The 57671-nt window shown below is 63.1% G+C and carries 48 protein-coding genes and 1 pseudogene (2 of these 49 running past the window's edge); 29 read left to right on the top strand and 20 right to left on the bottom strand.

The window, feature by feature from the left end:
- The 3 genes from gor to BM045_RS03800 all read left to right on the top strand — a co-directional run.
- A protein-coding gene (gene gor / locus BM045_RS03810) for a glutathione-disulfide reductase (RefSeq protein WP_092179791.1) crosses the window boundary here: on the top strand, positions 1-822 show its 3' portion. It extends 558 nt beyond the left edge of the window; only the last 822 of its 1380 coding nucleotides appear in the window; its start codon lies off the left edge, out of view; its stop codon occupies positions 820-822.
- A 266-nt stretch (positions 823-1088) separates the two neighbouring features.
- Positions 1089-2465: a class II 3-deoxy-7-phosphoheptulonate synthase gene (locus tag BM045_RS03805; RefSeq protein WP_092179790.1), complete on the top strand. Its 1377-nt coding sequence runs from the start codon at positions 1089-1091 to the stop codon at positions 2463-2465.
- Positions 2466-2562: 97 nt separating this feature from the next.
- A complete protein-coding gene (locus tag BM045_RS03800; RefSeq protein WP_092179789.1) occupies positions 2563-4452 on the top strand; it encodes a PAS domain-containing sensor histidine kinase in 1890 nt (629 codons plus the stop codon).
- Here the strand turns inward: BM045_RS03800 and BM045_RS03795 are convergent.
- Positions 4449-4871, bottom strand: a pseudogene (locus tag BM045_RS03795) (response regulator); the annotation flags it as partial. The gene BM045_RS03800 and the pseudogene BM045_RS03795 sit on opposite strands and share 4 nt — an antisense overlap.
- Positions 4872-5087: 216 nt before the next feature.
- Between BM045_RS03795 and BM045_RS03790 the strand changes: the two are divergent.
- The 3 genes from BM045_RS03790 (at position 5088) to gltX (ending at position 8977) form a co-directional block, all read left to right on the top strand.
- Positions 5088-5873: a hypothetical protein gene (locus BM045_RS03790; RefSeq protein WP_139198691.1), complete on the top strand. Its 786-nt coding sequence runs from the start codon at positions 5088-5090 to the stop codon at positions 5871-5873.
- 114 nt (positions 5874-5987) lie between these two features.
- Positions 5988-7655, top strand: a complete 1668-nt coding sequence (locus BM045_RS03785; RefSeq protein ID WP_092179783.1) for an NAD+ synthase — start codon at positions 5988-5990, stop codon at positions 7653-7655.
- On the top strand, positions 7652-8977 hold the full coding sequence (gene gltX / locus BM045_RS03780) for a glutamate--tRNA ligase (protein ID WP_092179781.1): 1326 nt from the start codon (positions 7652-7654) through the stop codon (positions 8975-8977). Before BM045_RS03785 ends, gltX begins: the two co-directional genes overlap by 4 nt.
- Here the strand turns inward: gltX and BM045_RS03775 are convergent.
- Positions 8922-10073 carry a DUF2865 domain-containing protein gene (locus BM045_RS03775; protein ID WP_170848355.1) on the bottom strand — a complete coding sequence of 384 codons (1152 nt, stop codon included), beginning with the start codon at positions 10071-10073 and terminating at the stop codon, positions 8922-8924. The two genes, gltX and BM045_RS03775, sit on opposite strands and share 56 nt — an antisense overlap.
- 144 nt (positions 10074-10217) lie before the next feature.
- Between BM045_RS03775 and BM045_RS03770 the strand changes: the two genes are divergently transcribed.
- From BM045_RS03770 to BM045_RS03715, 11 genes are all read left to right on the top strand, one after another.
- Positions 10218-11216 (top strand): fumarylacetoacetate hydrolase family protein, encoded by a 999-nt coding sequence (locus BM045_RS03770; protein ID WP_092179777.1) that lies wholly within the window; start codon positions 10218-10220, stop codon positions 11214-11216.
- A 103-nt stretch (positions 11217-11319) separates the two neighbouring features.
- On the top strand, positions 11320-11769 hold the full coding sequence (locus BM045_RS03765) for a c-type cytochrome (RefSeq protein WP_092179775.1): 450 nt from the start codon (positions 11320-11322) through the stop codon (positions 11767-11769).
- A gap of 230 nt (positions 11770-11999) precedes the next feature.
- Positions 12000-13406 (top strand): cysteine--tRNA ligase, encoded by a 1407-nt coding sequence (cysS, locus tag BM045_RS03760; RefSeq protein ID WP_092179773.1) that lies wholly within the window; start codon positions 12000-12002, stop codon positions 13404-13406.
- Complete coding sequence (locus tag BM045_RS03755; RefSeq protein WP_092179771.1) at positions 13403-13879, top strand: GFA family protein; 477 nt, start codon at positions 13403-13405, stop codon at positions 13877-13879. The genes cysS and BM045_RS03755 overlap by 4 nt, the downstream gene beginning before the upstream one ends.
- On the top strand, positions 13879-14400 hold the full coding sequence (locus BM045_RS03750; protein WP_092179769.1) for a GFA family protein: 522 nt from the start codon (positions 13879-13881) through the stop codon (positions 14398-14400). The genes BM045_RS03755 and BM045_RS03750 overlap by 1 nt, the downstream gene beginning before the upstream one ends.
- A gap of 8 nt (positions 14401-14408) precedes the next feature.
- A complete protein-coding gene (cimA, locus tag BM045_RS03745; protein WP_092179768.1) occupies positions 14409-16013 on the top strand; it encodes a citramalate synthase in 1605 nt (534 codons plus the stop codon).
- Positions 16014-16157: 144 nt separating this feature from the next.
- Positions 16158-17609, top strand: a complete 1452-nt coding sequence (locus BM045_RS18675; protein WP_139198690.1) for a LysM peptidoglycan-binding domain-containing protein — start codon at positions 16158-16160, stop codon at positions 17607-17609.
- Positions 17610-17697: 88 nt separating this feature from the next.
- On the top strand, positions 17698-18042 hold the full coding sequence (locus BM045_RS03730) for an ArsR/SmtB family transcription factor (protein ID WP_170848353.1): 345 nt from the start codon (positions 17698-17700) through the stop codon (positions 18040-18042).
- A complete protein-coding gene (locus BM045_RS03725) occupies positions 18042-19937 on the top strand; it encodes an ABCB family ABC transporter ATP-binding protein/permease (protein ID WP_092179761.1) in 1896 nt (631 codons plus the stop codon). The genes BM045_RS03730 and BM045_RS03725 overlap by 1 nt, the downstream gene beginning before the upstream one ends.
- Positions 19938-19948: 11 nt before the next feature.
- Positions 19949-20254, top strand: a complete 306-nt coding sequence (locus tag BM045_RS03720) for a hypothetical protein (protein WP_092179759.1) — start codon at positions 19949-19951, stop codon at positions 20252-20254.
- Between the two features lie 74 nt (positions 20255-20328).
- Positions 20329-21036 carry a DUF899 family protein gene (locus BM045_RS03715; RefSeq protein ID WP_092179757.1) on the top strand — a complete coding sequence of 236 codons (708 nt, stop codon included), beginning with the start codon at positions 20329-20331 and terminating at the stop codon, positions 21034-21036.
- A gap of 46 nt (positions 21037-21082) precedes the next feature.
- On the opposite strand, the gene BM045_RS03710 is transcribed toward BM045_RS03715, so the two are convergent.
- The 7 genes from BM045_RS03710 to BM045_RS03680 form a co-directional block, all read right to left on the bottom strand.
- On the bottom strand, positions 21083-24394 hold the full coding sequence (locus BM045_RS03710) for an efflux RND transporter permease subunit (RefSeq protein ID WP_170848352.1): 3312 nt from the start codon (positions 24392-24394) through the stop codon (positions 21083-21085).
- Positions 24395-24426: 32 nt separating this feature from the next.
- Positions 24427-25698: an efflux RND transporter periplasmic adaptor subunit gene (locus BM045_RS03705; protein WP_092179753.1), complete on the bottom strand. Its 1272-nt coding sequence runs from the start codon at positions 25696-25698 to the stop codon at positions 24427-24429.
- Positions 25699-25713: 15 nt separating this feature from the next.
- The gene (locus BM045_RS03700) at positions 25714-26262 is read right to left on the bottom strand and encodes a PadR family transcriptional regulator (RefSeq protein ID WP_092179751.1); all 549 of its coding nucleotides are present in this window, start codon (positions 26260-26262) and stop codon (positions 25714-25716) included.
- Between the two features lie 169 nt (positions 26263-26431).
- Positions 26432-27262 (bottom strand): 3'(2'),5'-bisphosphate nucleotidase CysQ, encoded by an 831-nt coding sequence (cysQ, locus tag BM045_RS03695; RefSeq protein WP_092179749.1) that lies wholly within the window; start codon positions 27260-27262, stop codon positions 26432-26434.
- Positions 27263-27381: 119 nt separating this feature from the next.
- Positions 27382-28653: an AGE family epimerase/isomerase gene (locus tag BM045_RS03690; protein WP_092179747.1), complete on the bottom strand. Its 1272-nt coding sequence runs from the start codon at positions 28651-28653 to the stop codon at positions 27382-27384.
- 262 nt (positions 28654-28915) lie between these two features.
- The gene (locus BM045_RS03685; protein ID WP_092179745.1) at positions 28916-29866 is read right to left on the bottom strand and encodes a class 1 fructose-bisphosphatase; all 951 of its coding nucleotides are present in this window, start codon (positions 29864-29866) and stop codon (positions 28916-28918) included.
- Between the two features lie 74 nt (positions 29867-29940).
- Entirely contained in the window at positions 29941-34605 is a 4665-nt protein-coding gene (locus tag BM045_RS03680; protein ID WP_092179743.1) for an NAD-glutamate dehydrogenase, read from the bottom strand.
- A 304-nt stretch (positions 34606-34909) separates the two neighbouring features.
- Between BM045_RS03680 and BM045_RS03675 the strand changes: the two genes are divergently transcribed.
- Positions 34910-35941, top strand: a complete 1032-nt coding sequence (locus BM045_RS03675; RefSeq protein WP_092179741.1) for a sulfate ABC transporter substrate-binding protein — start codon at positions 34910-34912, stop codon at positions 35939-35941.
- 149 nt (positions 35942-36090) lie between these two features.
- On the opposite strand, the gene BM045_RS03670 is transcribed toward BM045_RS03675, so the two are convergent.
- The 3 genes from BM045_RS03670 to BM045_RS03660 form a co-directional block, all read right to left on the bottom strand.
- Positions 36091-36381 (bottom strand): DUF6894 family protein, encoded by a 291-nt coding sequence (locus BM045_RS03670; protein ID WP_092179739.1) that lies wholly within the window; start codon positions 36379-36381, stop codon positions 36091-36093.
- A 132-nt stretch (positions 36382-36513) separates the two neighbouring features.
- On the bottom strand, positions 36514-37053 hold the full coding sequence (locus tag BM045_RS03665; RefSeq protein WP_244522868.1) for a flavin reductase family protein: 540 nt from the start codon (positions 37051-37053) through the stop codon (positions 36514-36516).
- A gap of 199 nt (positions 37054-37252) precedes the next feature.
- The gene (locus tag BM045_RS03660; RefSeq protein WP_092179737.1) at positions 37253-37855 is read right to left on the bottom strand and encodes a superoxide dismutase; all 603 of its coding nucleotides are present in this window, start codon (positions 37853-37855) and stop codon (positions 37253-37255) included.
- An 89-nt stretch (positions 37856-37944) separates the two neighbouring features.
- On the opposite strand from BM045_RS03660, the gene BM045_RS03655 reads away from it, so the two are divergent.
- The 5 genes from BM045_RS03655 to BM045_RS03635 all read left to right on the top strand — a co-directional run bounded on the left by BM045_RS03655 (position 37945) and on the right by BM045_RS03635 (position 42107).
- Complete coding sequence (locus BM045_RS03655) at positions 37945-38628, top strand: helix-turn-helix transcriptional regulator (RefSeq protein ID WP_170848351.1); 684 nt, start codon at positions 37945-37947, stop codon at positions 38626-38628.
- Positions 38625-39116: a group III truncated hemoglobin gene (locus BM045_RS03650; RefSeq protein ID WP_244522867.1), complete on the top strand. Its 492-nt coding sequence runs from the start codon at positions 38625-38627 to the stop codon at positions 39114-39116. The genes BM045_RS03655 and BM045_RS03650 overlap by 4 nt, the downstream gene beginning before the upstream one ends.
- A gap of 209 nt (positions 39117-39325) precedes the next feature.
- The gene (gene cysT / locus BM045_RS03645; RefSeq protein ID WP_092179735.1) at positions 39326-40195 is read left to right on the top strand and encodes a sulfate ABC transporter permease subunit CysT; all 870 of its coding nucleotides are present in this window, start codon (positions 39326-39328) and stop codon (positions 40193-40195) included.
- Positions 40185-41054 carry a sulfate ABC transporter permease subunit CysW gene (gene cysW / locus BM045_RS03640; RefSeq protein ID WP_092179733.1) on the top strand — a complete coding sequence of 290 codons (870 nt, stop codon included), beginning with the start codon at positions 40185-40187 and terminating at the stop codon, positions 41052-41054. The genes cysT and cysW overlap by 11 nt, the downstream gene beginning before the upstream one ends.
- A 15-nt stretch (positions 41055-41069) precedes the next feature.
- A complete protein-coding gene (locus BM045_RS03635; RefSeq protein WP_092179731.1) occupies positions 41070-42107 on the top strand; it encodes a sulfate/molybdate ABC transporter ATP-binding protein in 1038 nt (345 codons plus the stop codon).
- A 126-nt stretch (positions 42108-42233) separates the two neighbouring features.
- On the opposite strand, the gene BM045_RS03630 is transcribed toward BM045_RS03635, so the two are convergent.
- A complete protein-coding gene (locus BM045_RS03630) occupies positions 42234-42701 on the bottom strand; it encodes an Lrp/AsnC family transcriptional regulator (protein WP_092179729.1) in 468 nt (155 codons plus the stop codon).
- A gap of 120 nt (positions 42702-42821) precedes the next feature.
- Here BM045_RS03630 and putA point away from each other — a divergent pair, with 120 nt between their 5' ends.
- Positions 42822-46232, top strand: a complete 3411-nt coding sequence (putA, locus tag BM045_RS03625) for a bifunctional proline dehydrogenase/L-glutamate gamma-semialdehyde dehydrogenase PutA (RefSeq protein WP_092179727.1) — start codon at positions 42822-42824, stop codon at positions 46230-46232.
- Between the two features lie 57 nt (positions 46233-46289).
- Here putA and BM045_RS03620 read toward each other — a convergent pair whose 3' ends face one another.
- From BM045_RS03620 to BM045_RS03600, 5 genes are read right to left on the bottom strand one after another with little or no spacing between them, the layout of a single operon-like run.
- Complete coding sequence (locus tag BM045_RS03620) at positions 46290-46781, bottom strand: GAF domain-containing protein (RefSeq protein WP_092180901.1); 492 nt, start codon at positions 46779-46781, stop codon at positions 46290-46292.
- A gap of 10 nt (positions 46782-46791) precedes the next feature.
- Positions 46792-47541 carry an ABC transporter ATP-binding protein gene (locus BM045_RS03615; RefSeq protein WP_092179725.1) on the bottom strand — a complete coding sequence of 250 codons (750 nt, stop codon included), beginning with the start codon at positions 47539-47541 and terminating at the stop codon, positions 46792-46794.
- Positions 47538-48371: an ABC transporter ATP-binding protein gene (locus tag BM045_RS03610; RefSeq protein ID WP_092179723.1), complete on the bottom strand. Its 834-nt coding sequence runs from the start codon at positions 48369-48371 to the stop codon at positions 47538-47540. Before BM045_RS03610 ends, BM045_RS03615 begins: the two co-directional genes overlap by 4 nt.
- A gap of 46 nt (positions 48372-48417) precedes the next feature.
- Positions 48418-49317 (bottom strand): ABC transporter permease, encoded by a 900-nt coding sequence (locus BM045_RS03605; protein WP_170848350.1) that lies wholly within the window; start codon positions 49315-49317, stop codon positions 48418-48420.
- On the bottom strand, positions 49317-50309 hold the full coding sequence (locus tag BM045_RS03600) for an ABC transporter permease (RefSeq protein WP_092179719.1): 993 nt from the start codon (positions 50307-50309) through the stop codon (positions 49317-49319). Before BM045_RS03600 ends, BM045_RS03605 begins: the two co-directional genes overlap by 1 nt.
- Before the next feature lie 211 nt (positions 50310-50520).
- Between BM045_RS03600 and BM045_RS03595 the strand changes: the two genes are divergently transcribed.
- The 4 genes from BM045_RS03595 (at position 50521) to BM045_RS03580 (ending at position 54786) form a co-directional block, all read left to right on the top strand.
- Positions 50521-51201: a helix-turn-helix domain-containing protein gene (locus BM045_RS03595; RefSeq protein WP_092179717.1), complete on the top strand. Its 681-nt coding sequence runs from the start codon at positions 50521-50523 to the stop codon at positions 51199-51201.
- Positions 51198-52784 carry an ABC transporter substrate-binding protein gene (locus BM045_RS03590; RefSeq protein ID WP_092179714.1) on the top strand — a complete coding sequence of 529 codons (1587 nt, stop codon included), beginning with the start codon at positions 51198-51200 and terminating at the stop codon, positions 52782-52784. Before BM045_RS03595 ends, BM045_RS03590 begins: the two co-directional genes overlap by 4 nt.
- A 320-nt stretch (positions 52785-53104) precedes the next feature.
- A complete protein-coding gene (locus tag BM045_RS03585; RefSeq protein WP_092179712.1) occupies positions 53105-54208 on the top strand; it encodes a M24 family metallopeptidase in 1104 nt (367 codons plus the stop codon).
- Complete coding sequence (locus BM045_RS03580; RefSeq protein WP_244522866.1) at positions 54208-54786, top strand: GNAT family N-acetyltransferase; 579 nt, start codon at positions 54208-54210, stop codon at positions 54784-54786. The genes BM045_RS03585 and BM045_RS03580 overlap by 1 nt, the downstream gene beginning before the upstream one ends.
- Positions 54787-54897: 111 nt before the next feature.
- On the opposite strand, the gene BM045_RS03575 is transcribed toward BM045_RS03580, so the two are convergent.
- Both BM045_RS03575 and BM045_RS03570 read right to left on the bottom strand, forming a co-directional pair.
- Positions 54898-56409, bottom strand: coding sequence for an arabinosylfuranosidase ArfA (locus BM045_RS03575; RefSeq protein ID WP_092179710.1), 1512 nt, complete (start codon positions 56407-56409; stop codon positions 54898-54900).
- Between the two features lie 96 nt (positions 56410-56505).
- Positions 56506-57438 (bottom strand): ArsR/SmtB family transcription factor, encoded by a 933-nt coding sequence (locus BM045_RS03570; protein ID WP_092179708.1) that lies wholly within the window; start codon positions 57436-57438, stop codon positions 56506-56508.
- A 154-nt stretch (positions 57439-57592) separates the two neighbouring features.
- Here BM045_RS03570 and BM045_RS03565 point away from each other — a divergent pair, with 154 nt between their 5' ends.
- Positions 57593-57671: the 5' end (the start) of a LacI family DNA-binding transcriptional regulator gene (locus BM045_RS03565; protein ID WP_139198689.1), read on the top strand. The gene runs 926 nt beyond the window's last position; the window shows 79 of its 1005 coding nt (coding positions 1-79); the start codon lies at positions 57593-57595; its stop codon lies beyond the right edge, outside the window.

Raw genomic sequence — 57671 nt, 5'->3', positions numbered from 1 at the left:
GCCGGCCTCGGCGTCAACACCACGCTGATCTATCGCGGCGACTGCATCCTGCGCGGCTTTGACGAAGACATGCGGCGCGGCCTCGAAGCCGGTCTCACCGAGCGTGGCGTCAAGCTGATGTACCAGACCACCATCAAGGCGCTTACCCGTGCCGGCGACGACATCTCCGCCAGCTTCAGCGACGGCGTCACCGCCCCCTATGGCGCGGTGATGTTCGCCACTGGCCGCGTCCCCAATGTGCATGGCCTCGGTCTAGACAAGGCCGGCGTGGAGCTGACTTCCAGCGGCGCGGTCAAGGTCGATGCCTACAGCCAGTCGACGGTCCCTTCGATTTATGCCGTCGGTGACGTTACCGGCCGCGCCCAGCTCACCCCGGTCGCCATCCGTGAAGGCCAGTATTTCGCCGAGACGGTGTTCAACAACAACAAGCAGGCCGTCGATCACTCGCTGATCCCCACCGCCGTTTTCTCCGAACCCGAACTCGGCGTCATCGGCCTCACCGAACGCGAAGCCGCTACCCATGGCGATATCGACGTTTTCGTCGCCCGCTTCCGCCCGATGATGAACACGCTCTCCGCCCGCACCGAGCGCATGGTGCTCAAGCTGATCACCGAAAAAGACGGCGGCAAGGTGCTCGGCTGCCACATTTTGGGCCCAGGCGCTGCCGAAATGATCCAGCTCGTCGCCATTCCCATGGGCATGGGCGCCAGCAAAGCCGACTTCGACCGCGCCATGGCTCTGCACCCTTCGGCCGCCGAAGAACTGGTGACCTTCAAGGCCCCGACCTACACCTATCGCAACGGCGAGAAGGTCGGGGGCTAAGCACAGACTGCCCCCAAGAGTGGCGCCCACCCTCTCCCGTTGAGGGGAGGGAAGCGAGATAGGACTTAGCCGTTCGCTAAGTCCGTCATCGAGCAGGAAGGGGGTATCGTTCCGAGAGTGTTGTGCCTGTGGCCTACCCCTCCCTTGATCCCTCCACTCAAGGGGAGGGTGTCGACTGATATGCTTGCTCCCGACCACGTCCGCTTTCCCCTTGTCCCCCGCGCTCCCCCTTGGTATTCCCGCGCCACGAAACGAGGAAACCACCGATGACCACCTGGACTCCCGATAGCTGGCGCGCCAAGCCAATTTCCCAGGTTCCGGCCTATCCAGATCAGGCTAAGCTCATCGAAGCCGAGCGCCAGCTCGCCACCTTCCCCCCGCTGGTCTTTGCCGGCGAGGCGCGCGACCTCAAGGCCCGACTGGCCGCCGTCGCCCGGGGCGAAGCCTTCCTGCTACAGGGCGGCGATTGCGCCGAGAGCTTTGCCGAGCACGGCGCCGATCACATCCGCGACTTCTTTCGCGTCTTCCTGCAGATGGCGGTGGTGCTGACCCACGGCGCCTCCAAGCCGGTGGTGAAAGTCGGCCGCGTAGCCGGCCAGTTCGCCAAGCCGCGCTCGGCTGATACCGAGATCATCGATGGCGTCGAACTGCCAAGCTACCGCGGCGACATCATCAACGACATCGCCTTCACCGAAGCCTCGCGCGTGCCCGATCCCGATCGCATGCTGCAGGCGTACCGGCAGTCCGCCGCCACGCTCAACCTGTTGCGCGCCTTTTCCATGGGCGGCTATGCCGAACTGACCCGCATCCACGAGTGGACCGTGGGCTTCATGAAGGGCTCCAACTGGTATCCGCGCTACGAGGAAGTGGCGCGCAAGATCGACGACGCCATCACCTTCATGGGCGCCCTCGGCCTCAACCCCGACAATACGCCGGCCCTGCGCCAGACCAGCTTCTTCACCAGCCACGAGGCCCTGCTGCTCGGCTATGAAGAGGCGCTGACGCGTCGGGACAGCATCTCCAACAACTGGTACGCCACCTCCGGCCACATGCTGTGGATCGGCGATCGCACCCGCCAGCCCGATGCCGCCCATGTCGAATATTTCGCCGGCATCCACAACCCGATCGGCATCAAATGCGGTCCCTCCCTGTCGAGCGACGACCTGCTGCGCCTGCTTGACCGCCTCAACCCCACCGATGAAGCCGGTCGCATCACCCTGATCGCCCGCTTTGGCTCCGACAAGATCCACGATCACTTGCCGCGCCTGATCGAAACCGTGCAGAAGGCTGGTCGCACCGTCGTCTGGTGCTCCGATCCCATGCATGGCAACACCATCAAGGCGTCCACCGGCTTCAAGACCCGCCCCTTCGACCGCGTCCTGTCCGAGGTGAAGAGCTTCTTTGAGATTCACCGCGAAATGGGCACTTATGCCGGCGGCGTGCATATCGAAATGACCGGCGACGACGTCACCGAATGCGTCGGCGGCGTCTCGGCTGTCACCGAGGCAACGCTGGCAGATCGCTACAACACCTATTGCGACCCGCGCCTCAACGCGTCGCAGGCCCTTGAGCTGGCCTTTCTCGTCGCCGAGGAAGTCCATGCCCAAAAGCCGCTGCGCCAGCAGCTCGCCGCCGGAGAATAATCTTCGGCAGGATGAACCCGATATCAGGTCGCGCGTTGCGGATCAGCCGTGCGGCCCGCTATAGTTGTGCGCCACATCTACCCGATGAAAGTTGCGCATGCCGAAATCCCTGTTTCCTGCTGCCAGCCTTGAGACGCGCCAGCGCCTCGAGCAGGATCCAACGCTCAAGCTGATCAACGACTATGACTGGTCGACCAATCCGCTCGGGCCCATTCCGGAGTGGCCGGAAAGCCTGCGCGGTGCAGTGCGTCTGATGATGCTGGCTGCCACGCCCATGGTGATGATGGTCGGCCCCACGGGTATCCTGATCTACAACAATGCCTATGCCGATTTTGCCGGTAACCGGCATCCCGAGATCTTTGGCATGCCTGCGCTCGAAGCCTGGCCCGAGATTGCCGAATTCAACCGCACCAATATCGAACGAGGCCTGGCTCGCGAATCCTGGGCGCTGCGGGACCAGGAGCTGGTGCTCAACCGGCACGGCCAGTTCGAATCCGGCTGGATGGACCTCCACTACAGCCCGCTGGTCGGTGATGACGGTTTCTCCATGGGTACGCTCTGCATGGTCTATGAAACGACCGAGCGGGTGCTGGCCGAGCAGGCCTTGGCCCGTAGCGAGGAGCGCCTGTCGCTGGCGCTGAGCGGTTCCGCCCTCGTTGGTACCTGGGACTGGAACGTCACCGAAAATATCGTCACCTCCGACGATAAGTTCGCCTCAATGTTCAATCTCGATCCGCTACGCGCCGGGCTCGGCGTGCCGATCGAGGCTTTCCTCGCTGCCATCCATCCCGATGACACGGTCCGCGTCGGCCAGGAGATCGACCAGGCGCTCAAGGACGGCGCCTCCTATCGTAGCGAATATCGCCTGCTTGCCGCTGACGGTACGACACACTGGGTCATCGCCTCCGGCCGTCCCCGCCTGGGATCCGATGGCGTCGCCACCCGCTTTCCCGGCGTCATCGTAGATGTCACCGAGCAACGTCGCATTTCCGAGGCCCTAGCCGAGAGCGAGTTGCGCTTCCGCACGCTTGCCGACACCATGCCGCAAATGGTCTGGTCGACGCTGCCGGATGGCTTCCATGACTACTACAACGCCCGCTGGTATGAATTCACCGGTGTCCCGGTCGGCTCTACCGATGGCGAGGGCTGGAAAGACATGTTCCACCCCGACGACCAGGAGCGCGCCAATACGATCTGGCGCCAGTCGCTGGCCACCGGCGAGCCCTATCATATCGAATATCGCCTTAAGCACCACAGCGGCGAATACCGCTGGACGCTGGGCCTTGCGCTGCCGATCCGCGACAGCCATGGCCAGATCATCCGCTGGTTCGGCACCTGCACCGATATCCACGAGACACGGCTGGTCGCCGAAGAGCGCGAGCTGGTGGCCCAGGAACTCAGCCATCGCATCAAAAACATCTTTGCCGTCCTCACCAGCATCATCAGCCTCTCCGCCCGCAGCCGGCCCGAGGTCAAGACATTTGCCGACGAGTTGCGCCAGCGCATCTATGCCCTGGGCGAAGCCCATGATTTCGTGCGTCCGCACAGCCATGTCTCGCGCCCGCCGGAAAACCAGGGTTCGCTGCACTCATTGATCAACCGCCTGACCCAGCCCTATGGCGAGGGGCGCATCGCTTTCACCGGCGAGGACACCCAGATTGATGACGGCGCCGCCACCCCACTTGCCCTGCTGTTCCATGAATTGGCGACCAATTCGGCCAAATATGGCGCGCTGTCGCTGGATGGGGGCAGGGTGGACCTTGCCGGCAGCCACCACGAGGATCGCTACCACCTGTCGTGGAAGGAATTGGGCGGTCCCTCGATCGCCGGCCAGTCCGAAAACACGGGCTTCGGCTCGCGGCTGATCACGCTCAGCGTCGAGGGTCAGATGCGCGGGAGTTTGGAGCGACTGTGGGAGGCCGATGGCCTGCGTGTCGAGATCGACCTGCCGGTCGATGCCCTGCGCCGCTCGGCTCGCCTGACCTAGCTGGGAATAGCGGCCGGCGACCAGTTGAACAATTGCAGCCGGCGCGGTGGCTCAGCCTCGGCAGCCGATCGACGCGCCACCGCATAGGCTACGGCCGCGCGCAATTCCTGCTCGGATACCGGCTTGGCCAATACGCCAACCGTGCCCGGCACGCCTTCGCCCAATTGGGAGGGATTGGCGGTCATATAGACCACGGTAACGCCATGCGTTTGCGCCAGGATCCGGCCAATGCCGATACCGGTCGCGCCATCACGCAGGTTGAGGTCGACCAGGGCCACTTCGGCCTCGGATGCCAGGGCCAATGCAGAGCGCTCGTCGGAAGCGATCCCGATCGGGTTGAACCCCATCTCTTCGATCACATGCTCGATTTCAGTCGCGACGAAAATCTCGTCCTCGACCACTAAGATGCGCGTCATGCAAAAACTCGTTCTACCACTCTGGCCTTCTGGCTACCGAGCAACTCCCCATTGGAACGAAGGGTTGCTCCCTGCGGCGCAGATTCACGCGCCGCCTCATCATTTTTGCACCGCTGCGTTACCAAAGTCACAACCAGGGCCGACAGGCATTTAGCGGAACCTTAACCCTAATGCACCATGAATCCTTTTGGGCCACATGTGTATAGGCAGGAGTAGATGATGAACCGCACCGCAAAGGGCATAGTCGCAGCCATTTTCCTCTGCACATCGCTACCCGCCATCGCTGCTGACTACCCGGAATATCCCGAGCTTCGCCCCGCCTACCAGCAGGATTGGGAGAGGGCCGACGACGATATCGGTTTCGAATTCGGCACCGCCTATTGGTATTCCTGGGGCGGTCGCAATAGTGGCCCGACCGGCGGCGCGTCCACCTTCGCCCTGCGCGACACCTCCAGCATCGCCGATATCCACGGCCGCATCGACGATCTCTATACCAATACCTATCTGCTCGCCCGCGCCGGCATCAGCCTCAATACCACCGGCACATATACGCTGCCGGCAGGCGGGGAGGGCGGTATCGCGCCGCAGTCGCTGATTGGCTACTCCAGCATCGATTATGGCTGGCTGCCGCTCGGCTCGCTGAAAGAGGGTCACGCCTTTGGCGGCCTGATTGGCTACCAGTATTGGAAAGAGAATCCCTATACCCCGGGCGTCAACACCGACATGGACATCCAGGCCTTGCGCCTCGGCCTGCGTGCCACGGCGCAGTTTGAGCAGTTCGACCTGCAGTCCGAACTGGTCGCCGTGCCTTACGCCTATGTGCGCGGTGGGCTGACCAACCGCGCCTATGGCGTGATGAGCGAAACCATGGCCGGCTTCCGCCCCACCGAAAATCTCAGCCTGCGTTTTGGCGGTCGTGCCTGGTACCTCGAAAATTCCAACGGCACCAACACCTCGAACCTGTTCCGCTACGGCCTGATGGCCGAAGTCGCCGGCCGCTTCTGACCGTATCAGCCTGCCTTGCGCTTGCCCTCACCGGGGCGAGCGGCTAAGTCTTGCGCGCGCCCGGCCACCCCGCCGCGGCGCGTTTGATTTTCCTCGATATCGGGTCCCATCACCGTGACAGACCGCCTCAGAATTGCGCTCGCCCAGCTCAATCCCAAGGTCGGCGATCTCGTCGGCAATCTCGCGCTCGCCCGCAAGGCGCTGGCCGACGCCGAGGCAGCCAAGGCCGATATCCTGATGTTCTCCGAACTCTTTTTGACCGGCTATTTCCCGGACGACCTGCTGTTCAAGCCGAAGTTCCTCTCCGACGCCTTGCAGGCCGCGCGCGACCTCGTCGCCGACACTGCCGGTAGTGATGTCGTCATCATCCTGCCCACCGTCTGGCAGGAAAATACCGGCCTGCATAACGCCGTGCTCGTCGCCGAAAGCGGCCAGATCATCGCCACGCGCCTCAAGCGCGAGCTGCCTAATTCCGACGTCTTCTATGAAAAGCGCTATTTCACAGCCGGCCCGCTTGCCGATCCGGTCGTGATAAAGGGCGTCCCCGTCGGCATCCCGATCTGCGAAGACATCTGGCACACCAGCGTTTGCGAACACCTTGCCATGCGCGGCGCCGAAATCATGCTCTGCCCCAATGGCTCGCCCTATTGGACCAACAAGCAGCATGTGCGGAAAGACCTGGTCCGCGCCCGCGTCGCCGAAGACGATGTGCCCATGCTCTATCTCAACCAGGTCGGCGGCCAGGACGAACTGGTCTTCGACGGCGCCTCTTTTGCCATCGAGCCGGGCAACAAGCTGGTGCTGCAGGGCAAGAGCTTCGCCGAGGATTTCATCCTCTCCGACTGGACGCGCGGCGACAACGGCTGGACCTGCGCCAGCGGCGAAGTCGTCGAATTGACCTCGACCGACGAAGCCCCCTGGCTCGCCTGCGTGCTCGGCCTGCGCGACTATGTACGCAAGAATGGCTTCAAGCAGGTCGTCCTCGGTCTCTCCGGCGGCATTGACAGTGCCGTCGTCGCCGCCATGGCTGTCGATGCTTTGGGCGCCGAAAACGTCCACTGCATCATGCTGCCCTATCGCTACACCTCCGAGGCCAGCCTGACCGATGCCAAGGCCTGCGCCGAAGCCCTCGGCGTGCGCTACGACATTGTCTCGATCGGCAATCCAGTCGATGACGCCCTCGTCGAACTGGCCCCGATCTTTGCGGACCGCGCCCCCGATCTGGCCGAAGAAAACATCCAGTCCCGTATGCGCGGCGTCGTGCTGATGGCTGTCTCCAACAAACTTGGCTCCATGCTGCTGACCACCGGCAACAAGTCCGAAATGGGCGTCGGCTATGCCACCATCTATGGCGACATGAACGGCGGCTACAATCCGCTGAAAGACATGTTCAAGATGGAGGTCTATCGCCTCGCCGCCTGGCGCAACAGCCATGTTCCCGGCGACTGCCAGGGCCCATCCGGCGAAGTCATCCCCCAGGCCATCATCGACAAGGCCCCCAGCGCCGAACTGCGGCCCAACCAGACCGACCAGGATTCGCTGCCCCCCTATCCCGTGCTCGACGGCATCCTCAAGGGCATCGTCGAAGACGAGCTGTCCATCGCCGAGATCGTCGCCATGGGCCACGATCAGGCCCTGGTCGAACGCATCGAGCGCCTGCTCAATATCGCCGAATACAAGCGCCGCCAGTCGGCGCCGGGTCCAAAGCTGACCGTCAAGGCCTTTGGCCTCGGCCGCCGCTACCCGATCACCAATGGCTACAAGGACCGGATCATCGGATGACAATCGTTCGCTGGGCGCCGTCGCCCACTGGCCGCATTCACCTCGGCAATGCCCGACCGGCCCTGCTGAACTGGTTCTACGCCCGCCGCCACGGCGGCCAGTATGTCCTGCGCATGGACGATACTGATCAAGCCCGCTCGACCCGCGAATTCGCCGATGGCATCGAGGTCGACCTCGCCTGGCTCGGCATCACGCCCGACCTCCTCGTCCGCCAGTCCGAGCGCACCGCCCTCTATGACGCCGCCGTCGATAAGCTGAAAGCTGCCGGCCGGCTCTACCCCTGCTACGAAACCGAGGAAGAGCTCGACCGCAAGCGCGCCCGCGCCCGCCTCCTCAACAAGCCCCCGATCTACGACCGCGCCGCCCTGTCGCTGACCGACGAGGACAAGGCCAAGTACGAAGCCGAAGGCCGCCAGCCGCATTGGCGCTTCAAGCTCGATGGCCGCCCGGTGCAGTTTGACGACATCATCAAGGGCCCCCAGACCGTCAACACCGCCTCGATGTCCGACCCCGTTCTCGTCCGCGGCGATGGCTCCTATCTCTACACGCTCCCCTCCGTCGTCGACGACATCGACCTCGCCATCACCCATGTGATCCGCGGCGAAGACCACGTCTCCAATACCGGCACCCAGATCGAGATCTTTGAAGCGCTCGGCGGCACCATCCCGACCTTCGGCCATCACAATCTGCTCACCGACGCCGAAGGGCAGGGCTTCTCCAAGCGCCTCGGCTCCCAGTCGATCAGCGACTTCCGCGACGAGGGCTACGAGCCAATGGCCATTGCCATCATGGCCAGCCTGACCGGCACCAGCCTGCCGATCGAGACCTACGAAACCCTCGACGAAATCGCCAATCGCCTCGATTTCTCGATGATCTCGCACGGCGCCGCGCGCTTCGATCCCGTCGAACTGGACAACCTCAACGCCCGCCTGCTGCATGCGCTGCCCTATGAGGGCGCCGCCGGCCGTCTCTCATCGCTGGGTCTTGAAGGCGAAGCGATGTGGCTGCTGCTGCGCGAAAACCTGCGCAAGTTCGACGACATCGCCGACTGGGCGAGGCTCGTCACCGGTCCAGTTGAACCCGTCATCGCCGACGAAGACCGCGATTTCCTCGCCCTGGCAAAGGCCCTCCTGCCCGAAGAGCCTTGGGACGAAACCACCTGGAGCCAGTGGACCGAGCTGCTGAAAACCTCGACTGGCCGCAAGGGCAAGGCGCTGTTCCTGCCGCTGCGCATGGCGCTGACCGGCCGCCACGATGGTCCCGAGCTTAAGTCCCTGCTTCCGCTGGTTGGGCGTAAGGCGTGTCTGGACCGACTACCCTGACCACCTTGTCACCGAACTGCACCAGCCGCAGGTCACTCTCCGCTGGCGTCTGAGCCGGCAGCGTCACCGGCGTTTCGCCTGGACCCGCCGGACGGCGGCGCGGCATGGGAATATCTACCAGCGCAGCCGTCTGCACCGGCACGGCTGCCGCAACGGCCTGCACCGGCACTACGCCGCGCGGATCGCGCCGCGGCATCGGAATGCTGACGCCACCAACCTCCATCACCGCCTGGGTCGACCCATCCGCCTCGGTGGCCACGCTCATCGTGCCCTGCGCAATGGCCGGCACCTTGCAATTGGCGGTGGCGCTGGTGTCCAGCGCGTCGCGATAGCGGAAGGCGCTTGGCAGCGACGTATACATCTCGCCGAATTCATTGCGCATCTGCTCGGGCTCCTGGCCCGGATTGTCATAGAAATACAGCTGCACCGGCGTCGTCGGACAGCTTTGCTGGCACGACATCGCGTCATTGCCGATAAAGTCGGGCAGGGTGGAATAGCTGATCGGCCAGAAGTAGCCGTCGCTCAGCCGCACGCAGACCGTGCGCACCGTCTGATAGCCCTGATAGCCCCAGTAATCGCCGCCATCCACCATCTGCCCGTCGGAAAAATCGCCTTCCGAAGTGGTACCGAAAATCCGGTCGAACACCGACTGGCGCTCATTGCTGAAGGTGGCGCTCGAGCCCTGCGTGCCGCAGCCGAAACGCGCCATTTCCTGGAGGATCGCTTCGCGCTGGCCGGCTACGGCATTGGCCGTTTCCACCTGCTGGCCAACCTGCGCCGCCACATCGCGCAGCCGCAGCACTTCGCGCCCGATCTGCCGGCACTGGTCGGTCAGCTGCACGCCCGCGCGCGCCGCATCATTGCATCCATCGCGCACATAGCGGCTTTCCATCGCCTGCACGTCCTGCTGCGCCTGCCGGGCCGCCTGCGAATTGCCGCCCATCTGCCGGAAGTCGCCATTGCGGTCGAACTGGCGCAGCGCCGCATCGAGCTGGACGCATTGCGCGGCCTGCGCATAGGCCGTGTTCACGTCAAGCACGAGCAGGATCGCCGCCAGCACCGTGAGAAAAATGGCGCGTGTGCTCTTGCTGCTCAAGCCGTCCCCGAATCCCTTGTCCGGCGCGCCGCGCGCCGTTTCATGGGGCCTTAAGACAACGCTAGGACCCATGGCAACACTATAGTGGCCACCGCGTTGCCATGGTAGCGCTGCAAGGCCACACATGTTCGAGATTGCGCCCCGATGAAACTCGCCACGCTCCGCAATGGCCGCCCCGATGGCCAGCTTGTCGTCCTCTCTGCCGACGCATCCCGCTATGTTTCGGCTGGCCGCATCGCTCCGACACTGCAGGCGGCGCTGGATGACTGGGAGGCCCATGAACCGGCCCTTTCCGCCTTGGCAACCCAACTCGATGCCGGAGCCATCGCCGGCCAGCCCTTTGACGCGGCCCTCGCGCTGGCGCCGCTGCCACGCGCCTATCAGTGGATCGATGGTGCCGGCTACCTCAGCCATCTCGAACGCGTTCGCAGCCTCAAGGGCAGCAAGGACGAGGAACTGCAGTCCACCCGGCCCCTGCTCTATCAGGGCGGTTCCGATTCGCTCTCGGCGCCCACCGACCAGATCCGCATCACCGATCCCGATCTCGCCCTGGACTTCGAGGCCGAAGTCGCCGTCATCATCGCTGCCGTCCCCATGGGCGCCAGCCGTGAACAGGCCGCTGCCGCCATTCGCCTCGTCACCGTCTGCAACGATGTCTCTTTGCGCCGCCTTGTCGTCGATGACCTGCAGAATGGCTTCGGCTTTTTCCACGCCAAACCCTCCACCAGCTTCGCCCCCGTCGTCGCCACGCCCGCCAGCCTCGGCGCCGCCTGGCGCGACAATCGCCTGCACTTGCCCCTGCGCATAGAGGTCAATGGCACGCTTTACGGCCAGCCCAATGCCGGCACCGACATGCATTTCGACTTCGCAGACCTGATCGTCGAAGCCGCCCGCACCCGTAACCTCGCCACCGGGACCATCATCGGTGGCGGCACCGTCTCCAACCGCCACGACGAAAGCCTGCCCATCAAGCGCGATGGCATTGGCTTCGCCTGCATTGCCGAGGCCCGCACCGTCGAAAAACTCAAATATGGCCGCGCCCGCACGCCCTTCCTCAAACCCGGCGACACGGTCCGCATCGGCGCTGTCGCGGCCGAGAAATCCATCTTCGGCGACATCGTCCAGCAGGTGGTCCTCGCCTAACCCCCTGCAAAATTTGATAACATTCCCGTGTGGGCGTTGGGGCTGTCACACACCCATGCAACTCTGGCAACATCACTGACTATTGCGCGTTGAGGGTGCACTGATGTCGATCAAGAAGATTTCCGCCATGGCCATTGCTGGCCTGATGACCCTGGGCGTCGTCGCCACCTTTGCCCAGGATGCCTTTGTCGCCCCTGCCACGCCTGAAGAGGCCGTCACCGCCCGCAAGGCCCTGATGCGCACCAATGGCCAGACCCTGCGCGGTGCGGGTGCCCTGACCGGTGACCAGGCCGTCGCCGCCATGCAGACCCTGCTCGACGACTACACCAATATGCCGGCCCTCTTCCCCGAAGGCTCGATTGTCGGCGAGAGCGAAGCGCTCCCCGCCATCTGGGAAAACTGGGAAGGCTTTACCGCCATCATCGAGACCGGCCGCGCCGCCGCCGAATCCGGTCTGGCTGCTGCCCAGTCCGGCGACGCTGCCGGCTATGCCGCTGCGCTCCAGGCCATCGGCGGCACCTGCGGCCAGTGCCACCAGCAGTTCCGATCCTGATTTGAAATCGCCTCCAAAGCGATTGGCGGCCTCCGGGCCGCCTTTTTTCTTTTCGGCTTGCTTTCCCGCAGCACTCCGGCCAATCTTGCCGCCATGAAGATGTCGATCATTCACCGCTGCATTATTACCTGCTAACCACTGGTTGGCGGCGCGGTCTTCTTCATCCCAATAATCTGATACCCGAAGAGCCGTCTGCCAGCTTGAACACGCTTGGCCCAGGGACGGACCACATGACCACGCTTACGCTCTACAATACGCTCACCCGCACCAAGGAGGCCTTTGCCCCCATCGATGCGAACAATGTGCGCATGTATGTCTGCGGCCCCACGGTCTATGACTTCGCCCATATCGGCAATGCGCGGCCCGTCATCGTCTTCGACCTGCTGTTTCGCCTGCTGCGCCAAACCTATGGCGCCGAGCACGTCACTTACGTCCGCAACATCACCGACGTCGACGACAAGATCAACGCCCGCGCCCTGCGCGACTTTCCCGATCTGCCGCTCAATGAAGCGATCCGTCGCGTCACCGAAAAGACCGAAAAACAGTTCCTCTCCGATGCTGCGGCACTGGGTTCGCTCGAACCCACCATCCAGCCGCGCGCCACTGACAATATCGAGCAGATGCAGGTGCTGATCCGCGACCTCATCGCCAACAACCACGCCTATAACGCCTCGGGCGAAGTCCTCTTCGACGTCAAATCCATGCCCGATTACGGCCAGCTCTCCGGCCGCAATCTCGACGACAACCTCGCGGGTGCCCGCATCGCGGTGGAAGCCCACAAGAAGAACCCCGCCGATTTCGTGCTGTGGAAACAGTCGTCCGAGACCGAGCCCGGCTGGGACAGTCCCTGGGGCCGCGGCCGCCCCGGCTGGCATATCGAATGCTCGGCGATGTCCGAGCGCTATCTCGGCCAGACCTTCGACATCCACGGCGGTGGCGTTGACCTGATCTTCCCGCACCACGAAAACGAGATCGCCCAGTCCCGTTGCGCCCATGGCACCCACGCCATGGCCAATGTCTGGATGCACAATGGCTTCCTGCAGGTCGAAGGCCAGAAGATGAGCAAGTCGCTCGGCAATTTCGTCACCATCAACGAATTGCTCGAGACCGGCGCCATGGGCGGCCGCGCCTGGATCGGCGACGTGCTGCGCCTCGCCATGCTGATGACCCACTATCGCGAGCCGATCGACTTCTCGGTCAAGCGCCTCGAAGAAGCTGAAGCCAAGCTGCGCGACTGGCAACGCGCCGCCCGCGGTGCCGAACTGTCCAAAGGCGATGCCCCAGACGAAAGCGTGGTGAAAGAACTCACCGACGACCTCAACTTCCACCGCGCCTCGGTGGCCCTCGATTTCATCGCCAAAAAGGCCAATCGCGATGAAGGCAATGCCAGGCATTGCCTCGCCGCCACACTCCGCTTCCTCGGCTTCAGCCTCGACAGCCTGCTCACCTCCGACGACGGCTGGGAAGCCCCACCACACATCGCCAAAGCCATCACCGACCGCCTCGACGCCCTCGATGCCAAGGACTTCGCCAAAGCCGACCAAATCCGCAAGGAGCTCGCCGAACAAGGCATTTCTCTGATGGACTACAAGGACGACGCCGGCCAGCGCGCGACAAAATGGGAGATGAAGCGGTGACCGGAAAACCCGACACTCTCACCGGCGGCTGCCAGTGTGGCGCCGTCCGCTTTGCCGTCACCCGGCTTGGTCGCGGTTCGATCTGCCACTGCCGCATGTGCCAGAAGGCCTTTGGCGGCTTTTTCGGCCCGCTGATCACCGCCCATAATGCGCAATGGACCCGTGGCGAACCCAAGTGGTTCCAGTCGTCCAACGCTGCCCGCCGCGCCTTCTGTGGCGATTGCGGCACGCCGCTCGCCTATGAAACCCGCTTCGGCCTCGAACTGGCCATCGGCGCTTTCGACGAGCCGGAGCTGGCCGCGCCGGTGATCCAGGTCAATCCCGCCGACAAACTGGCCTTTTTCGATGGCCTCACCGCTCTGCCGGTGCGCTCGGAATCCAGCGACGAATGGCGCGATTTCCTCGCCGGCATCCACTCCAACCAGCATCCTGACCACGATACCGACGATTGGCCACCGAGGGAGAAACCGTGATGGACCGCTACGCCATGGAGGTCTCTGGCGGCTGCCAATGCGGCGCCGTGCGTTATCACGCCACCGAAATGCTCGACAACGCCCATATCTGCCATTGCCGCATGTGCCAGAAGGCGGTCGGCAACATCTTTGCCGCCCTTGTCGCCGCGCCACGCGACGCCATCACCTGGACCCGCGGTACGCCGGCCCGCTTCCGAAGTTCCGAACATGTCGATCGCGGCTTTTGCGCCCAATGCGGCACGCCGCTGTTCTACGACGATATCACCGGCACCCGGATCAACTTCACCATCGGCTCGCTCGACCACCCTGAGCTTTTCCCGCCCCATATCAGCGACGGCAACGAAGGGCGCGTTCCCTGGTTCGAGACCTTGCCGAGCCTGAAACATGGCGGCGAAACCGGCACGCGTGGCGAAGACGATGCCGCCTGGGCGGCCGCCATCAAGTCCACCAGCCACCAGCACCCCGATCACGACACCACCCGTTGGCCCGACCTTGCGGTTGGGCTGGGCCAGAGCAAATAAAGCCAGCAATGTCCAAAGACCGCCTCTATCTCTTCGACACCACCCTGCGGGATGGCGCGCAAACCGCCGGCATCGAGTTCTCGCTCGAGGACAAGATCTCCATTGCCCGCCTCCTCGAAGAACTCGGCGTCGATTACATCGAAGGCGGCTATCCCGGCGCTAACCCAGTCGATACCGACTTCTTCGAACAGAAGCGCACCAGGACCGCCAAGTTCACCGCCTTCGGCATGACCAAGCGGGCAGGGCGCTCTGCCGCCAATGACCCGGGCGTCCAAGCTTTGCTCAATTCATCCGCCGAAGCCACCTGCTTCGTCGCCAAGACCTGGGACCATCAAATCAAGGTGGCGCTCGAAATCACCCTTGAGGAAAACCTCGCCAACCTGCGCGACACGGTGGCCGCTGCCGTCGCCGCCGGCAAGGAAGCGCTGATCGACTGCGAGCATTTCTTCGACGGCTTCAAGGCCAATCCCGACTATGCCCTGGCTTGCGTCAAGACCGCGCTCGATGCCGGTGCGCGCTGGGTGGTGCTCTGCGACACCAATGGTGGCACCATGCCCTCTGAGGTGACGCTTATTGTTAACAGTGTACTAACCATTGCGCCCGGTTCGCACCTCGGAATCCACGCTCATGACGACACCGGCCAGGCCGTCGCCAACACGCTGGCAGCCGTGGAAGCTGGCGTCCGCCAGATCCAGGGCACGCTCAACGGCATCGGGGAACGCTGCGGCAATGCCAATCTCATCACCATCATCCCGACTCTGGTGCTGAAGCCCTATTACGCCAACCGCTTCGAAACCGGCATCGACGCTACCCGCCTTGAGCGGCTGGCCTCGATTTCCCGCGCCTTCGACGACCGGCTTAATCGCGCCCCCCTACGACAGGCGCCCTATGTCGGCCGCTCGGCCTTTGCCACCAAGGCCGGCATCCATGCCTCGGCCCTGCTCAAGGATTTCTCGACCTATGAGCATGTTCCGCCTGAAAGCGTCGGCAACGAGCGCTCGATCATGGTCAGCCAGCAGGCCGGCAAGTCCAATCTGCTGACGGCGCTCGCCCGCCACGGCATCGAAATCTCCAAGGACGATCGCCGCCTCGAAAAGCTCCTCGCCGAGGTGAAACACCGCGAATCGCGCGGCTATTCCTACGACGGCGCCGACGCCTCCTTCGCCGTGCTCGCCCATGAAGTGCTCGGCACGCTGCCCGAATTCTTCCAAGTGGAAAATTACCGCGCCAGCGTCGAACGCCGCCACAATGCCCAGGGCGAGGAAATCACCATGACCGAGGCGGTGGTGAAAATCCGCGTCGAGGGCGAGTTGCTGATGTCGGTGGCCGAAGGCAACGGCCCGATAAATGCCCTGGATTTGGCGCTGCGCAAGGACTTGGGCAAGTATTCGAGCTGCATCGAAGACCTCGAGCTAGTCGACTTCAAGGTCCGTATTCTGGACGGCGGCACGGGCGCGGTCACCCGTGTACTGGTCGAGAGCCGCGATGGCACCGGCGAGCGCTGGTATACGATCGGGGTTTCCCCCAACATCATTGATGCCTCCTTTGAAGCTCTGTATGAATCAATCACCTACAAGCTGTTGAAAACTGAGACGGCCGAGGCGAAGACTTAACCGGGCAGTTCAACGCGAACTGCCGCAACGGTCCTGGAGGACAAACTGGCCGATACCGCTCCCAAGAAACCCCTGGCGCTCACTCTCGGGGCAGCGGCGGTCACCCTGGCCGTCATCATCGGCGTGCTTGCTGGTCCGTCGGTTGTGTCCTGTTTCAACGCCGAGGGCGGCATGGGCTATTGCCTGCGCGGCAAGATGACCGATGCCGGAATTCTGCCACGTCAGGCCGTCGCCTCGACCGACGCGGCAACCCAGCCGGCAGAGCCGGTCGCCGTGGTCACTCCAGCACCAGAGCCTGAAGTCGCCGTCGGCGAGCCCACGCTCGATGTTACGCCGCCTGCACCTGCTCAGGATGACATAGACCAGGCGGCGGCCGATGCTTTGATGGCTGCGACCTTCGGACTGCGCGTCGAGGCCGACGGTTCCGTGCTGATCGCTGGTAGTGGAACCCCCGGCAGCGAGTTGGAGGTTTACGCCGATGATGCGCTGTTGGGCTCGGCAACGGTTGAACCAAGCGGCGACTGGGTGATCATCCCTGACGCGCCGATTGCGCCCGGTGGCAGCGAGATTACTCTTGGTGAAGCCGGCAAGCCGGGCCGTTCGCCCAAGTCTTTCGTCGTCGTCATCAATGACGACAAGTCCAGCGAACCTTTGGTCGTCGCCAGCACCCCTGGTGCTGCCAGCGAAGTGCTGCAGGGCCTTGATCGTCCGACTATCGACACCACCACCCAAGTCGCCGCCGCTACCCCAGCGACGCCTCCAGCGCCTGCGCCCACACCAGCCCCGGCCGCCACTGCGGCGGCCCCTGTCGCGACACCTGCGCCAGCGCCCGCTGCACCTGCGCCTACCGCGCCAGCTCAGCCAGTCCCAACGCCCGTTCCAGCCATAACGCCTCCGGCCGAGCCGGCAGCACCCACGCCTGAGCCCGCTCCCGCAGCACCGGCGCCCGCAACTCCAGCCACACCGCCACCAGCAGCCCCTGCGCCCGACGTCGCCGCAGCAACGCCTACGCCCGCCACGCCACCAGTCCCCGCTGCAGTCGCGACCATCGCCCCAACCATCGACGCCATCGAAATTGAAGGCGAGCGCACCTTCTTCGCCGGCGCCGGAACCGAGGGCGCCACCATCCGACTTTACGTGGACGACAGCGTCATCGCCGATACCGTCGTGGAAGACGGCCGCTGGCTCGTCGAAGCGGGCAATGTGTTGACCAAGCCAAGCCAGCGCGTCCGCATCGACATGCTCAACGCCGGCAGTGCCGATGTTGCCGCCCGGGCCGAGGTGAACTTCGAAGTTGATGTCCCGGCCGACGCACCGGCCACCACCGTTGCCGAAGCCGCACCGGCTGCCGAACCGGCTCCGGCAACCGATGCGACACCCGTCCCAACCATGGTCGCCGTCTCCGTCGGCGGCCCAGATGCGGAGCGCTTCGCGTCGGGCAAAGCGATCATCCGCCGTGGCGACAACCTCTGGACCATCGCCCGCCGCGTCTACGGCGAGGGCATTCGTTACACGACCATCTACGAGGCCAACACCGGCCAGATCCGCGATCCCGACCGCATCTACCCCGGCCAGGTGTTCGAGCTGCCGAATTAAGCGCTTTCCGCAAATAACTGCGCAGAAAATGGCCCTCCCTCGGGAGGGCCATTGTAATTTTAGCGGGCTACCCCCATTTTATCGGCAAATGACGATCAAACCCGGCGAAGCCATGCAAGACGACGACATTGCCAATATCATGCGAGCGATGGGCCACCCGGTGCGGCTCAACATCCTGCGCATCCTGGCCAAGCAGGAGCGCGGCGAATGCTGCTGCGCCGACGTGACCGACGAGTTGACGCTGGCCCAGTCCACCGTCAGCCAGCATATCAAGGTTCTGCTCGACGCCGGCCTCATCGAACGCAAGCCGCGCGGCACGCGCAATTGCTATATCGTCCAGCATGACCGGCTCGCCGCCCTCGGCAGCGCCTATTCCGGCATGATCGCCGGCTTTTCGCCGGCACCATCCAGACTGGAAGCGGAACTCGCCTGATGTCGACTGACAATGCTGCGCCGAAACCGTCCGTTAGCGCGGACGAGGGTTCCCTATTCTCTACCGTCCGCAATCTCTGGCCTTATATGTGGCCAACTGATCGCGCCGACCTTCGCCTGCGCGTGGTGCTCGCCATCGGCGCCCTGCTGCTCAGCAAGGTAGCAACCACGCTGATCCCCTTTGCCTATAAGGGCATTATCGACAGCCTTGACGGCTCCGCCCCCAATGGCGCGCTGATCCTCGGCCTTGCCGTGCCGATCGCCCTGGTGGTCGCCTACGCGCTGGGCAATGTCATCGACGCCGCCTTCCAGCAATTGCGCGACGTCTGGTTTGCCAGCGTTGGCCAGCATGCCGTGCGCACGTTGGCACTGCAGACTTTCCACCATATGCATCGCCTGTCGCTGCGCTTCCATCTCGCCCGCCGCACCGGCGGGTTGAGCCGTGTTATCGAGCGCGGCACCAAGGGCATCGAAACGGTCGTCCGTTTTGCCATGCTCAACATCGCTCCCACCATCGTCGAATTCATCATCACCGCCGTCATCTTCGTCTGGATGTTCGGTTTCAGCTATCTCGGCGTGCTGGTGGTGATGATCTGGGGCTATCTCTATTTTACCATTAAGGCGTCGAACTGGCGTATCGCCATCCGCCGCGACATGAACAATTCCGACACCGATGCCAATGGCAAGGCGATCGACAGCCTGCTTAACTATGAGACGGTCAAATACTTCGCCAATGAGAAGATGGAGGCCGAGCGCTACGACCTCTCCATGGCCGGCTATGAAAAGTCCGCCATCCGCATCTGGACCTCGCTGGGCTTCCTCAACTTCGGCCAGGCCATCATTTTCTATGCCGGCTTCCTGATCATCTCGATCATGGCCGTGATGGGCGTTATGAACCAGACGCTGACGCTGGGCGATTTCGTCCTGCTCAACACCTTCCTGATGCAAATCTACCGGCCGCTAAACTTCATCGGCTTCGTCTATCGCGAGCTGCGCCAGGGCCTCACCGATATCGAGGAAATGTTCAAGCTGCTCGACCAAAAGGCCGAAGTGGAAGACCGCGCCGACGCCAAGCCGCTGGCCGTCACCGGCCCGGTGATCCGCTTCGACAATGTCACCTTCCACTATGATTCCAATCGCCCGATCCTCAAGGGCGTCAGCTTCGAAGTGCCGGCCGGCAAGACCGTCGCCATCGTAGGTCCCACCGGCGCCGGCAAGTCTACCATTTCGCGGCTGCTCTATCGCTTCTATGACGTCACGGGCGGTTCGATCACCATCGACGGGCAGGACCTGCGCGACGTGACGCAGGAAAGCCTACGCTCGGCCATCGGCATGGTTCCGCAGGATACCGTGCTGTTCAACGATACCATCGGCTACAATATCGAATATGGCCGTCCCGGTGCCGGCACCGAAGAGGTCCGCGCTGCCGCCGCCATGGCGCAGGTCGGCCCTTTCATCGAGTCGCTGCCGCACGGCTACGACACCCCGGTCGGCGAGCGTGGCCTCAAGCTTTCCGGTGGTGAAAAGCAGCGCGTCGCCATCGCCCGTACCATCCTCAAGGCCCCGTCCATCCTCATCCTCGACGAGGCGACCTCGGCTCTCGACACCAAGACCGAACGCGACATCCAGTCGGCCTTGGACGTGGTGTCGAAAAACCGCACCACGGTCGTCATCGCCCACCGGCTTTCGACGGTCGTCAATGCCGACGAAATCCTGGTGCTGCGCGAAGGCGTCGTTGCCGAACGCGGCCACCACACCGACCTCTTGGCTCAGGATGGCCTCTACGCCCAGATGTGGAGCCGTCAGCGCGAAGCCACCGAGGCCGAAGAGAAACTGCTCCAAACCGCCAACGACCCAGACGGCTTCGTCAAGCGCGGCGCCCCCGCGGCGGAATAAGGATAAGGCTCATGACCGAGTGGTGGCACTATCTCGTGGCGGTTTTTGCGCCACTGTTTCTGGTCAACGGCATCCCGCATTTCGTTTCGGGCACCATGGGCCGCACGTTCCCGACACCCTTCGTTGGCGGCCCGCCCAATCTTGATACGCCCCAGCGCAATGTGCTCTGGGGCGGCCTCAACTGGTTGGTCGGCGGCATGCTGCTCTGGCTGCTGCGCGACAGCCTGGGTGAACCCATCATTGTTGCCGAACTGATCGCGCTGGGTTGGGCCTTCGCCTTCTTCCTCGCCCGCACCTTCTCTGGCTTGCCGCGCTAAGGCTCACGTTTCGGAACCGGCCTTGCGTTCCAGCTGTTTCTCCCGGTGACTGTCCAAACCGCGGAGGAAATCCCATGGACGCCCATGCCCTCACACCTGCCCACGATCTCGCCAAAGGCGCCCACACGCCATTCCCCGGCGAGTCCGACGCCTACCGCGCCGCCCGTGAAGCCCTCCTCGCCGAGGAAATTGAATTCCGCCGCCACATGACGCGCCTCGCCGAACAGCGCCAGGCTCTGCCACTCGGCCCGGTGATCACCAAGGACTACCGCTTCCTCGATGCCGATGGCAGCGACCTCAGCCTGCTCGACCTGTTCGGTAGCCACGACACGCTGGTCACCTATTTCTGGATGTACGGACCGCAGCGCCAGCGTCCATGCCCGATGTGCACCAACTGGCTTGGTGGCGTCGAAGGGAATGCCGCCGATATCAAGCAGCGCGTCGCCTTCAAGATCATCGGCCGCAGCCCGGTCAAGCGCCAGCGCGAGTTTGCCGAGGAACGCGGCTGGAAACACCTCGATTTCGTCCAGACTCTCGGCGACGACTATGCCAATGACCTGCACCTGATCACCGCAGACGGCGGAGAAATCCCCGCCTTCATCGTCTTCAAGCGCGACGGCGACCAAGTCCGCCTGTTCTGGGCCAGCGAAATGACCGGCGACATGGCCGACCCCGGCCAAGACCCGCGCGACGCCCCCGACATCGCCCCACTCTGGACCATCCTCGATTACACGCCCGAGGGCAGGGGGACGGATTGGTATCCGAAGCTCAGTTATGACTGAAACAAAAAGGCCCGCATCGCTGCGGGCCTTTTTCATTCCATCCAGCCTATTCGGCTGCTTCCGGCCGATCCGGCTTGTTGGCCGGATTGGCGCTGTCCTTCTTGTCCAGCCCGGCATCGGGGCTGACGATGTAGCGCTTGCTGCCATCGGCATCGGCCGGGATTTCCACGGCCATGCCGTCAAAACCCGCGGGCGTGGCCATTGCCGGCTGGCGACGACGACCGGAGACCCAATTGCGGAAGCGGCCGAGATTGTGACCGGTGCCCTTCATCTGGACCCAGATGACGCTTGGGGCGGTGATCATCACCGGCACCATGATCAGCGTCAGCAGCGTCGAGAAGAACAGGCCCGAAACCAGCGCGGCCGACAGGTGGATGAACCACGAACCGGCCAGACCGCCGATGACGATCTCGCGGCGGATGAAGTCGAACTCGACATTCGCCCACATCGGGATCACGCCAAGGGCCGTCAGGAACGCCGTCAGCAGCACCGGCCGCACGCGCTGTGCGGTGGTGAGCAGCATGGCCTTGACCGGCTCGACGCCCTGGTGACGGTTGTAGTCATTGTAGGTGTCGATCAGCACGATGCCGTTCTTCACCACGATACCCGCCAAAGCCACGATGCCGAGGCCCGTCATGATGGCCGAGAAGCTCATGCCCGTAGCCAGCATGCCGAGCAGCACGCCGGCCACCGACATCACCACGGTCGAGAGCGTCACCATCACCTGGTAGAAGCTGTTGTACTCCAGCAGCAGGATGAAGAAGATCAGGAACATCGCCATGCCAAGGGCCTGGACGATAAAGGCATTGGCTTCGCCAGCCTGCTCTTCGGCACCACCGAACACCACATTCACCGTTTCGGGAAACGACTGTTCGGCAATCCAGGTCTGCAGCTCGGCAACCTTGTCGGCGGCATAGACGCCTTCCGGAAGGTTGGCGAGACCGGCGGCCACCGGCATCTGGTAGACCTGATTGCGGCGCTGGATATTGGCAACCTTGGGCACGGCGGTCCGGGTGATGAAATTGCTCACCGGGATCATGCCGCCCGTGGTGGCAATCCGCATCGAGTCCAGCGCATCGAAGGTCCGCTCGTTTTCCGGCAGGCGCACCTTGATGTCGAGTTCCTTGCCGCTATCCGCATCGCGATAGGTCCCGAGCTTGACGCCCGAGGTCACCAGCTGGACATAGGGCGCCAGCTCACGCACGCCGATGCCATACTTGCCGGCCTCGTTGCGGTCGATGGTGATCTGCCAGTCGATGCCGGGGGAGGGGCGACCGTCTTCGATATCCACGGTATTTTCCATGGATTCGAGCTTGGTCCGGATCGCACTGACCACGGGGACCAGATCCTCGTAATTGGTGCTCTCGACCCGCATGTTGATATCCTTGCCGGCGGGCGGACCATTCTCGGCTGCCAGAACCTGGATATCGAGACCGGAGAACTGCCCCATCCGCGCGCGGATGTTGGTGAAGATCTCTTCGGCCCTGACGCGATTGTTGTAGTTGACCAGCTGCAGCTGGAAGTTACCGATCGTGTCCGGTGGCGTGGTGCCGAAAGCACCCGTGTTGCCGAACTGCATGATAACGTCCTGGATGCCCTGGACCTGCATGATCTCGCTGCCGATATCGCTCATCATGTCGCGAATTTCTTCAGGCGAGTAATTGCCACGACCGACGACGGCCACGGTGGCGAATTCCGGTTCCGACGCCGGGAAGGCCTCGGTGCCGGTCGGATTGGCGATATAGGTCGCGAACACGCCGATGATGATGGCAAAGCCCACCGCCAGCGTCGGGATCGGCCAATGCAGCAGATGCTCCATGGTCCGCACATAGATGCCGGTCAGGCCCTTGACCTTCTTGGGGTCGAACTTGTCGGCATACATCACCGTATCGGCCGCTTCCTTGGCCTTCGGATCGATATGGGACGAGGCAATGATCGAGCCGATCACCGGCATGAAGATCAGCGCCGAAATCAGCGAGGCCACCATGACGATGATCACGATCATCGGCAGATAGGCCATAAACTTGCCGATAATGCCCGGCCAGAACAGCAGGGGGATGAAGGCACCTAGCGTCGTAAAGGTCGCGCCCAGCACGGGCACGAACATCTTGCGGACGGCGAGGATGAACGCCTCTTTCTTCGAGACGCCTTCCTGCAGCTTTCGCTCGGCATATTCGACCACCACCACGGGGTCGTCGACCAGCACGCCCACTGCGATGACAAGGCCGAACATCACCATCATGTTGATGGTCATGCCCAGGGTCTGTGCCACAAGGAAGGCCATCATGAACGACAGCGGGATCGACATGCCGATCATGATTGCGGGACGCACGCCAAGCGTCGCCACGCAGGTGATCAACACCAGCGCCACGGCCGTCAGCACCGCTGCTTCCAGCGAGCGGAACATTGAAGTGGTAGTTTCGGCCTGGTCGAGAAAGAAGCTGTAATGCACGCCTTCCGGCCAGTCCTTGGCCAGTTCGGCCGTCGTCTTCCGCACCTGGTCGGAGACGTCGATGATATTGGTGCCGAGCTTTTTGGACACGCCCATGATCAGGGCAGGGGAGCCGTTGACCGTGGTGTAGTCGGTGGCGTCGGCCAGCGTGCGGGTAATCGTCGCCACGTCGCCAAAGGTCACGACGGTATTGCCATCGGTCTTGAGCGGCAGACTGTAGACGTCTTCCGGCGTGTTGATCAGGCCGGGCACTTCGATATTGAACGAGCCCTGGCCGGAGTTGAGCGTACCACCGGGCACCACCATATTATTGCGGCTCAGCGCGTCGAACAGCTGGCTCGCCGTCAGCCCATAGGCTTCGAGCCGCAGCAGGTCGATGCGCACTTCGAGGATTTCGTCACGGGCGCCCGAGAGTTCTGCCTCGCGAACGTCCGGAATGGCTTCCAGCGCGTCCTGCAGGTCTTCGGCGCGGCGCACCAGTTCCTTTTCGGGCGCGCTGCCATAGACGGCGACCGAAATGATCGGCGTGCCGACCAGATCGATTTCCGCCACGATCGGATCATCCGCATCGGCGGGGAGCTTCGACTTGACCGCATCCATGCGGGCGCGGGTGTCGGCCAGCGCCTGGTCCTTGTCGGTATTGATGTCGAACTCGAGGAAGATCGAGGCATGGCCGGTGGTCGAGGTGGAACTGATATTCTCCAGCCCCGGCAGCGTCGCCAGTTCTTCTTCGGTCGGCTTGGCCAACAGGTTTTCGGCGTCGCGCGGGGCGACACCGGTCTGGCTGATCGAGACGTAGAGATAGGGCACGTCGATGGCCGGGAAGCTCTCCTTGGGGAGAGAGACATAAGCCGAGATGCCTGCCGCGAGCATGATAACCATGACCGTCAGGACGACGCGGGGCATCCTGAGAATCTTGACGATAAAGTCGAGCATGATCAGACGCTTTCTGCGCTAACGTCGGGGGTCGTCTCGTCGGGCGAAGCCTTCACAGCCTGTCCGGCGCTCACATTTTCCTGGCCGATGGTGATCACCTCGGCGCGGGCAGGTAGGCCACTCACCCAGACGCCATCGCGCGTATCGCTGACGATCGTGATTTCGTGGAAGGCCACCTTGCCGTCTTCCACGGTGCGCACGCCAAGCACGCCCTGGTCATCCAGTGTCAGCACTGACTGCGGCAGCAGGTGACCGAGCGTCGAGCCCAGCGTCACCGTTGCCTGGGCGGTCACGCCATCGCGGATCGACAGGTCGTCATTGGCGAATTCGATTTCCACCGGGAAGGAACGGGTCGCATTGTCGGCGGTCGCCGAGATGAACGTCACCTTGCCCGCCACTTCGGCGCCCGTCACCGTGGTGATCTGGGCTTCGAGACCGGTATGGGCCAGCCCGATGCGCGATTCCGGCACTTGGCCGACAAACACCATCGGGTTGAGCTGCACGATGGTCGCGCAGGGCGCACCCTGAGCCAGCATCGAGCCAGCCACAGCGACGGGGTCCTGCACGACACCGGCTACCTTGGCCTTGATTTCGGTGCGGTCGAGTTCTGCTTGCGCATTGTCGAGGCCGGCCTGAGCCGAGGACACTGCAGCCTTGGCGCCGCTCAGCGCGACTTCCACGGCACGGCCGGTATTGGGAGCGGCCAGGCCCTTGGCCCGCAGCTCGGCATTGGTATCGAAATCCAGCTGTGCCTGAACCAGACCTGCATTGGCCTGCTCTAGGGCTGCCTGGCCCTGCGACACCGCGGCGACGCGCGTGCCCTGGTCCAGCGTGCAGAGCGCATCGCCCACAGCAACCTGCTGGCCCTTGGTCACATGCACCGCATCGACGATGCCGCCCGTTTCAGCCATCGACGTCACCGAGGCCTTGGCCTGGGTGCGGCCGCGCAGCGGCACGTCGATCTGCATCGGCTGTGCATCAAACACCACCGTGCGCACGCTCGGCAGGGCGGCATTTTCGCCACCTTCTGCTTCATTGCGCTGGGCAATGGTCAGGGCCGGATCGGTTTCGGGATGCGGATGCTCGGCCAATACGCCGGCGCTGGCCAGCGTCGTATGCAGCGGGCCATGCTCTTGCCCTTCGATAACAGAAACGATCGGCTTTTCGCCTTCGCCGGGGCCATTGCCGCCGACGACGAGAGTTCCGGTTGCCAGCCAGCCGCCGATCCCGATCAGGATCAGCAAGGCCACGCCATAAGAAAACAGTGCACGCATGAAGTATTCGCCCCTTTACTCAGCCGCGTCTTTGCTCGGCTCGGCTCGCGCCAATGTGATCAGTTCGTGCATATGGGAGCGCATATGCCGTTCGGCAAGCTCCATGATAACACGACCGTAATTGATAACCCATGTGTCACCCGCACTGCTGCCGTGCTCTGAAGCGACATCTTGCAGCTTGTTGCGGCCATCCACGAGCCTTTGCAGAAATTCGTTCGACCGCGTCTCGACCAGGTCGCGCGGCAGGATATGCGCGAAACGCGCAAACAACAGGAACGGGCTGCGGAACACATCCTCGCCCAGCGGCTCTGCCAGTTCTTCAGCAAAAGCGGAACGGCCAAGTTCGGTAATGGTATAGACTTTCTTGGCCGGCTTGCCGGTCTGCTGCTCGGTGCGGCTGGTGACCAGCTTTTCGGTCTCGAGCTTGGCGAGCGCAGGGTAGATCGAGCCGAAGCTCGCCTCGATGAAATACGCGCAATCGCCTTCAACGCAGGCCTGCCGGATATCATATCCAGTGGCTTCGCCCTCAAAAAGGATCGATAAACAAAGCGTTCTGACGTTCATGCGCGCGTTCCACAGACCTATGTTGGTCCGATATATGCCGGTTCTCTATAGGTACGGCTGACATCGCGCAAGTTCTACGCCCGCAGTCATCGGGCAGATCAGTTAAGATCAGATTGCATGGCTCGCTCTAATAGAGCGCTTCGGCCAAGTTCGGTAGTCGGCATTTCCCCTAGTCGAGCAGTCTTACCATTTCCGCTGCTGCCCGCCGTGCCAGTTCAAGACTGGAGGCGGCCACGAAATAGGGATTGAGGAACGCCAGGTCATGCTTGCCATAGCGCATGCGTTCGCCGTCCAGCGTCACCACAGCGCCGCCTGCCGCTTCCAGCACGGCCTGCCCAGCCGCCGTGTCCCATTCGCAGGTCGGGGTGAAGCGCGGATAAAGCTGCGCATCGCCCCGTGCCAACAGGCAGAACTTCAGCGACGACCCGACCGAAACGTCCGCCTCGACATCCAGCGTCTCGCACAGGCCTGCCAACGCCGCATGCCCATGCGACCGGCTGGCCACGATCCGCAACCGCTCGGCCGAAGCCACGGCAATCGCTGTCTTGTCCGAAGCCGCGCCACTCAGCGTATTGCAGAACCATGCGCCACTCGCATCGCCGATGAAGGTCTCGCCGGTCACCGGCGCCAGCACCACGCCCAGCACCGGCACACCATCCTCTACCAGCGCGATATTGACCGTGAACTCGCCATTGCGCTTGATGAATTCCTTGGTCCCATCCAGCGGATCGACGACGAAATAGCGTTCGCCCAGCGTCGGAATAATCCCGGCCGCCACGCTCTCCTCACCCAGCACCGGAATGCCGGTCTTTTTGAGATAGTCGAGAATAATCGCCTCGGCCGCCGCATCCGCCTCGGTCACCGGCGAACCATCCGCCTTGCTCACCGCCGCGATCGGCCGCGCATAGACGTCGAGGATCACTTTTGCCGCCGCAATTGCCGCGTCGAGCACCAGCGTGGTGAGCCCCTGGTCAGTCGGCGCTTGCGTCGTCACTGTCATCTTGGATGGTCTCTGCCCTATGCCGAAGCTCTACGCGCCCGCCTTCGTGCTGGCAACATCCTTGGGTGGTCCCCTTCTCCCCTCGCGGGAGAAGGTGCCCGAAGGGCGGATGAGGGGGCCTAGATGATCTTCTTCACCGTGTGATCCGCCTCGATAATCCCCTTCGTCAGGCTCCCGGTCGTTGGATAGAGCGGGATCAGGCACGCCTGCAGCGCGTGATAGATATCCGGCTTGCCGACGAACAGCCGCGAGGTCGGCGTCAGGTCTTCCTTGAGCTCGCTCAGCCAACCGCCGCGCGCATGGTCGATGACGTGGTTTTCGGCATGGTCCCAGAGCTTGCGATACCAGATCTGGAAATAGTCCTCATTGTCGAAGGCCGAGATATAGGCCGAGGCGCCAATGGCCTCGGCCAGCGGCCACCACAGCTTTTCGCGCATGATCGGCTGATTGTCCCAGTCCAGCGTGTAGAAGAACCCGCCGTGCAGCTTGTCCCAACCTAGCTCGATCGACTGGCGGAACAGCTCGCGCGCCGCGCCGGTCATCCAGTTGGCGCGCTTGTCCCCCAGAATCCACAGCTGATACAGCAGCCGCGACCACTCCAGCCAATGCCCCGGCGTCGCGCCGGACGGCCGGAACATCTCATTGCCCTCATACCCCTTGTCGAGCACCCAGTTCTCGTCGAAATGCTCGGCCACCCGATGCCCGAGCGGCACGGCGGTCTTGAGGATGATCTTCTCGGCAATCCGCTCGGCCTTGACGAGGTAGTCCTTGTTGCCGGTCGCCTCAAAGGCGGCCATCAGCGCCTCGGTCATATGCATATTGGCATTCTGCCCGCGATAGGGCAGCAGCTCCGACCAGTCCTGACTATACTCGTCCTTGACCGTCCCGGTCTTGTCGTCCCAGAAGCGCTCGTTGATCACCTTTGTGACGTCCGCCAACATCTGCTCGGCCAGCGGATGCCCGACCAGCTTGGCACTCGAAGCCGCCAGCAGCACGAAAGCATGCCCATAGGCCTGCTTGGAGCCATTGCTGATCCCGTCATCATCGACACCCCAGGCGTAACCGCCATGCTCGGCGTCACGATGCTGCTCCCAGATAAAGCGCATGCCGTGGTCGACGATCTCGTCCGATCCCGGCCGGCCCAGGAGACTTCCGATCACGGCACAATGCACCATACGCGTCGTGACGTGAATCTGCCGCGTCGCATTCTCCGCGTCGACCGGCAGCCCCTCGTCATCCAGCTCGAAAAATCCGCCCTTCGGATTGATCGAGGCTGCCTCGAAGAAATCATAGAGATTGTTGGCCTGCCGCATCAGATATTGCCGATGAAACAGCCGGTTCGGCCACGGGCTCGAATTGGTCTTGGCAAGGTTCAGCGGCAGCTCGGTCATGACAGACTCCTGATTTGCGAGGAGCTATAGCCAGCCAATAAGAACGTTGCAACTTCGAGCCGTGCCGCAGGCAAAATCACGCCGGTGGCCTGATTTTAGGCGCTTCGAGCCGGCTGCAGGCAAAATCACGCCGGTGGCGTGATTTTAGGCGAGAAGGCCATAAGGCCTATGGCCGAATGGCCCAGATGTGCCGCGTACGCGATAAGATTCCTCTCCCTCTGCAGGAGGAGGCTAGGTGGGGGTGGACGCACCGACCTTGGAACTACGCTTTCGCGTACCACCCCTCGACCCGCGCCACTTCCTCCGCCGAGCCCAAGATCACCGGCACCCGTTGATGAATCCCCGTCGGCACCAATTCCAAAATCTTCTCTGACCCCGTCGTCGAAGCGCCACCCGCTGCCTCGACGATCATCGCCATCGGATTGGCCTCATACAGCAGCCGCAACCGCCCGCCCTTGCTGACCGTCTCGCTATCCAGCGGATACATGAAAATCCCGCCTCGCATCAAAATCCGATGGATATCCGCAACCATCGAGCCGACCCAGCGCATATTGTAGCGCTTGCCGGCCGGCCCGGTTTCACCCGCGACATTCTCCGCCACATAGCTGCGCGTCGCCTCGTCCCAGAACCGCTCGCGCGCCGTATTGATCGCATATTCGCTCGACGCCGCGGCCACAGCCACCTTGTCCAGCGTCAGCACGAACTGCCCTGCGCCATCCAGCGTAAACACCGCCACGCCCGCCCCAAAGGTGATCACCAGGCTCGTCGCCGGCCCATAAGCCGCATAGCCCGCCGCCAGCTGCGCCGTCCCCGGCTGCAGCAGGCCCTTGCTCGCATCCAGCACCGAAAAGATCGTGCCCACGGTGACGTTGACGTCGAGGTTTGAAGATCCATCCAGCGGATCGGTCGCGACCATATACTGGCCCTGATTCTCCAGATGAACCGCTTCATCCAGCTCTTCGGATACCAGAATCGAGATCTCGGAATTCTGCCCTATGTGATTCAAAACAATATCGTTCGAGATCACATCGAGCGCCTTCTGCGCCTCGCCCTGCACATTGGTATGGCCTGCAAGCCCGGTCTGCCCGGCAATCGGCGCCAGACGCAAGATGCCTGCAATCTCCGCACTTGCCGCCGCCATGCTTGCGACAACCGAGGCCAGCTTCGGATCGACAGTCTGGCCAGCAAGCCATTGCGCAAGGGTCGTGATCATCGAAAAACTCGCAGTGAGGGCAGGGTGCCCTCACTCTCATCATGCAGCGCCATCAGGCAAGGCCGACTTTCGGCTCACCCCTCCTGCGCCAGATCGGCCAGCAAGCCCGCGGCCACGCTCAGGCGCGACACCGTCAGCTCGCCCTGCGTCAGCTCCTTGACCGCCTCCGCCGTCCGGGCAATGCCAGCCCGGCCCATCCAGGCAACCACGCCGCCCTCGGTCCGCAGCACATCAGCCGTGAGATCGCGCTGTGCCCGCATCAGATTGGCCAGTGCCCGGTCCAGCGCCATGCGGTCGAAGCGGTCGCTGAGCCGGATATCCCGGCCCTGTTCCACAACCGGCCATAGGTTGAAGGTTGCGAACACGCCAAAGAATGCTGCCGCACCATCCGCCACCGAAACACCGGCCCGCTCGCTGACCAGCACAATATCGCTGGCATAGCTCAGCACCGGCAGCTCCGCGATCTGCTGCGCCAGCGCCGCCGGCACAGACTGCGCCACCAGCGCTGCGACCTTTGCGGAAACCTGTTCCGCCAGCGACGCGGGCAGGGCGCTCCCCATCAGTCCGCGCAGTGCCGCAACACCCGCTGCATGCCGCTCGACCAGCCCGGCCAGCCCCTGCGTCACATCCGCATTGCGCAGGAACCACAGGCTTTCCTGCCGCAACAGATCCATTACCTCGGCATAAAGCCCGAGCTGAACCTCTCCAGTGACCAGACCATCCAGCGCGTCAATCTCGGTATTCAGCGCCGTCAGCCCATAGACATCGCGCGTGGCCGCATAGGCCAGTGCCACCTCGCCGGGGCTGGCGCTGGTCGCCGCCGTCAGCTCGCTGACGAAAGCCGGCCCGCCGCGATTGATCATGGCATTGGCCAGAACCGTCGCGATCACCTCGCGTTTCAGCCGATGCTGGCTCACCTGTTCCGGATAGGCCGAATGCAGCTTTTCCGGGAAATAGCGATAGAGCTCGCCCGCCAGATAGCCATCATCGATCGCCTCGCCTTCCAACAGGTCGGCATAAAGCGTCAGCTTGGCATAAGCGAGAATCACCGCCAGCTCCGGCCGCACCAAAGCTCGGCCATCCATCACCGCATCGCTGGGCAAAAACTCCACCGCCCGCGCCAGCAGACCGCGGTCTTCCAATTGTTCGATCAACTCCCGATGATCCGGCAGCTCATCCAGCCCCGCCCGCTGCGCCAGCGAGATCGCCAGCCCCTGCAGGTAATTGTTGCGCAGGCACAGCGCCGCAACCTCATCGGTCATGGTCACCAGGAAGTCGTTGCGCTGCTCCACCGGCAGCGACCCATCCGCCAGCAGCGGCGCTAGCGCAATCTTGATGTTGACCTCGAGATCGGAGGAATTCACCCCCGCCGAATTGTCGATCGCGTCGGTATTGATCTGCCCGCCCTTGAGCGCATAGTCGACGCGCCCCCGCTGCGTCACGCCGAGATTGGCGCCTTCGCCAATCACCCTGGCCCGCACATCGGCGCCGGTAATGCGGATCGCATCATTGGCACGGTCACCCACCTCGGCATCCGTCTCGCCTACGGATCGCACATAGGTGCCGATACCGCCAAACCACAGCAGGCCCACATCGGCCTTGAGAATGGCCGTCATCACCTCCGCCGGTGTCGCATGCGCCACCGTCAGCCCCAGCGCCGCCCGTATCTCGGGGCTCAGCGGTATCGCCTTCAGCGACCGCGAAAACACCCCGCCGCCGGCCGAAATCAGCCCCTTGTCATAATCCTGCCAGCTCGACCGGGGCAGCGCGAACAGCCGCTGCCGCTCGGCCAGGCTCGTCGCCGCATCCGGCGTCGGATCGATGAAGATGTCGCGGTGGTCAAACGCCGCGACGAGACGGATTTCCGGGCTCAGCAGCATGCCATTGCCGAACACGTCGCCGCTCATGTCACCGACGCCGACGACGCTGAAGGGCTCGCGCTGGATATCGCGGTCCATCTCGCGGAAATGCCGCTTCACCGCCTCCCAGCCGCCGCGCGCCGTAATCCCCATCTTCTTGTGGTCGTAACCGGCCGAGCCGCCCGAGGCGAAAGCATCGCCCAGCCAGAAGCCGCGCGAGATCGCAATCCCGTTCGCCGTATCCGAAAAGCTCGCCGTGCCCTTGTCCGCTGCCACCACCAGATAGGGATCATCCCCATCGCGCCGCACCACATCTCTCGGCGGCACCACCACGCCATTGACCAGATTGTCCGTCACATCCAGCAGCGCGCCGATGAAAATCTTGTAGGCCGCAATGCCCTCGGCCGCAAAAGCCTCGCGCGCCATGCCAGCCGCCAGATGCTTGGGCACGAAGCCGCCCTTGGCCCCCACCGGCACGATCACCGCATTCTTGACCTGCTGCGCCTTGACCAGCCCCAGCACTTCGGTGCGGAAATCCTCCGGCCGGTCCGACCAGCGGATGCCGCCTCGCGCAATGGCGCCAAAGCGCAGATGCACGCCTTCCACCCGCGGCGAATAGACCGAAATCTCGCGGTAGGGCCGCGGCGCCACCATGCCGTCCACGAGCGACGAGTTGAACTTGATCGCCAGCGCCGGCATGCGCTTGCCCTCGGCATCACGCTGGAAAGCATTGGTCCGCACCGATGCTTCCACCAGGTTCACGAACCGCCGCACGATCGTATCCTCGTCCAGCACCGCCATTGCATCAAGCGCCGCAACGATCCGCTCCCGCGCCACCTCCGCCGCGACTTCGCGATCCGCCTGCGCCGGGTCATGCAACGCCTTGAACAGCGCCACCAGCGCCCCGGCCGCTTCGCTCTGCTTCACCAGAACATTGGCAATATAGCGCTGCGAATAGCTGGTGCCGATCTGCCGCAGGTAGCGCGACAGCGCCCGCAGCAAGGCCGCATCGTTCCAGCCCAGTTCCGTCCGCCCTACCAGCGTATTAAGCGCATCGCTCTCCGCCAGCCCGTCCCATACCGCTAGCAGCCCTTCTTCCACCGCCGCGCGCCGCGCCGCCACATCGAAGTCGCCCTCGGCCGGCTCCAGCACCATGTCATGCAGATAGCGTTCCACCCCGTCGCGCGGCACCACCGTATAGGTGCGCTCGTCGATCACCCGGAAGCCGAAGGCCTCCAGCATCGGCACGCGGTCGCTGAGCGGAATAGCACTCTCGCGGTGGTAGAATTTAAGCCCAAGCGAGCCATCTGCCCCGGTCCGCGCCCGCAGCCTGATCGCGACGCCCGCGCCATCGCCCAGCCCCCGCAGCACGGCAATATCATCCAGCGCATCGGCCGCCGAATTGCGCGACTGATAGGCCGCCGAAAACGCCCCGCGATAATCGCTGATCGCGGCTGGATCTTCCGCCGTTGCCGCCAGCACATCGCCAAAATTACTGGTCAGCGCCGAAACGCGCTCTTCCAGCTCCGCCCGGCTCGGCTGCGGCGTCGGCCCGGCCACCCGGCCGATGATCACATGCAGCCGCACCAGTTCCCCTTCCGGGAAATGCGGATAATAGGCCGAAATACGCCCGTCATAGACCTGCGCCAGATAGCGCGCGATGCGGGCCCGCGCTTCGCTGTCATAGCGGTCGCGCGGCACGTAAACCAACACCGAGACGAAATTGTCGAAGCGGTCGATACGCGGCAGCGCCCGCACCCGCGGTCGGTCATAGAGCCCGGCAATCGCCGTGGCGAATTCGAACAACTGATCGACGCCAATCTGGAACAGCTCGTCGCGCGGATAGCTATCCAGCGCGCTCAGCAGCGTCCGCCCGTCATGCCCCAGCGGATCAACACCCGACTTGCGCATCACCTCGGCAATCTTGCGCCTGATAATCGGCACATCGGTATGCGGCGTCGCCTGCGCCTGCGCCGTGAATAGTCCGACAATGCGCAGCTCGCCCGTCGCCGCGCCATCCGCGTCAAACAGCTTGATGCCGACATAATCCATATGCACGCGGCGATGCACCCGCGCCCGCACATTGGCCTTGGTCACCAGCAGCGGTTCGTCGCTCGCCATGAAGGCGGTGTGCTGCGGCGTTGATTCCACAAAAGTCGGCCCGCTGCGCAGCAGCTTGAACTCGGGATCGCGCAAAATACCCAGCCCGCTTTCGGCCAGAGGCGCCAGTCCCTCGGCGCCGAGCCGGTATTCGCGCATGCCGAGGAAGGTGAAATTGTGCTCGATCAGCCAGTCGAGAAAGCGCAGCGGCTCGTCCTTCTGGCTTGCCTTGCTCTGTTCCAGCGCGCCGATCGCCCGCCGCAGCCGCTCCAGCATCGGCTGCCAGTCGCGCACCGCGCGGGTCACTTCGCTCATCGTCGCTGCGACTTCAGTCTTGAGCGCCTCGACATCCGCCACCGGGTCGGAATGGATATGCAAGACGCTCAGCGCCCGCCCGCCATGCGCGCTGACCGCGCCCTGTTCCACCTTCACCACCGGATGGGTAAACAGCCGCACCGTGCCGCCCGCCGCCCGCACTGCCGCCAGCGCCGAGTCGACGATAAACGGCATATCCGGCGACACCACATCGAGCGCCAGCGGCTCGCCCGCCTGGTTCGGCACCGTCGCGCTCAACCGGCTGCCATCGCCGTCATAATCGAGCAATTGCTTATAGGCATGCCGCAGCCTGGTTTCGAAAGCCTCCGGCGCCAGTCGCGCCAGGTCCTCGCCATCGGTCGCCAGCACTGCCGCCCGGAAGAAACGCGCAAAGCCCGCATCCTCGCTCGCCAGTGCCGCAGCCCGCTCCAGCAGGGCCGGACGTCTCGATTGTCCCAGGTCCATTCAACGACTCCCCAATTCGCCGCAACAGTCTAGGCGGGCCATCCGCACATGTCGCCATTCTCTTCCACCATAGTGCGCAAGCGCCACGGCTGCGTGACAGCGCCAGCCGATTATGGCCTTTGCAGGTCATTGGAATTAATTTGCGCCCAATTGACCTGTTTGCCGCTTCGGGCCATGTTTTTCTCGGCAAAGTGCCAAATGCAGCAAACCGTTTTCTCGGGCGCTGCTCCGGCGCTAGGCCGCCGCCTTGCGATACCCTAGTTGTCTGGTAGTCTTTCACCATCGATCTCAGCGGGAGACAGAGATGAAGAACGCCCCCAAATTTATCGCCTATACCGCTCTTGCCGCATCCCTGGTGCTGGGCTTTGCGGTCACGGCGCATGCTCAGGATCGCACCCTGATCAACGTCAGCTACGACCCGACGCGCGAACTCTACCAGCAGTTCAACGAGGCCTTCGTGGCCCATTGGCAGGCTGAAAAGGGCGAGACCGTCGCCATCCAGACCACCCATGGCGGCTCCGGCGCCCAGGCCCGCACCGTCATCGACGGCCTTGAGGCCGACGTCGTGACCCTGGCGCTGGAATCCGACATTAACGCCATTTCCGATGCCAACCCGGCGCTGATCCAGGCCGGCTGGCGCGGCACGTTCGAAAACAACAACGCCCCCTATACCTCCACCATCGTCTTCCTCGTCCGCAAGGGTAACCCCAAGGGTCTCGCCGACTGGGGCGATCTGATCAAGGACGGCGTCGAAGTCATCACGCCAAACCCCAAGACCTCGGGCGGCGCCCGCTGGAACCTGCTGGCCGCCTGGGCCTGGGCCAAGGCACAGCCCAACGGCTCCGATGAGACCGCGCAGGCTTTCGTCACCGAACTCTACAAGCATGTTCCCGTGCTCGACACCGGCGCTCGCGGCTCCACCACCACCTTCGTGCAGCGCGGTATCGGCGACGTTCTGCTGGCCTGGGAAAACGAGGCCTATCTGGCGCTCGAAGAACTCGGCCCCGACGCCTTCGACATCGTGACGCCCTCCGTCTCGATCCTGGCCGAACCCCCGGTCGCGCTGGTCGTCGGCAATGCCGAAAAGAAGGGCAATACCGATCTGGCCCAGGCCTATCTCGAATATCTCTATTCCGATGAAGGCCAGTCGATCGCCGCCGCCAATTACTACCGCCCCTTCAAGCCCGAGGTTGCCAATCCGGACGACGTCGCCCGCTTCAAGGACGTCAACCTCGTCACCATCGCCGATTTCGGCGGCTGGCGCGAAGCCCAGCCCCACTTCTTCGGCGACGGCGGCGTCTTCGACCAGATCTACACCGGCACCCCGGCACAGTAGTTCAACGATACGTCCTCCCAGACGCAAAACGCCGGCCCAAGGCCGGCGTTTTTGTTTTTGATTGCGCGCCGATCAAGAGAGTGGAGCCCCCTTCTGCCCTGCGGGAGAAGGTGCCCGAAGGGCGGATGAGGGGACCTTAGACGGCGCCTTCAATGCACCGTAGCTGGCGCAACATCCACCGGCTCATCATCGTCAGCGTCCGTGCCAACCTTCGGCCCAGCCCAGAACACGATATACAGCAGCTCTTCCCCCGCCGCGTCGGTGATCTCGATTGACCTTGGCAGCCGTGTATCGCCGCCCGTGCTCGCCGCATGCTCGACGATCGCCTTGGCAAGCGCCGCCGCATTATGCTCCGCCGCCTCCAGATCCGGCAGGTCGCTGCCATCCGTGTCGGGGATCAATTCGTCATCGGTGCGATAGTGAAAGTAGAACCGGGGCATGGACGCCTCCCTCGACGGAGCTTTGCAGGAAAAGTGGTCGCCACTTTTCCGGTTCGACAAAGCGGCAACTTAAAGACTCAAGGAAAATGCAAAAGGCGGGAATGAGTTGCCAGCCTGCCAGCTTCGGCGCCTTCAGTCGAGCCCGCCCAGCCCATGATAAGCATGGCGCTGCCACAGCAGCGGCTTGCGGCTGGTTGTGGTCTCGGCTTCGACAATCGCCCCGGCAAACAGCACATGCGTGCCGGTCTCCATGGCGCCGATCACGTCGCAATCCAGCGCGGTCACGCTGCCCAGCAACATCGGATGTCCCGACGGCCAATCCGTCCAGTCGCCCAGCGAAAACCGCTCGCCGGCCTCCACCTTGCCGGCGAAGGCATCGGCGAGGTCAGCCTGCTCTTCCGCCAGCATGGCGATTGAAAACCCGCCCGTCTTGGCGATAAGGTCGGCCAGCCGGCTCAGTATATCGATCGAAATCAGGATGGTCGGCGGATTGGCCGCCAGTGACAGCACCGCCGTCACCGTCCGCCCGATCCGCTCATCGCCGCGCCGCGCCGTCACCACGCTGACCGTCGACGCCATGGCCGCCATGGCCGAACGGAATTCGGTATGACCCACCACCGGCCGGCGGGAAGGGCGCAAATGCATCGCATCGGGCAGTTCGAAATCGGCCATCACGTTCAATTCTATACTCCGGCAACGGACCCAACCAGCCCATCCGTCTCGCTCTTTTGGCAGTCCGTTGGTCCCACCACGCTCGCCCCACCCACAATGTCACCCCGGCCTTGAGCCGGGGCCCATCCCGAGATCACGCCATGGCCGCAAGGTCGCTCGAACGAACCACCTCGCGGCCGACATGACATTCAGCGTTTGACTAGCCGAGGTTCGCTTCCGCAAACTCATAGTTCGCCAGCTTGTCGAGGAAGTTGGTCACATAGTCCGGCCGGCGATTGCGGAAGTCGACATAATAGCTGTGCTCCCAGACATCGAGGCCCAGCAGCGGCTTGCCTTCACCGGTCGCCAGTGGATTGGAACCGTTCGGCGTCTTGGTGACCTTGAGCTTCCCGTCCTTGCCCAGCACCAGCCAAGCCCAGCCCGAACCGAACTGCGTGGTAGCAGCCGTTTTGAATTGCTCCTTGAACGCCTCGACCGAACCCAGGTCGCTGACGATCTTGGCTTCCAGCTTGCCCGGCAGCGCGCCACCCTTGGGCGACAGGGCGTTCCAGAAGTGGATGTGGTTCCAGTGCTGGCCGGCGTTGTTGAACACCGGCGCCAGATCGGCCTTGCCATTGGCAAAGGCGATGATCTCTTCCAGCGACTTGCCCTGCAGATCGGCATTCTTCTCCACAAAGCCGTTCAGTGCCGTCACATAGGCCTGGTGGTGCTTGTCGTGATGCAGTTCCAGCGTTTCCTGGCTCATGCCCTTGTCGGCAAGAGCAGCATGGGAATAGGGCAGGGCGGGGAGTTCAAAAGCCATCTGGGCCTCCTGTTTTGGCGTGCCGCTTGCAATTTTTTGGCGCGCCGTCTAATTTCCAAGTAATGACTTTGAAAACCTCTGACGCGAATATGTCAAGCCAGATCTTGGAAAACGCATCGACTGCGGGCAATGTTGCCTGGTCGCCGCGCAGCCCGGCCGAACGCGTGCTGATGGCGCTCAAGATGCATGGCGCTTTGTCCTCCGCCGAGCTGGGCAGTAAGCTCTCGACCACCGGCGAAGCCGCCCGCCAGCAATTGGCACGCTTAGCCGAAGAAGGGCTCGTGCAATCCGCCAGCGAAGCGCGCGGCGTCGGTCGCCCCACCCAGCGCTGGAGCCTCACCCCTGCCGCCCAGTCCCGCTTTCCCGATACCCATGCCGCGCTCACCGTCCAGCTGCTCGACATCGTCCGCACTTCGCTTGGCGAGGCCGCTCTCGACACGCTGATTGCCGTCCGCGAAGCCGATACCCGCACCGCCTACCAGTCCGCCGTGCCCGACCATCTCCCGCTCCGCGACAAGGTCGCCGCGCTGGCCGAACTGCGCTCCGCCGAGGGCTATATGGCCGCCTGGAGCGAGGAACCCGACGGCACGCTGGTGCTGATCGAAAACCATTGCCCAATCTGCGCCGCCGCCACCGCATGCCAAGGTTTTTGCCGCGCCGAACTCGACGTCTTCCGCTCTATCCTCGGCCCCGAGGCCCATATCGAACGCAGCGAACACATCGTCTCCGGTGGCCGCCGCTGCACCTATGCCATCCGAAAGTCCGACGCATGAGCGAAGACAACCCACGTCCGCCCGTTGGCACGCAGCGCCAGCGCGTCGGCTGGGAAACCCCGGCCGGCCTCGACGAAGCCATGATCCGCATGGTGGTGGAGCGCTTTTACGATGATGCCCGCAAGGACCCGGTCATCGGTCCCGTCTTCAATCGAGTCATCGCCCGCGAAGCCTGGCCGCATCACCTGGCCACCATTGCTGACTTCTGGAGCTCCATGCTGCTCGGCACCGGCCGCTACGCCGGCCGCCCCATGCCCAAGCACATGGCAATCCCCGAACTTTCCGATGAACACTTCATGCGTTGGCTCGCCCTGTTCCGCCGCACCGCTGAAGCCGTCTGCCCACCGGACATCGCTGCCCTCTTCGTCGAACGCTCCGAACGCATCGGCAACAGCTTCCGCATGAACATCTACATGCGGAGAGGCGAGGACATTTCCCGGCTGGGGCCGCTGGAGCGCGAACAGCCAATTTGGACGCCGCCGCGCTAAAAAATCCTCTCGGCGCAGCGAATCCGGTGCTGACGGCCTCCCAGAATCTCCTAACCCCCTTCGTGCTAGCACAATTTTCTTTCCCTCCTTGCGCAAACGCCACGGCCTCGCTTTGATTACCCGGACCGATCCACTAGGGTCGCGACCGCCGCACCGGGTTGAGAGGTCGACATGACTACCGCCGCCATATCCCCCATCAGGATTCCCGCTTGAGCGCCGCGGTCTCGACTGCGCCGCGCCGCGCCTGGAGTTTTCGCCAGCCCAGCGTCATCCCCGGCTTCGGGCTGACCCTCGGCTTCACGCTCACCTATTTCTCGCTGATCATCCTGATCCCGTTGATCGCTCTAGCGGTCCGCTCGGCCGGTCTCGGCCCCGAGGGCTTCTGGAAAGCCGCCACCGATGCCCGCGTACTGGGCTCGCTGCGCGTCAGCTTCGTGACCGCGCTGATCGCCGCCGGCGTCAACGTCGTCTTCGGCACGCTGATCGCCTGGTGCCTGGTGCGCTACCGCTTCCCCGGCCGCCGCATTTTCGATGCCATCATCGATCTGCCCTTCGCACTGCCGACAGCCGTCGCCGGAATTGCGCTCACCGCCATCTACGCCCCCAATGGCACCGTCGGCGCGCTCTTCGCCCCGCTCGGCTGGCGCATCGCCTACACGCCGGCCGGCATCGTCATCGCCATGATCTTCATCGGCCTGCCTTTCGTCGTCCGCACCATCCAGCCGATCCTCGAAGAGGTCAGCCACGAAGTGGAAGAGGCCAGCGCCACCCTCGGCGCCAACCGCTTCCAGACCATTTTCCACGTCATCCTCCCCAGCCTCATGCCGGCCATCCTCACCGGCTTCGCTTTGGCCTTCGCCCGTGCGGTGGGCGAATACGGCTCCATCATCTTCATCGCCGGCAATATCCCCTTCGTCTCGGAAATCGCCCCGCTGCTGATCTATATCCGCCTGCAGGAATTCAACTATGTCGGCGCCACCGTCATCGCCACGGTCATGCTGCTGATATCCTTTGCCATCCTGTTCCTGATCAACCTGATCCAGGCCTGGTCGCGCCGGAGGTATGGCTATGGCAACTAAGCTTCGCGCTCGCCTCAAACGCCGCCGCTCGCCCACCAGCGAGAGCCGCCCGGTCCAGCTGCTGCTGATCGGCATCTCCCTGCTGTTCATGGCCATCATCCTGGTGCTGCCGCTCTATGCCGTCTTCCACGAAGCCCTTTCCAAAGGCATCGGTACTTTCTTTGCCGCGCTCGGCGAACACGACGCTCAGGCCGCCATCCGCCTGACGCTGCTGGTGGCCGCCATCGCCGTGCCGCTCAATGTGGTCTTCGGCCTCGCCGCCTCCTGGGCCATTGCCAAGTTCGAATTCAAGGGCAAGGCCTTCCTCATCACCCTGATCGATCTGCCCTTTTCGGTCTCGCCAGTGATCTCGGGCCTGGTCTATGTGCTGCTGTTCGGGGCAGGGAGCTTCCTCGGCCCCTTCCTCAAGAGCTACGGCATTGAAGTCCTCTTCGCGCTGCCCGGCATTGTCCTCGCGACCATTTTCGTCACCTTCCCCTTCGTCGCTCGCGAACTGATCCCGCTGATGCAGGACCAGGGCACCGGCGACGAGGAAGCGGCGCTGTCGCTCGGCGCCAATGGCTTACAGACCTTCTGGCGCGTCACGCTCCCCAATATCAAATGGGGCCTGCTCTACGGCGTGCTGCTCTGCAATGCCCGCGCCATGGGCGAATTCGGCGCCGTCGCCGTGGTCTCGGGCAAGATCCGCGGCCAGACCACCACCATGCCCTTGCAGGTGGAAATGCTCTATAACGAATACAACGCCACGGCGGCCTTCGCCCTGGCATCGCTGCTGGCCTTGCTCGCGCTGGTCACGCTGGTATTGAAGTCGGCGCTGGAATGGCGCTTCGGCGAAGAAATCGCCGCCGGCAATCACTGATAGGATTTGGGGTCTATGGAAGTTCGCGTTCAAAATGTGCGTAAGGAATTCGACCGGTTCCCGGCGCTGCATGATGTCTCGCTCGATATTCATTCGGGCGAGCTGATCGCGCTGCTCGGCCCCTCGGGCTCTGGCAAGACCACCTTGCTGCGTCTGATCGCCGGCCTCGAAATGCCGACCGCCGGCAAGATCTTCTTCGGTGATACCGACGCCTCGGAAAAGACCGTGCAGGAGCGCAATATCGGCTTCGTCTTCCAGCACTATGCCCTGTTCCGGCATATGACGATCCTGGAAAACATCTCCTTTGGCCTGAAGGTCCGCCCGCGCTCGACGCGTCCGCCCAATGGTGAAATCCGCCGCCGCGCCATGGAACTGCTCGATCTGGTGCAGCTCACCGGCCTCGAAAAGCGCTATCCCAACCAGCTCTCCGGCGGCCAGCGCCAGCGCGTCGCCCTGGCCCGCGCCCTCGCCATCGAACCGGCGGTCCTGCTGCTCGACGAACCCTTCGGCGCCCTCGACGCGCAGGTGCGCCGCGAGCTGCGCAAGTGGCTGCGGGAGATCCATGACCGCACCGGCCACACCACCGTTTTCGTGACCCACGACCAGGAAGAAGCCCTGGAGCTCTCCGATCGCCTCTGCGTCATGAGCCAAGGCAAGATCGAACAGGTCGGCACCCCCGACACGGTCTATGACCACCCCACCTCGCCCTTCGTCTTCGGCTTTATCGGCGAATCCAGCACGCTGCCGGTCACCGTCGAAAACGGCGAACTCTGGGTCGGCGGCCGCGCCATAGGCGTTCCGGCCGGCGACGCCACCCCCGGCGACGCCCGCCTGTTCTTCCGGCCGCATGATGTGGAACTGGTCGAGGCAGATGCCTCGCTGGCCGGTGTCGTCAGCACCAGCCGCCGCGTTGGCGGCACCCGCCGCGTTGAGCTCGAAATCGGTGGCGCCGGCCATCACGTCGAAGTGGATCTGCCCTTCGACCACCCGGCCGGCGAAAAGACCCGCCTGGCCTTCCGTCCGCGCCGCTGGAAGCTTTTCCCCGCCGCCTGAGAACCAAAAAAGCCCGCATCCCTTTCGTGAAGGCATGCGGGCTAAGGTCGGTTGAAAGCGCTCGTAAGCGCTTGTCGCTTTTACGGGATTATCCCTAACCCGGCATCGAACACATGTTCGATAAAACTATTCTTCGTCGCCCTTCACCGCCTCCATCGACACATGCGTCGACGTATGCGCCACATGGGGCAGGGCGGAAATCCGCTCCCCCAGCACTTCGCGATAGTCGGCAATATCCTTGGTCCGCACCTTGAGCAGATAGTCAAAGCTCGAGGCGATCATATGTGCCTGCTCAACCTCGGGAATTGCCCGAACCGCCTTGTTGAAGGCGGCCAGCGCCGCCTTGCGCGTATCCGATAGCTTCACTTCCACAAAGGCCACATGCGGCAGTCCCAAGCGCTTGGGGTCGATCACCGCCCGATAACCCAGGATATAGCCCGCCTTCTCCAGCCGCGTGATCCGCGCTTGGCATGGCGTCTTGGAAAGGTTCACCCGCCGCGACAGCTCCGCCACGCTGATCCGCCCATCCTTGGCCAGCTCGTCTAGGATACGCCGGTCGATCTGGTCCAAAGTCTCGTAGGTAACGGTTCTCATGGCGCTTTGTCCTGCAGTAGGCCCCAATCATAACGCCGAACGCAGCATTCCGCCACATCATCAGACGAAACGCCTGTCCAACTCATGGCATGCTCATCGCAACCCGCGCCCGAGAGCCCCATGTCCGACATTACCGCCGCCCGCACCGAACTACATGCCCGCAACCTCGCCGACGAGACCACGCTGGTTCGCCAGCTGATCGTCGACACCGGCCTCTCCGAAACTGATCGCAAATCCATCTCCGCCCATGCCGAAGCCTTGGTCACCACCGTGCGCAAGGGCAATCGCCTTGGCTTGATGGAAAGCTTCCTCGCCGAATATGGTCTCGCCACCGACGAGGGTGTCGCCCTGATGTCGCTGGCCGAAGCCCTGCTGCGCGTGCCCGATGCCGAAACCGTCGATGCGCTGATTTACGACAAGGTCGGCGGCTCCAATTGGGCCGGTCACTTCGGCGCCTCCTCCAACCAGCTGGTCAATTTCTCCTCCTGGGCCCTCAGCCTCACCGCCGATGTTCTGGGCGATCCCGAAGTCGGCCCGAAAAACGCCCTGCACCGCGCCATCGCCCGCCTCGGCGAGCCGGTCATCCGCACCGCCGTCGCCCAGGCCATGCGCCTGCTCGGGAGCCAGTTCGTCTTCGGTCGCACCATCGATGAAGCCATCACCAACGCCAAAAAGCCGGAAGCCCTCGGCTACCGCTATTCCTACGACATGCTCGGCGAAGCCGCCCGCACCTCGGACGACGCCGCCCGCTATTTCCATGCCTATGCCGCCGCCATCGCCAGCCTTGCCCCACATTGCAAATCCATCTCGGTACGCGAAAACCCCGGCATTTCCGTAAAACTCTCGGCTCTGCACCCGCGCTACGAGTTCGCCCAGCGCCACCGCGTCATGGCCGAACTGGTTGAATCGACTCGGCAATTGGCCATCGCCGCCAAGTCCGCCAACATGGGCTTCAACATTGACGCCGAAGAAGCCGACCGCCTCGATCTCTCGCTCGACATCATTGCCGCAGTCCTCGCCACGCCCGAACTGGCCGGCTGGGACGGCTTTGGCGTCGTCGTGCAGGCCTATGGCAAACGCGTCCTGCCGCTGATCGACTGGCTCGAAGCCACCGCAAAATCCCTCGATCGCCGCATCATGGTCCGCCTGGTAAAGGGCGCCTATTGGGATGCCGAGATCAAGCGCGCCCAGGTCATGGGCCTCGACGGCTACCCGGTCTTCACCCGCAAGGCTTCCACTGACATCAGCTACATCGCCGCCGCCAAAAAACTCTTCGCCTCCCCACACATCTATCCGCAATTCGCCAGCCACAATGCCCACACGGCCAGCGCCATCCTGAATCTCGCGGCCTCCGCTGGCCGGGGCAGTGACAGTTACGAATTCCAGCGCCTGCACGGCATGGGCGAACGCCTGCATGACGTGCTGCGCACCAGCCACGGCACCCGCACCCGCATCTATGCCCCCGTCGGCGCCCACAAGGACCTACTCGCCTACCTCGTGCGCCGCCTGCTCGAAAACGGCGCCAACGGCTCCTTCGTCTACCAGATCGCCGACGAGGGCATCCCGGCTGCAATAGTCGCCGAAGACCCCATCGCCAAGACCCTGGCCCTCGACGCCATCCCCAATACCGCCATCCCGGCCCCCTTCGCCATCTTCGCCCCCCGCCAAAACTCCGCCGGCCTCGACCTCACCGACCCGGTCACCTTCCCAGCCATGGACACCGCCCGCGAAGCCTTCGGAACCACCCAGTGGCATGCTAAACCACTAATGGCCGCACACACACAGAACGGTTCCTCCCCCTCTCAGGGGGAGGTTAGGAGGGGGTCTATCACCCAGACCAACCCCTCCAACCCCACCGACATCCTGGGCACCGTCACCAACGCCACATCCGAAGACGTCGCCACCGCCATCGCCGCCGCAACCGCCTCCACCTGGGCCCAAACCCCGGTGCAAACCCGCGCCAACCTCCTCCGCGCCGTGGCCGACCTTTACCAAGCCCACCGGCCCGAATTCTTCGCCCTCCTCGCCCGCGAAGCCGGCAAGTCCTGGGCCGACGCCGTCGCCGAAGTCCGCGAAGCCGTGGATTTCCTGCGCTACTATGCCGAGCAAGCCGAAGCCCAAACCCTCGCCGCCTCGCGCGGCCCCGTGGCCGCCATCTCGCCGTGGAACTTCCCGCTGGCCATCTTCACCGGCCAGGTCGCGGCCGCCCTCGTCGCCGGCAATCCCGTCCTCGCCAAGCCGGCCCCGCAGACCCCACTCATCGCCTTCCGCGCCGTGCAACTGATGCATGAGGCCGGCATCCCCACCGACGCCATCCAGCTCCTCCCCGGCGCCGGCGAAGTCGGCACCGCGCTGACCTCAAACCCGGCCATCACCGGCGTCGTCTTCACCGGCTCACTGCCCACCGCCCGCAAGATCGACCAGGTCATGGCGGCCAACCTCTCCCCCACCGCGCCCTTGATCGCCGAAACCGGCGGCCTCAATGCCATGATTGTCGACTCCACTGCGCTGCCCGAGCAGGCCGTGCGCGACATCCTCGCCTCGGCTTTCCAGTCCGCCGGCCAGCGCTGCTCGGCCCTGCGCGTGCTCTACGTCCAGGAAGAAGCCGCCGCCCGCACCATCGAAATGCTCAAGGGCGCCATGGACGAGCTGACCCTCGGCAATCCCTGGCATCTCGCCACCGACATCGGACCCGTCATCGACGAGGCGGCCCGCAGCAAAATCCAGGCCCATATCGACACTTACGAGCGTTCGGGGAATCTGATTCATCGCTTGAAGACGCCAGGGCAGGGCACGTTCGTCGCCCCCACTGTGCTGCGCATCAACGGCATTGCCGACCTGGCAGAGGAAATCTTCGGCCCGGTCCTCCATGTCGCGACATTCAAGGCCGACGAGCTCGACAAGGTCATCGCCGCCATCAATGCTTCAGGCTACGGCCTGACCTTTGGCCTCCACACCCGCATCTCCTCGCGCGTGCGGCAGGTCTCCAATTCGGTCAAAGCCGGCAATATCTACATCAACCGCAACCAGATCGGCGCCGTCGTCGGCTCGCAACCCTTCGGCGGCGAAGGCCTTTCCGGCACCGGCCCCAAAGCCGGCGGCCCGCACTACCTGCCGCGCTTCACCCAAGGGCACAGCCACGTCGACCTTGCGCCACTGCCGCTGCCCGGCCCAACCGGCGAAAGCAATGTCATGCATGTCGCCCCGCGCGGCACCCTGCTCTGCCTCGGCCCCACGCCCGCCGACCAGCAGGCCCAGGCCACCATGGCCGCCATGCTGGGCAACACCGCCATCCTCGCCGAGCTCGACCTCGACGCCCTCAGCCACGCCCGCACTTTCGATGCCGTGGCCTACTTCGCCGACGACGCCAATATCCGCGCCATCCGCATCGCCCTCAGCGCCCGCACCGGCACATTGATCCCGCTGCTGACGTCAGCAGAGGAGGGCGCCCGTCTTTTGGTCGAACGCCACGTCTGCGTGGATACAACGGCAGCGGGTGGCAATGCGAGCCTTATGGCAACTGCAAGCTAAGCCAAAACAAAAAGCCCGCGGATCGCGCCGCGGGCTTTTGCCTGTCAATGCGAAGCATTACCCGCGCGCCAGAACCACCGCCAATTTCGCCGGCACCGAAATCACCTCGCGGATCATCTCCACCCGCTCCGGCGTAAAATGCCAGGCCACATCCAGCATATTCACCGTGCCCACGAACACATCACCGATCACCACCGGCATGTTGACGATCGATTGGCAGCCCAGCGCATTGATCAGCTCATGGTCGAACAGCACCTTGGCGATGTCTTCGATCGTGTTCGCGACGAAATATTCCCGCTTGTTCTGCATCGTGTCGAACCAGGCGTCATAAACCACCGGCTTGGTGCCCGAACCCGGATAGTTCACCGCATCGCTGGTATAGGCCCGCCGCGCCACGCCGGCTTGGAGGTCCACTTCCATCACCGTGAACAGCTTTGCGCCCACCGTCTCCTGCACCAGCGCCTGTAGCGCGGCATAGGCCTGGTCTGCGCCTCTCGCCAAGGCAATAGCCGCGTCAAAGCGTGCCAAGGCGGCCGTCGTGTCAGTCATGAAATAGTCCTTAGGCCGCAGCGCCGGCATGGCCTTCCGTGGCCGCCAGCAATTCCATCGAATAGGCTTCGGCCAATTGGCCGCTCTTGAGCTGGGCCACATCGGCCACTTCCACGATCCGCCCATGCCGCATCACCGCCAGCCGGTCGCAGAGGAAACTCACCACCGGCAGGTTATGCGTCACGAGGAGATAGGTGAGCCCCTGTTCCCGACGCAGGCGTTTCAGCAGATTGAGAATTTCCGCCTGCACCGACACGTCCAGCGCCGAGGTCGGCTCATCCAGCAGCAGTACCTTGGGCTCCAGCATCAGCGCCCGCGCAATCGCCACGCGTTGCCGCTGTCCACCGGACAATTGATGCGGAAACCGAAACCGGAATCGTTGGTCCAGCCCCACAGCCTTGAGCATGGTTTCCACCCGTTCACCGCGATTGCCGATCCCGTTGATCGCCAGCGGCTCGCTGAGTGCCGCGTCAATCGTCTTGCGCGGATGCAGCGAGCCATAGGGGTCCTGAAACACCATCTGCACCTGCCGTGCCACGGCGCGCTCGATCCCATGCGTCCTCGCCTTGCCCAGCACGGATATCTCGCCGGTCCAGTCTGGCGCGAGGCCCGCGATCGCGCGCAGAATCGTCGACTTGCCTGAGCCGCTTTCCCCCACCAGGGCAAAGCTTTCGCCCTCGGCAATATCCAGCGTCACCCCATGCACGACCTTGCTGTCGCCATAGGAAATATCGAGGTTGTTGAGGGATATCGCGTTCATGTGCCCGCCCATTGTGTCCGGTCGAGCACCGGCAGTTCTTCGCGTTGTTCATTGAGCACCGGCATCGCCGCCAGCAGCCCGCGCGTATAGGGATGGGTCGCCCGTTCAAGCTGCCCCGCCGCGCATTCTTCCACCACCACGCCCGAATTCATCACGAGAATGCGGTCGCAATAGCGGCTGACGAGGTTGAGGTCATGGCTGATCAGGATCAGCCCCATGCCCTTGGTCGTCACCAGGTCGTCGATGATATCGAGCACCTGCGCCTGGACGCTCACATCCAGCGCCGAAGTCGGCTCGTCGGCAATCAGCAGCTCGGGGGAGGGGATCAGCATCATGGCGATCATGACGCGCTGTCCCATGCCGCCCGAAACCTCATGCGGATAGAGCCCCGCCACGCGCGTCGGATCATTGATCCGCACCGCCTCCAGCATGGCCAGGATTCGCTCGTTCACCTCGCGCCGCGGCAGCTTTTCATGCGTCACCAGCGCTTCGGCGATCTGCTCGCCGACGGTCATCACCGGGTTCAGCGAAAACTTCGGGTCCTGCATCACCATGGAAATCCGCGCACCACGAATAGCCCGCATCTGCTTTTCGCTCTGGCTGCGCAGATCCACGCCGTCAAATTCCATCCGGTCGGCCGTCACCAGCCCCGGCTTGTGGATCAGCTTGAGGATCGACCGCCCGGTCATCGACTTGCCCGAGCCACTTTCGCCCACGATGCCAAGCCGCTCACGGCCCAGCTCGAAGGAAACCCCCTTCACCACTTCCACCCGCCCGCGATGGGTCGGGAAGCTGACGCGCAGGTTTTCTACAGAGAGGAGGGCGCTCATGGCACAAAGCCCTCCACGACCCGGATGCAAAAAGGCGAAAAAACCATCACTTGCCCTCGCTCTTGGGGTCGAGCACATCGCGCAGCCCGTCGCCGAGGAAGCAGAAGCCCAACGAGACGATGATGATGGCAAAGCCTGGCATGGTCGCCACCCACCACTGATCGAGAATGAAGGTGCGGCCACGCGAAATCATCGCGCCCCATTCCGGCAGCGGCGGCTGCGCGCCCAGCCCGATGAAGCCGAGGCCAGCCGCGGTCAGGATCACCCCCGCCATATCCAACGTCACCCGCACGATCATCGAAGAGGTGCACAGCGGTAATATATGCTGCACGATCACCCTTACTGGGTTCGCGCCCTGCAATTGCACCGCCTGGATGAACTCCGCATTGCGGATGGTCAGCGTCTCGGCCCGGGCAATACGCGCATAGGCCGGCCAGCTGGTGATCGCGATGGCAATGATCGCATTGTTGATGCCCGGCCCCAGCGCCGCGACGAAGGCCAGCGCCAGGATCAGCTTGGGCATCGAGAGGAAAATATCGGTAAAGCCCATCAGCACCCGGTCGGTCCAGCCGCCGAAATAGCCGGCAATGGCCCCCACCAACAGCCCCAGCGGCGCTGAGATCAACGCCACGAGACCCACAATCGTCAGCGTGATCTGCGACCCATAGATCACCCGCGAAAAGATATCGCGACCCAGTTCGTCGGTGCCCATCCAGTGCTCGCCCGATGGCGACAGCAGGCGATTACCCAGGCTCTGCCCGGTAGCCGAATAGGGCGCGATCCATGGCGCAAAAATCGCCGTCAGGATCAGCACCAGGATAATCACCCCGCCCAGCACCGACAGCGGATTGCGCAGCAGCGCGGTAAATACCCGATAGGCGCGGCCGGCATTGGCCTGCCAGCGCGATGTCGGGGAATCCTCAAGCAACCAGTCGCGTGTGGACATCAGCGGGCCCTCGGGTCGAGGACGCGATACAGCACGTCCGAAATTTTGTTGATGAAAATGAACACCGCGCCGATCACCAGCGTCGAGCCGAGTACCGCATTCATGTCGGCATTGAGCAACGCCGTGGTCAGGTAATTGCCGATGCCGGGCCAGGAGAACACCGTCTCGATCATCACCGAGCCTTCGAGCAGGCCGGCATAGGAGAGGCCGATCACCGTGATCAGCTGTACCCTTATCGGATTAAACGCATGCCGCCAGATTACCACCCGCTCCGGCACGCCCTTGACCCGCGCAGTGGTGACGAATTCCTGGTTCAGCTGGTCCAGCATGAACGAGCGCGTCATGCGGGCGATATAGGCTAGGCTGAAAAAGCCCAGCACCGAAGCCGGCAGGATCAGGTGGTTGATGGCATTCCAGAAAATATCGAACTCACCGGCCAAGAGGCTATCGATAAGGATCAGCCCGGTCACCGGCGACACCAGCCCGTCATAGAAAATATCCAGCCGCCCCGGCCCGCCCACCCAGCGCAACCGCGCATAGAACAGCGCCAGCCCGACGAGGCCGAGCCAGAAGGCCGGCATGGAATAGCCGAGCAGTCCCACCACGCGAATGATCTGGTCGACCCACGAACCCTGCCCGCTTGCGGCAATCACGCCCAGAGGCACGCCGATCACCACGCCAATAATGATGCCGATGGTCGCCATTTCCAGCGTCGCCGGGAAAAACCGGCTGATATCCTCGGCCACCGACCGCCCGGTCGATACCGACTGGCCCAGGTCGCCGGTAAACACCCCCACCACATAGTGGAAGAATTGCACCACCAGCGGCTTGTCCAGCCCCATCTGCACCCGCGCCGCCTCATAGACCGCATTGGTCGCCCGGTCGCCGACCACTGCCAGCACCGGATCGATCGGGATCACCCGGCCGATAAAGAAGGTGATGGCCAAGAGGCCCAAAAAGGTGAGGAAAACCGTCGCCACGAATCCCGCCACTGCCGACGCACGACGGCCCCATATCCGCTTGTTGGGCGAAATCGGGGCAGGAGGGGCGGTCAGCTGGGGTTCTAGACTCAAGCGAAAATTCCATTTTCGGAACAAGGCCTTACACCCGAGAAATGACTCTCTCGCGGATTGTGAAGACCTTCACATTTCGCTTTCACCATACAGAAAACTTTGCTTATATCAAAAAAATTTTGGTGGTTTGATGACAGGCAGTGCGCTGGCCAGGCTCGAGACGGAGGGACACCCCAAGGTGGGCGCCCTCATTCGTGCGCGTCGTCGCCAGCAGCAGATGACGCTGGAAGCCCTGGGTAAATCCGCCGAGGTTTCCGTCGGCTATCTCAGCCAGGTCGAGCGCGATCATGCTACGCCCTCGCTGGGCACTTTGGCCAGTATCGCCCGCGCCCTTGGCGTCGGCATCGACTATTTCGTCTCTGCCCCCACCGCCCAGACGGCGCTGACCCGATCCAGCGAGCGCAACCGCTTTTCCGTGGATGGCTCCTCCATCGTCTATGAGCGTCTCGGCACCGATTTTCCCGGCAATACGCTCTCCAGCTTCGTCATGACCGTGCCGCCCGGCTACCGGTCCGAAACCGTCGCCCATGAGGGCGAGGAAATCCTTTACGTGCTTGATGGCGCGATCACCTCGCGCCTCGAAGGCGAGGACATGCTGATGAGCGCCGGCGACAGCCTGCACTTTCGCGGCAATCGCCCCCATTCCTGGTCGAACCACACCGACCAGCCCGCGCGCCTCCTCTGGACCGGCACGCTCGCCCTCTTCCGTTCCTCGGCCAAGCCCTCGCGGCAGGTCGCGGCGGTTGCAAAACCCGGCACCAAGCCGGTGAAGAACAAAAAGATAGTCACTTCAAAGGAGAAACGCACATGAAGCTGCTCACAGCCGCTTTGCTGGCGACTGCGCTTTCGCTGCCCCTGGCAGCCGGCGCCGTCTATGCCGCGACCCCGGCCGATGCTCTGGTCATTGCCCAGAACATCGACGACATCGTCGCGCTCGATCCCGCACAGGCCTATGAATTCACCTCGGGCGAGATCAACACCAACGTCTATGACCGTCTGGTCGGCTATGAAGCCGAAGACACCACGGTCCTGGCGCCGGGTCTTGCTTCCGAATGGGTGGCCGACGAGGCCGCCAAGACCATCACCTTTACCCTGCGCGACGCGACTTTCGCCTCGGGCAATCCGGTTCGTCCGGAAGACGTGGTCTTCTCGTTCTCGCGCGTCATCACGCTCAACCTCACCCCGGCCTTCATTCTCGCCCAGCTTGGCTGGACCCCCGAGAACATGGCCGAGATGGTCACCATTGCCGATGGCAAGGTGGTCGTGAAGTATGAGGGCGATTTCTCCTCGGCCTTCGTGCTCAACGTTCTGGCCTCGCGCCCGGGCTCCATCGTCGATGAAGTCCTGGTCATGGAAAACGCCGTTGGCGAAGACCTGGGCAATGCCTGGCTGAACACCCATTCGGCTGGTTCGGGCGCCTTCGTGATGTCCGACTACCGTCCGGCAGAAATCGTTCGTCTTACCGCCAACGAGACCTATTTCCGTGGCGCGCCGGCGATGAAGTCGATCATCATCCGCCACGTTGCCGAAGCCGCCACCCAGCAGTTGTTGCTGACCTCGGGTGACGTCGATCTCGCCAAGAACCTGACCCCCGACCAGATCGCCGGCCTGCCAGCCGATACGGTCAAGGTCGAGACCTATCCGCAGGCCGCCGTCCACTTCCTCAGCTTCAACCAGAAGACGGAATCGCTAACCCCGCCGGCCGTCTGGGAAGCTGCGCGTTACCTCGTCGACTACGACGGGATGACCGAGACCTTCCTCAAGGGCCAGATGGAAAAGCACCAGGCCTTCTGGCCAAAGGGCTTCCCCGGTTCCTATGACGAGACGCCCTTCACCTACGACGTCGAAAAGGCCAAGCAGATCCTGGCCGATGCAGGCATCACCACCCCGATTAACGTCACCCTCGACGTGATCAACTCGACCCCGTTCACCGACATCGCCCAGTCCTTGCAGGCTGGCTTTGCCGAGGCCGGCATCAACTTCGAGATCCTGCCCGGCACCGGCGCCCAGGTCATCACCAAGTACCGCGAGCGCACCCACCAGGCCATGCTGCTCTATTGGGGCCCGGATTTCATGGACCCGCACTCCAACGCCAAGGCCTTCGCCTACAATTCCGACAATTCCGACGACAACTACACGGCAACCACCACCTGGCGTAACGCCTGGGCGGTGCCCCAGGAATTGAACGACAAGGTCACCGCAGCCCTCGGCGAAGCCGACCAGGACGCCCGTAACGCCGACTACATCGAGATCCAAAAGGAAGCCCAGGCTTCTTCCCCGATCGTCATCATGTTCCAGGCTGCGCTGACCATCGCCATGGCCAACAATGTCGAAGGCTACGTCAACGGCTCCAACTCCGACTTCGTGTTCTACCGCTTGGTCACGAAGAACTAATCCAATAAAGAGCCGGGCCTTTGCCCGGCTCCAGACTTTCAGGTTGAAACCGATCCATCAGCCGCCCGCCCTCACCATGAGGGCCGCGAGACAGGACCGAAAGGTCCGTCGTCGAGCCGGGCAGGGGCCTCGCCCCTCCCGAGCTTCCCCAAAAAGGGATGGGCGGCTGAAGATTGGCAAAGCAGAATACCCCGACCCAGCCTCCCGAAACGTGGAGGAACCGCATAGTGCATTGGGCATAATCTCGCCCAGCACCGGCGGGATTCCTCCCCCCAGGGGGAGGCTAGGTGGGGGTATCCCCGTCAATAAAAGAGCCCAGCATGACCCCGACTCTCACCACCCGCATGGCCAACCTCCGCGCTCGCATGGCGGCCACCAACACCGACCTCGTGGTCATCGGCCCCTCCAGCCACATGATGTATCTGGCCGACCTCTCGCCGCATGGCGATGAGCGCCCCGTCATGCTGATGGTCAGCCAGAGTTTTGCCGGCTTCCTGATGCCGGCGCTCAATGTCGACAGCGCCCGCCAGCACACTGATCTGCCCTTCTTCCCCTGGGCCGATGCCGACGGCCCCAATGCGGCCCTGCAGGACCTGCTCACTGCCACGGGCATCACCCGCACCGCGCCATCCGTGGTCCTCGACGAAACCATGCGCGCCGATTTCGCTCTCCTGGTGCTCGACGCACTACCCGGCGCGACCCGCCGCTTCACCCAGGATACTGTCGGCTATCTCCGCTCCCGCAAGGACGAGACCGAATACACCCTGCTCAAGGCCGCCCATCTGCTCAATGACCGGGCCGTCGCTGCCGCCTTTGCCGCGCTGAAACCCGGCATGACCGAGCGCGACGTGGCCGATTTCATCGACGCCTTCTACAAGGAAAATGGCGCCACCACCGAATTCTGCTCGGTCTGCTTTGGCCCCAACGGCGCCTTCCCGCATCACCACACCGGCGCCACCCCGCTCAAGGCTGGCGATGCCGTGCTGATCGACACAGGCTGCCGCCTCGACGGCTACCCCTCCGACATGACGCGAATGGGCTATCTCGGCTCGGCGCCCGAAGGCTATGGCCAGATCCACTCGATCATCGACCGCGCCGTCGAGGCCGCCATTGCCGCCGCCAAGCCGGGCGTGCCGGCCAGCGCCGTCGACAAGGCCGCCCGCGACGTCATCACTGCCGCCGGCTATGGCCCAAATTTCCTGCACCGCACCGGCCATGGCCTGGGCATCGACGTGCATGAAACGCCCTATATCACCGCCACCTCCGAGACCATTCTCGACGAAGGCATGGTCTTCTCGATCGAGCCGGGCATCTATCTCCAGGGCCAGTTCGGCCTGCGGCTCGAGGAAATCGTCATCATCCGCAATGGCGTGGCGGAGATCTTCTCCGAAATGCCCCGCACCGCCGTGCCGGCAGGTCTCTGATGCTCACGCCCGACCTCATGGTGAGCCTGTCGAACCATGAGGCTCGGCGCATCACTCCGCCGGTTCTGGTTACCGAGCGCCTGATCCTGCGAACCCATACGCGCGACGACCTCGCCGCCTGCACGACGCTGTGGTCCGATCCAGCCGTCACCCGCTTCATCGGCGGCCGGCCCAGCACCGAGGAAGAGGTTTGGCGCCGCATCATGGGTTATGTCGGCCATTGGCAATTGCTCGGTTACGGCTATTTCCTCGCCAGCGATATCGAGACCGGCGCGCTGGTCGGCGAATTCGGCCTCGCCGACTTCCACCGCGACCTCAACCCACCCTTTGGCACCACCCCCGAAGCCGGCTGGGCCATGCTGCCGCAATATCACGGCAAGGGGCTGGCCCTCGAAGCCCTCTCGACCATCCTCGCCTGGGCCGATCACTTCATCCCGCGCAGCGTCTGCATGATCGATCCGGCCAACCTGGCCTCGCTCAACCTCGCCGCCAAGCTCGGCTACAGCGAATATGCGAGGGCCGCCTATAAGGATAATCCGACCGTGCTTCACGCCCGGGTCGCGGTCTCTAGATCATAAAGTCTGATACGAAACGGGGCGCCTCATCGCTGAGACGCCCCGTTGCTTTTCACCACATTGCTTCAACTGACTACTGGATGGCTAACCATAGGTTGTCCATCAGGCCTGCAATCAGACCTTCACGCGCACCATCTGGTAGGAATAGGGCGGCAGTGTCACGCTGAGCTTGCCACCATCCGCCTTGGCGCCTTCACCCTTACGAGGGGCAACTTCGGTCTGGTTCTTCGCGGTATTGGCCGCTTCGAGATTGGTGTGGGTCATCACCTGGTGGTCGATCACCTCGCCGGCGGCAAAACCCTGCAGGTCGAGGTCCACGTCCGCGGCTTCGGTGCCATGGCGGTTGACCAGGAAGAAGCTGATCGTGCTCTCGTCCTCGTTGTAAACGCCTGACACGTCGACATAACCGGCGTTATCGCCATACTTGCCGTCATAGGTGGGCGTGTTGACCTTGAGGTCCAGCGCCGTGCCGCGACCAAAGATCGAGGCAAAGTAATAGGGGTAGTAAATCGTCTGTGCCCAGGCTGGGCCACCCTTTTCGGTCATGATCGGTGCGATCACATTCACCAGCTGGGCGATACAGGCGATCTTCACCACATCCGAGCGGCGGATGAAGGTGTTGAGGATCAGGCCAACCATCAGCACGTCTTCGAAGTTGTAGACGTCTTCCAGCAGGCCCGGCGCATGCGGCCAGCCGCTATTGCCCTCGAGGATCTTCTTGTCCTGTTCCTTGGAGTGATACCAGACGTTCCACTCGTCAAAGCAGATATAGACGTCGCGCTTGCTGCGCTTATTGGCCTTCACCTGCTTGATCGTCGAAGCGACGGTTTCGATATAGGTATCAAGCTTTTCCGCCATGGTCAGGAAGTTGGCGGTTTCTTTCTCCGGGTTGAAGAAATACATGTGCAGGCTGATGTAATCGACGTGCTCATAGGTGTGCTCGAGCACGATGCGCTCCCAGTCGGGATAGCTCTTCATGTCCGAATTCGACGAGCCGCAGACGATCAGTTCGAGCGACTTGTCGAACATGCGCATGGCACGGGCGGTGTTGGCGGCCAGCTTGCCATATTCGTCGGCATCCTTGTGGCCGACCTGCCAAGGGCCGTCCATCTCATTGCCAAGGCACCACATTTTGACGTTCCACGGCTCGGCGCGGCCGTTGGCAATGCGCAGGTCGCTGTAGTAGGAGCCGCCGGGATGGTTCACATATTCGAGGAAATTGCGGGCATCATCGACGCCGCGTGAACCGAGGTTCACCGCCAGCATCATCTCGGTATTCACCGTGGCGCACCAGTCGGCGAACTCATGGATGCCGACCTGGTTGCTTTCCGAGGTGTGCCAGGCGAGGTCGAGGCGGGTCGGGCGGTCTTCACGCGGACCGATGCCGTCTTCCCAGTCATAGGCCGAAACGAAATTGCCGCCGGGGTAGCGCACCACCGGAACATTGAGGTCCTTCACCAGCTTGGCCACGTCGCCGCGCATGCCATCCTTATCGGCAGTCGGATGGTCGGGCTCGTAAATGCCCTCATAAATGGCGCGACCAAGGTGCTCGAGGAATGCCCCATACACCCGATCGTCGATCTTGCTGATCGTAAAATCCTTATGCGCGATGACCGATGCCTTCACGTCACCCTCCCTTTTTAATCCCGTTTTTCTGATATAAATCAGCTATCTCGTTTGTAAACGAGGCGGGGAGGGCCTTCAAGCGCAAATATATGATTATTACATGTCGGCGCTATGCAGGCGCATCACGATGTCCTGGTCATGATTGCCGAAGCCGCGACCAAAAATATTGAGGCCGCCCGGATGTTTGGCGTCGTCCTTCACGGCAATGCGTAGTCGGATCGAGTGCCGATTGGCTAAGTCCAGATCGGCCAGCGATACCGCAGAAATCCGTTCGCCATCCATAAAAGTACCGTCTGCGGTGATGCGCCAGGTCTTGTGCGTGCCATACTGGCTGCCCTTCAGCTTCCACCACGCCGGCGTATAGACCCCGCGCTTGTCCCCAAAGTCCCCCGGGCTCATCCAGGTGCCAATCTCGGTGCCATTGACCGACAGCGTGATATCGCTCGGCCAATCTTCAGACGTGCCGGGCACTTCCGAGCTGAGCTCCATGGAGAACTCGATGGCCTCGATCGTCGTCTGGCTCAGCTTGGCATTGTTGGGAAACTGATATTCGAGGTATCCCCGCGTGAACCAGATCAGCCCGGCTTTCATGCGATCTGGTTCGAGGAAGGTATCCGGCACGTCGAGTAGCCCGATAATGCCGTCGGCCGAGCAGAGGCCGCAGGGCGCGGAAACGTGGCAACTGGTATAAAGACCCAGCGGCATGGCCACTTCTATCGTGTTGGATTTCAATGGTTTGACGTCTTCCTTGAACATCACCAGCACTTCGTCGAAGGTCGAGTGGCAAATCTTCTGATTGCCCTTACGCGCCTTCTGCGTCTCGGTGCGGATCAGCCCGGCAGACTCGAGGATCTGGATATTGGTCGAGACGGTCGACTGCGGCAGCTCGAGCTTTTCAGCAATGTCATTGCCATTCATCGGTCCCTCGACATGCAGCAGCTTGAGGATTTTCACCCGCACCGGTGACGCCAGGCCGCGCAAGACATCGAGATTGTCTTCCGGATCGACAACAAGAAAATTGCGGCTCATGGCACCCGACTTCAATGGCAAGGCATAATCCCGATCTGTATCAGCATTTTTGATGCAATCAATTGCGTTTTGCGGAAAAGCTTGCGCAACTCAAAATACGCAAATATTGCGTAGATCGTCGGCGCGAAGTGGGCCGGTTTGAGGAATCTTGATCGTGGCGATCCAAAAGCGGGCAAATCAGACAGACATTGCGGAGCGCCTCGGGGTTTCGGTCAGCACGGTGTCACGCGCGC

Source organism: Devosia sp. YR412 (assembly GCF_900110945.1).
Taxonomy (GTDB): Bacteria; Pseudomonadota; Alphaproteobacteria; order Rhizobiales; family Devosiaceae; genus Devosia.
This window is presented reverse-complemented; position numbering and strand designations above follow the sequence as displayed.

Bases quoted from the DNA above. Each gene is read 5' to 3' on its own strand.
- BM045_RS03680 (WP_092179743.1), bottom strand. From the start codon at position 34,605: ATGGACCTGGGACAATCGAGACGTCCGGCCCTGCTGGAGCGGGCTGCG.
- BM045_RS03585 (WP_092179712.1), top strand. From the start codon at position 53,105: ATGACCCCGACTCTCACCACCCGCATGGCCAACCTCCGCGCTCGCATG.
- BM045_RS03570 (WP_092179708.1), bottom strand. From the start codon at position 57,438: ATGAGCCGCAATTTTCTTGTTGTCGATCCGGAAGACAATCTCGATGTC.
- gltX (WP_092179781.1), top strand. From the start codon at position 7,652: ATGACAATCGTTCGCTGGGCGCCGTCGCCCACTGGCCGCATTCACCTC.
- putA (WP_092179727.1), top strand. From the start codon at position 42,822: ATGTCCGACATTACCGCCGCCCGCACCGAACTACATGCCCGCAACCTC.
- BM045_RS03790 (WP_139198691.1), top strand. From the start codon at position 5,088: ATGAACCGCACCGCAAAGGGCATAGTCGCAGCCATTTTCCTCTGCACA.
- BM045_RS03615 (WP_092179725.1), bottom strand. From the start codon at position 47,541: ATGAACGCGATATCCCTCAACAACCTCGATATTTCCTATGGCGACAGC.
- BM045_RS03685 (WP_092179745.1), bottom strand. From the start codon at position 29,866: ATGATCACGACCCTTGCGCAATGGCTTGCTGGCCAGACTGTCGATCCG.
- BM045_RS03800 (WP_092179789.1), top strand. From the start codon at position 2,563: ATGCCGAAATCCCTGTTTCCTGCTGCCAGCCTTGAGACGCGCCAGCGC.
- BM045_RS03750 (WP_092179769.1), top strand. From the start codon at position 13,879: ATGGACCGCTACGCCATGGAGGTCTCTGGCGGCTGCCAATGCGGCGCC.
- cysS (WP_092179773.1), top strand. From the start codon at position 12,000: ATGACCACGCTTACGCTCTACAATACGCTCACCCGCACCAAGGAGGCC.
- BM045_RS03635 (WP_092179731.1), top strand. From the start codon at position 41,070: ATGGAAGTTCGCGTTCAAAATGTGCGTAAGGAATTCGACCGGTTCCCG.
- BM045_RS03620 (WP_092180901.1), bottom strand. From the start codon at position 46,781: ATGACTGACACGACGGCCGCCTTGGCACGCTTTGACGCGGCTATTGCC.
- BM045_RS03710 (WP_170848352.1), bottom strand. From the start codon at position 24,394: ATGCCCCGCGTCGTCCTGACGGTCATGGTTATCATGCTCGCGGCAGGC.
- BM045_RS03715 (WP_092179757.1), top strand. From the start codon at position 20,329: ATGGACGCCCATGCCCTCACACCTGCCCACGATCTCGCCAAAGGCGCC.
- BM045_RS03765 (WP_092179775.1), top strand. From the start codon at position 11,320: ATGTCGATCAAGAAGATTTCCGCCATGGCCATTGCTGGCCTGATGACC.
- BM045_RS03610 (WP_092179723.1), bottom strand. From the start codon at position 48,371: ATGAGCGCCCTCCTCTCTGTAGAAAACCTGCGCGTCAGCTTCCCGACC.
- BM045_RS03580 (WP_244522866.1), top strand. From the start codon at position 54,208: ATGCTCACGCCCGACCTCATGGTGAGCCTGTCGAACCATGAGGCTCGG.
- BM045_RS03660 (WP_092179737.1), bottom strand. From the start codon at position 37,855: ATGGCTTTTGAACTCCCCGCCCTGCCCTATTCCCATGCTGCTCTTGCC.
- BM045_RS03730 (WP_170848353.1), top strand. From the start codon at position 17,698: ATGACGATCAAACCCGGCGAAGCCATGCAAGACGACGACATTGCCAAT.
- BM045_RS03725 (WP_092179761.1), top strand. From the start codon at position 18,042: ATGTCGACTGACAATGCTGCGCCGAAACCGTCCGTTAGCGCGGACGAG.
- BM045_RS03805 (WP_092179790.1), top strand. From the start codon at position 1,089: ATGACCACCTGGACTCCCGATAGCTGGCGCGCCAAGCCAATTTCCCAG.
- BM045_RS03705 (WP_092179753.1), bottom strand. From the start codon at position 25,698: ATGCGTGCACTGTTTTCTTATGGCGTGGCCTTGCTGATCCTGATCGGG.
- cysQ (WP_092179749.1), bottom strand. From the start codon at position 27,262: ATGACAGTGACGACGCAAGCGCCGACTGACCAGGGGCTCACCACGCTG.
- BM045_RS03670 (WP_092179739.1), bottom strand. From the start codon at position 36,381: ATGCCCCGGTTCTACTTTCACTATCGCACCGATGACGAATTGATCCCC.
- BM045_RS03770 (WP_092179777.1), top strand. From the start codon at position 10,218: ATGAAACTCGCCACGCTCCGCAATGGCCGCCCCGATGGCCAGCTTGTC.
- BM045_RS03675 (WP_092179741.1), top strand. From the start codon at position 34,910: ATGAAGAACGCCCCCAAATTTATCGCCTATACCGCTCTTGCCGCATCC.
- BM045_RS03595 (WP_092179717.1), top strand. From the start codon at position 50,521: ATGACAGGCAGTGCGCTGGCCAGGCTCGAGACGGAGGGACACCCCAAG.
- BM045_RS03605 (WP_170848350.1), bottom strand. From the start codon at position 49,317: ATGTCCACACGCGACTGGTTGCTTGAGGATTCCCCGACATCGCGCTGG.
- BM045_RS03650 (WP_244522867.1), top strand. From the start codon at position 38,625: ATGAGCGAAGACAACCCACGTCCGCCCGTTGGCACGCAGCGCCAGCGC.
- BM045_RS03665 (WP_244522868.1), bottom strand. From the start codon at position 37,053: ATGGCCGATTTCGAACTGCCCGATGCGATGCATTTGCGCCCTTCCCGC.
- BM045_RS03720 (WP_092179759.1), top strand. From the start codon at position 19,949: ATGACCGAGTGGTGGCACTATCTCGTGGCGGTTTTTGCGCCACTGTTT.
- BM045_RS03690 (WP_092179747.1), bottom strand. From the start codon at position 28,653: ATGACCGAGCTGCCGCTGAACCTTGCCAAGACCAATTCGAGCCCGTGG.
- cimA (WP_092179768.1), top strand. From the start codon at position 14,409: ATGTCCAAAGACCGCCTCTATCTCTTCGACACCACCCTGCGGGATGGC.
- BM045_RS03700 (WP_092179751.1), bottom strand. From the start codon at position 26,262: ATGAACGTCAGAACGCTTTGTTTATCGATCCTTTTTGAGGGCGAAGCC.
- BM045_RS03655 (WP_170848351.1), top strand. From the start codon at position 37,945: ATGTCAAGCCAGATCTTGGAAAACGCATCGACTGCGGGCAATGTTGCC.
- BM045_RS03630 (WP_092179729.1), bottom strand. From the start codon at position 42,701: ATGAGAACCGTTACCTACGAGACTTTGGACCAGATCGACCGGCGTATC.
- BM045_RS03590 (WP_092179714.1), top strand. From the start codon at position 51,198: ATGAAGCTGCTCACAGCCGCTTTGCTGGCGACTGCGCTTTCGCTGCCC.
- cysW (WP_092179733.1), top strand. From the start codon at position 40,185: ATGGCAACTAAGCTTCGCGCTCGCCTCAAACGCCGCCGCTCGCCCACC.